Consider the following 57,671-nt stretch of genomic DNA (forward strand, 5'->3'; position numbering starts at 1 on the left):
TCGCTTCGCCAATGAACGTTGCCGCCGCCTCGAAGATTCATGCAATACCGCATGACTTGCCGCTTGATAGCGGACAGGCACTTGTTGGCGCGCAAATCGCATATGAGACTTATGGCGAGCTGGCTGAGGATAAGTCCAACGCGATTCTGATCTGTCACGCGCTGACCGGCGATCAATTCGTCGCGAGCGACCATCCGATCACTGGCAAGCCGGGCTGGTGGGAACGGATGGTCGGCCCTGGGAAGCAGATCGATACTGACCGGTACTATGTAATATGCGCCAATGTGATCGGCAGTTGCATGGGATCAACCGGCCCCGCGAGCGTCAACAGCGGCGGCGAACCCTATGCGATGGGTTTTCCCGTCATCACAATTCGCGACATGGTGCGCGGGCTCGTGGCATTGCTTGACGGGCTAGGCATTGAGCAACTGCACGCGGTGGTCGGCGGTTCAATGGGCGGGATGCAGGCCTTGAGCCTTGCGGCCAACTGGCCGGAGCGCGCCGCGCGTGTGTTGGTGATTGCGTCCACTGCGCGGCATTCGGCTCAGAATATCGCTTTTCATGAAGTTGGCCGGCAAGCGATCATGGCTGATCCGGCATGGTCTGGCGGCGACTATTATGCAGGCGAAGCTTCGCCTGACAATGGCCTCGCCGTAGCGCGCATGGCGGCGCATATAACCTATCTTTCGGAAGAGGGGCTGACCGAGAAGTTCGGGCGGCGCTTACAGGACCGAGACAGCAAGAGTTTCGGTTTCGATGCGGATTTCCAGGTCGAAAGCTATCTGCGCTATCAGGGCAGCGGATTTACCCAGCGGTTCGATGCGAACTCCTACCTGTATATCACACGCGCGATGGATTATTTCGACCTCGCCGAAGAGCATGGCGGCAAACTTGCCAATGCATTTGAGGGCACATCGGCGCGGTTCTGCCTGATCAGTTTCGACACCGACTGGCTCTATCCCACGTCGGAAAGCCGCCACATTGTCCATGCGCTCAATGCAGCAGGAGCCAAGGTCAGCTTTGTCGAGCTTTCGGCGCCCAACGGCCATGACAGTTTCTTGCTGCCGCATGATCAACTGGACCGCGTGGTCGGAGGCTTCATCGAATGACCCTTCCTAGCCAAAAATTGCGCCCTGATCTCGCTGCGATTGCTGCACGCGTAAAACCGGGAACGCGGGTACTCGACATCGGCTGCGGCAACGGCGCGTTGATGGCTGAACTCGAAACGTCGAGCGATGTCGATGCACGTGGAATGGAATTGAACCCCGAACTGGTCGAGCGCTGCGTTTCGCGCGGGCTTTCTGTGGTTCAAGGCGATGCCAACAGTGACCTTGCAAACTATCCTGACAAGGCTTTCGACTACGCTATCCTCAGCCAGACTTTACAAACGGCGACCCGGCCTGATCTGATCCTTGATGAATTGCTGCGTGTAGGCAGGAAAGCCTTTGTCAGCTTCCCCAATTTTGCCCACTGGCGCACCCGCGCCGCGTTGATGTTCGGAGGCCGGATGCCTGTCACCCGCGCTTTGCCGGTGAGCTGGTACGAAACCACCAATATTCACCACGTTACGGTCGATGACTTCCGCGAGCTCGCCAAAGCCAAAGGCGCCACGATCGAGCGCGAATGGTTCTTCTCCGGCGAAAAACAAATCGGCGCACCAGCTTCAAACTGGCGCGCCGAATTTGCGGTGTTCGAACTCAGCCGTTGAGGCATAGTATTTTCTTTAGCGCGGCAGCAAACCGTCACGTTTGACTGTCGTGCCGTCGACTTCGAACGTCGCCGACCCGGTCTCTTTGACATTATTCGCAGCGAGACGGCCGTTGATTGTCAATTTCAGGCTGTGGTCTGGACTAGACATGCCGGGCGCATTCAGAGTCACCCCAGTCCACTCATAGTCACTGAACGCTGCATCAAGTTCGGCCTTTCTGCCGTCCATAAACGTTCCCAATGCGGCATATTTTACATCGGAAAGCGGAATTACAAAGTCATCCACCCGGAATTCCGAAGCGCTGCCTCCGATTACCGTTATCTCAAGCTGACGTGGCTCGCCGAATTCTCCGGTTTTGTTGTCATATACAGCGGACAACATCATGTTGGGGTCATCCGGACTCTGATATTCGACATCGCAATTCGTGATGACCCCGCGTGCTTGGTTTTGCATGCTGTCAATATCGGAACCGGAGCTGATCAGGGTCCTGATCTTGCTAACTTTTGCATCATTCCCAAGCAAGGAAGCTACAGCCTTGAAACAGGCATCATAGCCATCATCAAGTGTCATCGCGTTGGCGTTCGCCTCTGCCATCATATCCGCAACCATCTCGTCTGCGCTTTGTTCGGGGTCTCCCCCGCACGCGGCAAGAGTTCCGCTTAGAATTGCTGCAATCGCAACGGTTTTGGCATTAGAAAAAAGTTTCACTGTAAGTCTCCTTCCTGTCATCCCGGGCGGTGAATGCCGCAGATTTTATGGCCGTCTGGATCGGTGAAGTAGCACAGGTTCATCACGCCCATGCTGCCTTCACGCGGGCCGGGAGGATCTTCGCACGTCGTGCCGCCATTGGCGACTGCGACATCGTGAAGTTCCTTCACCTGGTCGAGGGATTCGCATTTGAAACCGATGGTGAAACCGTTGGCGCAATTGGCAACTTCGCCGTTAATCGGTTCGCTGATCGAGAATGTGTCCCCGTTATGGATGTAGAACAGGCGAGTTTGACCGGTGTCGTTGACGTGGGCCATCGGTTCGCCTGCGCCAAGCACGCCGAGTACTTTGGTGTAGAACGCTTTCGAGCGCTCGATATCATTGCTGCCGATCATAATGTGATTAAGCATTGGGGAATTCTCCTCTCTTGAGTGGACGAACTGCGTAAGCGAGGCACGGGTGCGCGGCAAGACCAATCCTGATTTGCAACCTGTAGTATGCCGTTCAGATCACCCGTGTTAAAGCCGCGCTTATGTTCACATCACTAATCAGCGCGGTGCTTTTAAGCGTCTCTGCGCAACCCGCCAATTCAGACGCCGGGGCCCAAGGCTCGAAACTTTCGCAAGAGAGCAAAGCTGTTCTGCGCTGCTCGGCTGCGTTTGCTTTGGTTTCCTATGGACAGTCAAACGGCGATGCGGACGCGCTGAAATGGCCGGACGTCAACACGCGTGGGCGCGAATTCTTCGTCCGCTCTATGGCTCAGATGATGGATGAAACCGGCCTAAACCGTGAAGGAATTGCTGATTTGGTGGGCAAAGAAGCTCAAAGATTGTCGGACACTGGCGAGGTTTACACGGTTATGCCTGCCTGTTTGGTCATGCTGGATGCCTCCGGCGTCTGATTAGTTGTGCACCGCAGCGCATAGCGATGGATTTGCCCGCCATTTTCAGGCATTGGATCAAATGTAATGTGGCAACTATATCAATTCCCGCTCTGTCCGTTCAGCCGTAAGATTCGGCTGCTTATGGGTGAGAAGAACATCGCCTATGAGCTCGTACGCGAGGATCCGTGGGCGGCATCCGACATGTTCTTTAACCTCAATCCCGCTGGCCGCACGCCGGTGCTGGTGAATGAGGTGAAAGAAGTGGTCATCGCGGACAGCCGCGCAATTGGCGAGTATTTCGAAGAGACTGTCGACCGCGCCCCGATGATCAACGGCACTGCGACAGGCCGCGCGGAAATCCGCCGCCTCACCGCTTTGTTTGACGAGAATTTCTACAATGATGTCACCGCGCCGCTTCTGTCAGAGCGGATGAAAAAACGCATCGTGCTGCGCCAACCGCCCGATAGCCGGGCTCTGCGTGAAGCGATGAAGATGGCGCACGGCCACCTCGATTATATGGACTGGTTGATCGACAACCGTCCGTGGCTCGCCGGATCAACGATGAGCATGGCCGATCTTGCCGCTGCGGCGCAGATTTCTGTGGCGGATTATCTCGGCGGCATCGATTGGACCGGGCACGAACAAACACGCGGCTGGTATGCCGTGTTCAAGAGCCGCCCAAGCTTCCGTCCGCTCCTGACCGAGCGGATGGATGTGATCAAACCGCCCGCGCATTATGCGCTTGTGGATGGTTGAGGGTTGGAACGACTGCTCGCCCGCACCATTTATGGTGTGATGGAGAGACTGAATGACTGACGACCCCAAGACACTTTCTGACGATGACTGGCGCAAGAAGCTGTCGCCGGAGCAGTATCATGTACTGCGCGAGGCGGGCACAGAACGCGCCTTCACCGGTCAGTATGACAAGCACTATGATGAAGGTGAATATGCCTGCGCCGGATGCGGCACGGTGCTGTTCTCCAGCGATTCAAAGTATAACAGCGGGTGCGGCTGGCCTGCTTTCACCAAGCCCGCACAAGACGAAACCGTGGAAGAAAAGCGCGACGTTTCCTTCGGCATGATCCGCACAGAAGTGTTGTGCTCGAATTGTGGCGGACATCTGGGCCATGTCTTTCCCGACGGTCCGCCAGAAGCCGGAGGAATGCGGTATTGCATCAATTCCGCCGCGCTCGACTTCGAGAAGGACGGATAAGCCCAGTCCGAGTGTTCACGCGGGGTTACAAGTTGCCTATGCAGGGTCTGCGACAACGTATGAACAGGCTAACTAAGCGATAATGTCCAAACGCGGAGACCGTGTGACGAACAAAGGAAAGCGCGGCTCTCGCCGTGCTGCTGCGGAGCGTGAGTCTTCGCGTTCCGGCTCGCGCTCCAAAACGCGCAAGAGCACTAAGAAAGCGGCCGCAGCAGGCGGAGGTTCGCGTTTCTGGTTTTGGATCAAGCGGCTCACATTTTGGGGCGGCGCAGCTGCGGTTCTGGGCGCTATATTTCTTGCCTTCGCAGTCGGATTTGCGGCGCGCTCCATACCAAGTTTCTATCAGCTGAAATCAACCCAGAACGCGCAGACCATTCTGGTGCGGGCGCGCGATGGCAGCGAAATCGTCGAAATTGGGCCAAGCTTTGGTGAATGGCTTGCCTACGACGACATTCCCGACAATATGAAAAATGCGATGGTCGCCGTCGAAGACAAGCGGTATTATTCGCATTACGGCGTTGATCCGATCCGCACGACCGGCGCTGTTATCGAAGGGATCACCGGGTCAAGATCGCGGGTTGGCGGGACATCGACGATTACGCAGCAATTGGCGCGGAATGTCTTTCTCAATTCCAACCGGACGTTTGACCGCAAAGCGCGCGAGGCCGTGTTGGCGATGGCGCTCGAATGGAAATTCTCAAAAGAGCAGATACTCGAGCTGTACCTGAACAAAGTCTATTTCGGTGGCGGGGCCTACGGGGTCGACAGCGCAAGCCGCAAATTCTTTAGCCATCCGGCCAAAGAGCTGAGCGTTGCAGAGGCGTCTATCATCGCAGGTCTGGTGAAGGCGCCAAGCCGGTATTCGCCAACAGCCGATGTTCAGGCCGCAGTGAACCGCGCGAAAGTGGTTCTGCGGTTGATGAAGGAGCAGGAGTACATCACTGCAGAGCAAGCGTCTGTCGATGTGGACACAGTCGAACTTAAGCAGCAATCCGGACAAAACTCGGTGCGGTACTTTACCGATTGGGCGCTGCCACAGCTCGATATTCTGTTGCCTGAAACATTTGCTCCGATCGAGGTCTGGACAACCCTTGATGTCGGAATGCAGCGCGCTGCTACCGCCTCGATTTCGGCAAACACACCCGAAGGATCGCAAGGCGCGCTGGTCAGCGTTGACCGTGACGGCGCGATCCTCGCGCTTGTGGGCGGTACCGACTATGTTGAAACGAACTTCAACCGTGCGACCAACGCCATGCGCCAGCCGGGTTCTTCGTGGAAACTGTTTGTCTATCTGGCTGCTTTGGAGGCAGGCTACACGCCCGATGACCGCGTCGTGGATACGCCGGTCACAATCGACGGTTGGAGCCCGCGCAACTCTAATGGCCGCAATGTCGGCGAGACGAGCCTACGCACATCATTCGCCTATTCGATCAACACAGTTGCCGCGCAGCTTGGCAATGAAGTCGGCTTTGGCACAGTGGCATCAATGGCGCGGCGCTTTGGTGTGAGCTCGCCTGTTTCAACCTTCCCTTCGATGGTTCTCGGTTCTTCGGAAGTGCGTCTTATCGAGATGACGCGCGCCTTCGCCTCGATCTCAGCGAAGGGGAAATCGGTCGAGCCTTACGGCATTCTCAAGGTCACTACCGCTGGCGGTGAGCTGCTCTACGAGCGAGAAAAGCCGCGTGATACCGCGCTGATCCCTGACTACGTGGTCGCTGGCATGACGGATCTGCTTCAGGCTGCGGTTCAAACCGGCACGGGACGCGCGGCACAGATTGGCCGGCCCGTTGCAGGGAAGACTGGCACGACCAGTTCTAACAAAGACGGGTGGTTTGTGGGTTTCTCTTCAGGGATTACAACGGGCGTTTGGATGGGCCGCGATGATGCGAAGGCCGTTCCCGGTTTGCAAGGCGGACGAGCACCGGCGCGGGCATTCGCTGCCTATATGCGGTATGCCGTGAAAGATCGTGCGGTTGAGAAATTCGATATCGAGCTGAACTTGCCGGAATGGCGGCTTGAGCCGGATGAGGAATATCTATTCGGCGATCCGGACGACTATTACTTCATTGATGAGCAAGGCAATCTGGTTGAGCCAGGCCGCCGCGATCCAGCCGAGAACCCGTTTGATGTTGATGGAGAGCGGCCAGATGCTCCTCCCACGGACGAGCCTCCTCCCGCTGTAAGTGAAGATTTCCTGGAGCGTGCGACTGGCGGTGCATTGCCGCCCGACCCGAGCGGAGTAGGCGGGCCGCCGGGCATTCTTGAGCCTAGCCAGCAGAGGCCGCCGCCTGCGCAGCCGCCGCCACAATAAGGCAAGCGACAAAGAAAAAGGGCGCTGCGGCATTAAACCGCAGCGCCCTTTTTTGTGTCGTGGCGTATTTCTAGTCTAGCGGAGACGCACCGGCAAAAAGCGCGGCGGCTGGCCGCGCCGCTGGATGCGGAACAGCAGAGCTTCGCGGTCATTTGCTTCTGCATCGGCGATCGCACTGCGTAGCTGCTCGATAGTCGAAAGCGGCGCATTGTTGACCGTGAGAAGCTGATCGCCGCGGCGCAGGCCTTTGCGGCCAGCATCCGAATTGGGGTCAACCTGATCAATGACCAGCGCGACCGTATCTTCATCAATACGGAGCGAACGGGCGATAGCAGGTGTCATCTCCAGAACCGACAAGCCCAGCTTTTCAGCGATGGTCTCATCCGTCTCATCCGGGCTCATCGGCTCTTCGGAATCCGGATCGAATGTTTGCTGCTGCTGGATCAGCTCTTCTTCGCTCGGCCGCTTTCCAAGGACCGCGGTGACAGCGATTGTCTGGCCGTCACGTAGAATTTCGATCGGCACCTGAGTGCCAGGCGCAAGATTGGCGACAAGGTAAGAAACTGTCTGTTCACTCGTCACGTTGCGGCCATTTATCTTGGTAACGATATCTCCGGCGCGCAGGCCAGCCTTGTCAGCGGCACTGTCATCTTGGACGTTCTGAACAATCTCACCGCGATTGGCTGGCAGGCCAAGCGAATCAGCAAAATCATCGGTCATCGGGTTGAGTCCAACACCAAGGAAACCGCGCTCGATCTCCTGACCTTCTTTCAACTGATCAACGATGGGCGCCGCAATCTCGGACGGGATCGCAAAACCGATGCCGACACTGCCGCCTGATGGCGAAAAGATCGCGTTGTTGATGCCGATGACATTGCCTTGCATGTCGAATAGTGGACCGCCCGAATTGCCGCGGTTGATGCTGGCGTCGGTCTGGATATAGCGGTCATACGCGCCGCCTTGGCCAGTGTTGCGATACACCGCTGAAACAATCCCGCTGGTTACCGTGCCGCCAAGGCCGAACGGATTACCAATCGCCACAACCCACTCACCCACACGTGTTTCGGCTGAGTTGCCGAATTTTACAAACGGGAAAGTCGTGTTCGATTTGATTTTCAGCACTGCGAGATCGGATTGTGCGTCCGCGCCGATCAACTCGGCTTCGTATTCCGTGCCGTCAGGCATGGTGACAGTGATTTCTTCAAGCGTCGCGCGATTGTTAGGCGTGACAACGTGATTGTTGGTTACGACGTAACCGTCTGCCGAAATAATGAAACCGCTGCCGAGTGACTGGGCTTCGCGTGTTTGCGGCTGTTCGGACTGACCGCGACGACGGTTGAACAATTCAGCGAAAGGCGTGCCCTGAAACGGGTTACGGCTTTGCACTTCTACACGCTGGCGGGTGGCGATGTTGACCACGGCAGGTTGCAGTTGCTCGGTCAGATCCGCGAAGCTCGCAGGGGCACCGGCGCGCGGTACCACGTTGTTCATCACGCTCGTATCGTTCTGTGCCACTTGCGCGCCAGCAGGTTGACCGGTGACCAGCGAAACAGCTGCCCCTCCAACCAACAGGGCGCTCGTCAGTCCATATACATACCGCACGTTTTTCACGTCCTCTTATTCCTTTTTCAGTGCCCGAAACGCCCGGCTTTATCGGGACGTTCCAAGCTCAAGCTCTATCCTAAACTACGCATCCCAATTGAGCGGGGACGCACTTAACCGCGATTGAACACGCTTGTAGTCGGTAGCTTTCCGTCAACCGTTCGTCGGATCGCCCCGGATTAGCGGCGTCCCCGGAATTGCTGAAGATACTCGTTATCAGGTGAAAGAATGATTGAGCTTTCACCGCGCCCGTCTTCGCCTTCACGTGCCTTGCGGAAAGTCTCGTCGTAACTCTGCATCGCGCGGTAGAAATCGTAGAACCCGGCATCCTTGCCAAATGCATTGGCAAAAATCCGCGCTGCTTCGGCGTCCGCCTCGGCGCGAATAATACGCGCATCGCGAGTACCCTGCGCACGAATGGTTCGGGCCTCACGCTCACGATCCGATTCCATCCGTTGGAAAGCCGATTCAAGCGGACGGCCAGATGGCAGGTCAGTGCGTTTGATCTGCACATCAATCACCCTCGCACCATATTGGCGAGCTTCGCGATCGAGGTTGGCGCTGACATTGGCCAGAGCATTGCCGCGCTCGGCTGTCAGCATGGCTGCAAAGGTACGGCGACCCAATTCCTGACGCACCGCAGAGTTGAGGATCGGTTCAAGCGCGACCCGCACCCCTTCTGTCGTACCGGCGCGCTCGACCATCCGGATGGGATCGACGATCTGGAACCGTGCATATGCATTCACCAGCAGCCGCTGCTGATCGTTTGAAAGAACTTCCTCATCTGTCATTTCCAGATCAAGGACGCGCTTCTCGATGACGCGCAGTGTGTCGACGATCGGGATTCGCAGATAGGGACCAGCGTTCCAATCGCTGCCCGGGCGGTTCGCAACATATACGGGATTACCCGCGCGGATCACGACAACCTGCTCTTCTTCTTCGACGATATAAACACTCATCGAAGTACCGATGAGGGCAACGGCGACTAGGATCAGCAACCAGCGATAATTATTCCATAGGTTTTCCATGGTTATTGCCCCTCCTCATTAGGTTGCGCTTGCGCGGTAATCGGCGCTGGCGGTGTCGCCCTGCGACGAATTTCGGGAAGCGGCAGATATGGTGTCACGCCTTCTGCCTCGACAATGGTCTTGTCGGTTTGACCCAAAACTCGCTCCATGGTCTCGTAATAAAGACGCTGGCGCGTGACTTCCGGGGCGAGGCGATATTGCTCGTAAACCTTGTCAAACGCTTCGGCTTCACCCTCTGCGCCAGCGATTGTCTGCTGCGCATAGCCGCGCGCCAGGTTTCGGGCTGCGTCGGCATTTTGCTCCGCCACAGAGACATCGCGGAATGCATCGACGACTTCGCTTGGCGGGTCAGCTTTCGCAATTTCGACACCGATGATTTGGATGCCAGCGCGATAGGAATCGAGCGTTTCCTGCATTCTCTCGCGAACAGCCTGTTGAATTTCTGCGCGGCCTGTACCGGTGAAGGTCGCATCCAGAGTTTTCTCAGCAACCGTAGCGCGCATCGCTGCTTCGGCCACTTCACCGACTGTATCAATCGGTTCGGCAAGCTGGAATTTGAAATCACGCAGGTCGTTTATCCGCCAACGCACGATGTAACTGAGATCGACCAGGTTTTGGTCGCCAGTCAGGATAAGCTTGGCACTATCGCCCGAGGCAGGAATGTTGACCGCGCGCACGCCTTCAACGTCTTCGATGTCAATTGTTTCGATTGGCCACGGTGCGGTCCATTTCAGACCGGCATCGACGGTACGGCTGTAGCTACCCAGCGTTTTCACGACACCGCGCTCACCCGGTTGAATGAAATGCATGGAGGAAAACAGCAAACCAACCAGAACGATGGCGACGATGATGATCGGAAGCCAACTGCCGCCGCCAGGGCGTGTCGGCATCTGAAAATTCGGGCCGCCAGGGCCACCGCGGTTCGGTCCCTCGGGACCTCGGTTTTTGAAAATATCCTCAATACTGGCAGAGCGACGTTTTCCGTCGCCGGACCCTCCGCCGGGCAGCCACGGATTGCGCGGGCCGTCTGAGCCTCCGCCTTCCGAACCGTCACCTGAAGACGATTCGCCATCGCCTTTCTTGCCTGAGCCGCCCCAAGGGTTCTTACCAGCCATGGCGAGTCCGGTTCCGGACATTCCAAAGCGCTCTTTCAACCGATCAAAAATCTGCATAACTCTCTTATAGGAACGCGTTCTTGGGAAAAACAGGGGGTGGCTGGCGAAAAACAGGGTTGGCGCAGTGATTTTGGTGTTAGAGGCGTTTCTCAATGACACAAAGTGAAACTCCAGAGGCGATCGACGCGCGTTTGCGCGGTGCAATGCCCGAGAATATTGAGCACCGCGTTCAATCGGCGCGCCTTGCGAATGGCCGGGCAATCATTGTCGCTGACGCAGGCGATATGCGCCCCGAAGAACGCGAAGTTCTCGAAGTGGCATATCGCAATGCTCTAAAAGATCTGGACGGCGTTGATGAAGTTCGCGTGGCTCTGGTCGCAGAGCGCAAACGCATACGGATCATCGCGATCGGATCGGGTAAGGGCGGTGTGGGTAAATCCACGCTCACCACCAATATCGCTGTCGCCTTGGCGCGTTTGGGCCACAAAGTTGGCGTGATTGACGGAGACATTTACGGCCCATCCCAGCCGAAATTGCTCGCGACGGAGAATCAGAAACCCGAAGCGCGCGGCGAAAAACTGATCGCGCTTGATAGCCCGCACGGCGTCAAAGTGCTTTCGATGGGGCATATTGTTGCGCCGGGTAAAGCGCTTGCATGGCGCGGCCCGATGGCGGGCAAGGCGCTGGGACAATTGGTGGAGGCCGATTGGGGCGATACCGATTTGCTTCTGATCGATTTGCCGCCGGGGACTGGCGACGTGCAGATATCCATGATGTCCGACAGCAAGCCTGATGGCGCCGTGCTTGTTTCCACACCGCAAGACCTCGCATTGATGGACGCAGCCCGCGCCGGGCAGCTGTTCGAGCAAGGCGAAATCCCCATCATCGGCTTGGTCGAGAATATGGCTGGCTATGAATGCCCGAGCTGCGGCGAAGTGAGTGATCCATTTGGGCAGGGCGGCGTTGAAAAATTCGCTGCCGCGCTTGAAATCCCCTTCCTGGGCCGTGTGCCTTTGAGAATAGAAACCCGAATAAGCGGCGATGCTGGAAAGCCGCCTGCTGCGGGCGATGGTGAAGGCGCGTTGCCGTTCACCGCGATCGCACAGCGGATTGCCGCTTGGTTGTGCGGTGAGGAATACTGATCCGATGCAGATAACGCGGCGGGGAATGATCACTGGTGCGGCAGCAGGCGGCGGCTTGCTTGTCGCGTGGTATCTGATGCCTCGCAGCTATCCCAACCCGCTTACTGCAGCGCGCGGGGAGCATGTCTTCGATGCTTGGCTCAAGATTGCCGAAGATGGCGTGGTCACCGTCGCCGTGCCGCAGATCGAGATGGGGCAGGGGATCACGACGCTTTTGCCGCAAATCGTTGCGCAAGAACTCGGCGCGGACTGGCGGCAGATCGCAATCGAGCCTGCGCCGATTTCAGGCACCTATCCGAACATTCCCCTCGCCGAAAAATGGATGGCGATGTGGGATCCCCTTGCGGCTGGTCTGTCCGAGGCAACCGACGCAATGCTGGTCGAACGCTTTGCTGCTTCCAGCCGGTTCAGCGCGACTGCAGATGGCACCTCCATTGCAGCTTACGAAGCCCCTTGCCGCGCGGCTGCTGCGGCTGCGCGGGCTATGCTAGCGCAAGAAGCCGCATCGCGTTGGGATGCGTCGTGGGAGGAATGTCAGGTTGAAGGCGGCATTGTCTCGCTGGGCGAGAACCGCGCCACATTTGGCGAACTCGCGGCGGGCGCGGCAGAGCAATCTCCGCCAGATCCGCCGCCCTTGCGACCAGAGGTGCCAGCTGCCGAGTCACCTGCGGACATTGCAGATGCTCCGCCGGAATATCCGCGCATCGATCTCCCTTCGAAAGTTGATGGTTCGTACCAATTTGCAGGTGATATCCGCCTGCCCGGAATGGTGTTCGCCGCAATCCGGCACGGGGCAAATGACGGCGCGGAGTTGACCGGATTTGATGCAGCTCCGGCTCAAAATATCAGCGGCGTTGTGGGTGCGGTAAAGTCTAAAAATTGGCTCGCGGTGGCGGCAACGACTTGGTGGAGCGCGCAAAAAGCGATTGAGGCGATGAAACCGCAATTCAAAGCCGCGTTTCCGGTCTCCAGCGACGATATCGCCGCGCGTCTGGATACGATGGTTGATGGCGGCGCGTCTTTTCGTATTGCGGAAACCGGGTTTGGCGAAGACGCGATGACCCGTGTGGATATGGCGCGCCGCTATGAAGTGGAACCAGCCCCTGCTGCGCCGCTTGAGACAGCATGTGCCGCCGCGCGCTATGAAGACGGTCGGCTGGAATTGTGGATCGCCAGCCAGGCACCAGAGCAGGCGCGTATTGCCGCGGCGAAAGCGATTGGCATCGCGGTGGAGGATGTGGCGCTGTACCCCATGCCCGCTGGAGGCAGCTTTGATGCCCGGCTTGAGCATGATCAGGCGATTGAAATTGCCACGGTTGCAAAGGAACTGGGTCGTCCCGTCCAACTTACCTGGCCGCGGCGCGAAGAGATGGTTTTGAACCGCCCTCGCAACCCAGCCTACGTTTTGATCGGTGCGCAATTATCGCAGGGCGGTGATGCCAATGTTGATGCGCTGCGTTTGCGCATTGCATGCCCGCCCGCCGCTCATGAATTTGGAGAGCGGCTGTTTAGCAATCTGACGCCATCGGCGGCTGTGCGCGAAAGCGCTGGCAAGAAGGATCCGTTGGCATGCGAAGGCGCCATTCCGCCTTATCGCCTACCCAGCCTGGTCGTTGATCACATACCAGTTGAGATCGGTCTTCCTGTCGGCCGGGCGCGGGGCAACGCAAACACATACACCGCGTTCGCAATTGAGAGCTTTATCGACGAGATCGTGCAGGAAAATGGCCGCGAGGCGTTGTCTTACCGGATGGCGATGCTCGGCGATGATATCCGCATGGCCGCTTGTCTCCAGAAAGCCGCGCAAATGGCCGAATGGAACGGCGGCACAGATCAGAGCGGGCAAGGTTTGGCCTGCCACCGGATTGGCGATGCTACCACAGGCGGACGGATCGCCTGCGTTGCAACCGCAAGGCAAGGCGAAGGAGGCGTTAGGGTGACGCGGCTTTCGGTTGCGGTTGATATGGGCCGAGTCATCAACGCGGATATTGCGCGCCAACAAATTGAAGGCGGCCTGATTTTTGGCATTGGTCTCGCGCTTGGCAATGCCATCCGTTTCCGTGCCGGATTGCCGGAAAGTTTTGACTATGCAGATTTGGGTCTGCCTGCGTTGTCCGATTGTCCCGATATCGATATAGAAATTATCGCCAGTTCAGCCGCGCCCGCCGATCCGGGGGAATTGGGTACAGTTGTGGCTCCGCCAGCCATTGCCAATGCGCTGTTTTCTGCCACAGGCTTGAGATTGAGACGCCTGCCCCTACTTTCAGGCGGGATCTGAATTTTGCCGTGCCCTTTAGTGGGCCGGATATTTTATTCGTGAAGGATACAGACCGCCCCTGAGGCGTTACTCCCACCATGACTTGGCAGACCCAACGCCTTCCCAATGACCATCCTCCTGTCAAAAGCGGGACGATAGGTGTTTTGCTCGTCAATCTCGGAACGCCGGATGGCCCCGATCCCAAATCGGTAAAGAAATACCTCAAGCAGTTTCTGTCTGATCCGCGGGTCATTGAAATTCCGAAGATCGCTTGGCAGCCGATCCTGCGCGGGATCATTTTGAACACGCGGCCCAAGAAAAGCTCCGTGGCTTACACGAAGATTTGGACCGAGCGGGGATCGCCGCTGGCCGATATCACCGCGCGCCAGGCCGAAGCGATTGCCGGCGATCTGGGCGAGAACATCTTGGTGGATTACGCCATGCGGTACGGCTCACCTTCGATTGAACAGCGTCTCGGCGAGCTGACGGAAAAAGGCTGCGACCGGATTTTGATCGCACCGATGTATCCGCAATATTGTGCTGCGACTACAGCCACTGTTTTTGATGAGGTTGCGCGCGTGCTTGGCGAAATGCGCTGGCAACCCGCTCTTCGCTTTGCACCGCCTTATCACGACGATCCAGCCTATCTGGATGCTCTGGCAAATGATCTGTCGCGCCAAGTCAGTGGACTGTCTTTCCGGCCCGAAGTCATGCTGCTTAGCTTTCACGGAATGCCGCAGCGGACGTTGGAGCAAGGTGATCCCTATCATTGCCATTGCCATAAAACGTCGCGGCTCTTGCAGGAACGGCTGGCAAATCGCTCCGAATTTGAAGGCGTGCGGTTTGAAACCACGTTTCAATCCCGCTTTGGTCCTGCGCAATGGCTGGAACCGGCAACGGACGACACTTTGATCGCGGAAGGCGAAAAGGGCACCAAACGCCTTGTCGTCGCAGCGCCCGGTTTCGCGGCCGATTGTGTCGAGACGCTTGAAGAACTTGCGCTGGAAGGCCGCGACGAATTTGTCGAGGCGGGCGGGGAAGAATATGCGGTGCTCGATTGCCTTAATGTCAGCGCCAGCGGAGTGGAGATGCTTGATACTATGATCCGCCGAGAGCTTTCTGGCTGGATTTGATTCAGCATTTGCCGTAAATCAGTTGTAAATCCGAACTGGATACGGACCCCTATTGTTATGGCTACGCTCGCAAAAACTGACTCCGCAGAACCGACCTTCGACCATTGGAGCGAGGGGGTTCCCCCTGAAGAAGCTATCGCGCATATTCCGGGCGAAGCGGGTTGGCCGGTTATCGGCAACACATTCACGCAGCTGGCTGATCCGCATGCGTTCACACAGCGCATGATCGAGACTTACGGCAAGGTCTACAAAACCTACGCCTTTGGTGGTTGGAACGTTGCGCTGATCGGCGCAGAGGCCAACGAGCTGGTGCTGTTTAACAAAGAGAAGATTTTCTCCAGCGAGCAGGGCTGGGGACCGGTGCTGGATCAATTGTTCCCGCGCGGTCTGATGCTGATGGATTTCGATCATCACCGGATTGATCGACGCGCGCTTTCGATCGCTTTCAAACCTGGCCCGATGCGGCACTATGCGGGCGCACTGAATAGCGGGATCGCCCGCGAAGTGGCGGGTTGGGAAGGGCCGATGGAATTCTATCCGGCTATCAAGAAACTTACGCTCGATCTTGCGGCTGACAGTTTCATCGGCATTCCTTGGGGGCCAGAGGCTGATAAGATAAACACTGCCTTCGTTGACATGGTGCAGGCTTCGGTTGCGCCGGTGCGTAAGCCATTGCCGTTCACAAAAATGAAGCGCGGGGTCGACGGGCGTAAATTTCTGGTCGATTACTTTACGACCGAAACGCAGAAACGGCGCGAGCAAGGCGGCGGGCAGGATATGTTCAGCCAGTTTGCGACCGCGACGCGAGACGATGGTTCGCTATTGCCGGTCGACGAAGTGGTCGACCACATGAATTTCCTCATGATGGCCGCGCATGACACTATTACGTCGAGCGCAACCTCGCTTATCTATCACCTTGCGGCGAACCCGCAGTGGCAAGAGAAGCTTCGCGAGGAAATTCTCGCAGTGACCGGCGGACCTGATGGCTCCGGCAATGCGCGAGGGCTCGACTATGATGACCTCGGCAAGCTTGAACTGACTGAAATGGCGTTCAAAGAATCGCTACGGATGGTGCCACCGGTTCCATCGATGCCGCGCCGCGCGCTCAAAGAATTTGAATTTGGCGGGTATAAAATCCCCGCTGGTCAGATGGTGGGCATCAACATCCACTGGACCCATTACTCGGAAGAGTATTGGGACAATCCGCAAGCATTCGATCCGATGCGCTTTACGCCTGATCTGGTGAAGGCACGTCACAAATATGCTTGGGTGCCGTTTGGCGGCGGCGCGCATATGTGTCTCGGTCTGCACTTTGCCTATATGCAGATCAAAGTCCTGATGGTGCAGATATTGCAGCGCTACCGGATCGAAATCAGCGAAGGTTATGATCCCGAATGGCAGGCTTGGCCGATCCCTCAGCCCAAAGACGGGTTGAAGGTGAATTTCAGAAAAATCTAAAAATCCCAGGCGATGCCTTCACGTTCCCAATCGCCATAGCGGGTGGGGGATAGCTCGCGCGGTTCATCCTTTAGCGGATCGACCGCTTTCGGCTTTGGCGGCGGATCATTTGTCCAATGCGCGGGCTTTTCAAAGTTCTTGGCGGCTTCTGATTTCTGTTTTGTCATGTCACCCTATTAATGCGCGGGCCGGTGGTTGGTTTCAACTGGCGCCCCGCTTCAATATCTCTATGAGCACCTGACATGGCTGTTGCTCCTGGTTTTCCCGCGCGCCGCGCTGCGCTCAAAATGCTCGATGCTGTCATGCGTCGGGGCGAGACACTCGAACAGGCAGAGGCTGCTGCACTGAAAGGCGTTGATAGCCCCGCAGACCGCGCATTGGCGCGCGCTATCGTTGGCGAGACCTTGCGATGGCTCACTGATCTTGACCTGTTGATCGACAGTTCAACCAAGAAACGCCTGCCCGATGATGCCAAGCCGCGCGGCGTTCTCCGACTTATGCTGGCGCAGGCGCTGCGCCTCGACACACCGCCGCATGCAGTGATCGCGACATGCCTGCCGTTGCTGACCGGCGGCCCTCGCAGGCTCGCGCATGGCGTATTTTCGACTTTGATGAAACGCGAAGTGTCGCTGCCCGACGTGCCGACCATGAGCGACGCGGTGCTGACCCGCTGGGGTAAGCGCGCCGAGGCAATTGCGCCCGGTCTTATCGATCCGCCGGAGGTTGATCTCGCGCTGAAAAACCCGGACGAAACCGACGCCCGCACGCTGGATATGGGCGGGGTCAGCCTTGCTGCGGGCCATATCCGATTGCCGCGAGGCACACCGATTGAGAAAATGCCCGGCTTTGATGAAGGCGCGTGGTGGGTGCAGGATTTTGCCGCACAATTGCCATCACGTTTGCTTGGCAGTGGGACGGGTAAACGGGCGCTAGACTTGTGCGCGGCGCCGGGCGGAAAGACGCTGTCGCTCGCGGCGCGTGGCTGGACGGTCACCGCGCTCGACATCAACGGCAAACGGCTTGAGATGCTGCGCGAAAATCTGAAGCGGACAGGGATCGAAGCCGAGATTGTGAAGGCGGATGCGCTAACTTATCATCCCGCCAAGCAATTCGACGCAATCCTGCTTGATGCGCCTTGTACTGCAACCGGTACCTGCCGCCGTCATCCCGATGTGCTGCACCGGATTGGCCCGCGCCAGATTGGCGAGATGACCGAGATCCAGCAATCACTGATCCATCAAGCGGTCGAATGGCTGCCGAGCGGCGCAACGTTCATTTACGCGGTGTGCTCGCTCGAAACCGAAGAGAGCGAGGATCAGGCGCGTTGGATCGAGGAAACGTTCGATCTGGAGCCGATGCCAATCGCAGCGGATGAACTGCCCGCCGGCTTGCTACCGACAATGGAAGGCTGGCTGCGCACGCATCCCGGCATGCTGGCGGATCAAGGCGGTCTCGACGGATTCTTTATCGCGCGGTGGCGAAAGCCCTAACGGCGTAAGGTTAGCTTCGCGCAGGCTTTGCCCAACTGGTTGAGCGTCAACACGGTCTCGACTTCGCCGTGCTCGCGTACGTCCAACCGAAACGGTGTGCCCAATTCAACATAGCGGTTTAGCTCCATTTCGCCGCCTGTCACCGCAACATTGGGATCATCTGTCAGGAGGCAAAGCGCCTGACGCGCGACCTCGATCATATGAACCGAATTCACGTGATCACCGGATCCGCCTAGCATCGGATTGGCGGGCGGAAGCCCGTTTTCTGGTGTGATCAGTGCATCGACATATTGATTGTCTTCAACCTGAAGCGAGCTGACCAAGGCGTGTTCTTGCGGACCGATACCCAGCCGTGCGCGCTGGGCAAACTCAATGGAGTGTTTCACCGATTGCGATTGGGCCTGCGATTTGGCCTTACCGCGCCATTCTTCGAAATTGCGATTGCGAAAGACGACACCGCGGCCTCGCATATCGGCGATGATACGGTCGTCTTTGTCGTAAAGAGTGACAGCATAGTGCTCGCCGTCGCCGGACGTTTCGCGTTTATAGAGGCCGCGTGTGGCCATTCCGGCATCCATGCTGCCGCAGGTCCATTCGGTCCATGTCAGCGCCGACCATTGGCCTTCCTCCATACCGCCTAGGGCCATAATCGCGCCGACGCTGGTCCAGAAATTCTGTGCCTGAATAGTGATTGGATGGCGTGGGCCAAGAGTGAGCCACGGCCATGCATCCGTGTCTTGCGAACAGTCGAAAGCGACTGATCCGTCCGCACGGACATCGTGACCGCTGGTATACGACCTGCTGAATTGCCGAGCCATTGCCGCTCCTCATGCCGCCGGAGCGCTAAGCCTTCACATATTTCTGGAAGCTCTTGCGCAGCTTCATGATCTTGGGAGGGATCACCGCCTGACAATAGGGATTGCGCTGGCCTTCGCCTTCCCAATATTCCTGATGATAATCCTCCGCCGGATACCATGGCTTGGACTGCGCATCGCCCACTAGGCCTTCGATCGTCGTGACTGCCATCTTGCCATTTTCGGCGTTCCAACGCCCAATCGCAGCTTCGGCTTCTTCGCCTTGTGCAGAGGAAAGCGGGAAGATGGCAGAACGGTATTGCGTACCGACATCGCCGCCCTGACGGTTCAACTGGGTCGGATCATGCGTCCCCAGAAACACGTCGTAGATTTCAGGCAGGTTGATCGCCGCAGGATCAAAGGTAACGCGGATACCCTCTGCGTGGCCGGTGGTCCCGGTGCAGACTTCTTTGTAGGTCGGGTCAGCTTTATCGCCGCCGATGTAGCCGCTTTCGACTTCAGTCACGCCGATCACATCTTTGAACACCGCTTCGGTGCACCAGAAGCATCCGCCTGCAATGATTGCCTGTTCCATGTCTTCATGTCTCCTATTCGATGAATGACATAAGATCGCCGACGGGATTTGCCAGTGGCTTGGCCGTCTGACTTGTCATTATCGCGCCCTTGCGTCAGGAGATGCGAGCAAATTGTTTCCATTGAGAGGACCCTATCCGATGAAACCGCTTTATCTCGCTTCATTTACCACAATCGCCGGTGCCGTTTTGACCGTTGGCGCGCCTGTGGCTGCAGACGATCACTCTGCCACTGCGCCAGCGCTTGAAGAAGTGCTTGCCCATGAACGCCGCGATGGTGATCGCGCCCGCGATCAATACCGCAACCCAGCCGAAACGCTGGCGTTCTTCCAAATCGAGCCAAACATGACCGTGGCCGAATATGGCCCGGGCGGCGGTTGGTACACCCGCGTGCTTGCGCCGTATCTGATGCCTTCCGGCAAATACATCGCTTTCAATCAGGACAGCGACGGCCGCACCTACCGCAACCGCGCTCAGGAAGCGCGTTCGAAGGGCTGGACCGAAGCATTCAAGAACGGCCTCGCCGAAGGCATGGACATCAGCGCCGATGATGTAACTGCATTTGAAACCGATGAGATGCCTGAAGACGCAGCCGGCACAGTCGATCGTGTAGTAATCTTCCGATCGATGCACGGCCTCAACATCGGCAACCGCGCCGACGATGTGCTGAAGGCTACGCGCATGATGCTGAAAGATGATGGCATGGTTGGTGTGGTGCAGCACCGCGCACCGAATGGTGCGAGCTACAACGATTATGGCGCACGTCAGCGCGGCTATATGCGCAAGCAGGACGTGATTGCCATTTTCGAAGCAAACGGTTTTGAACTTGCCGCCGAGAGCGAGGTCAACGCCAACTCAAAAGACCCTGCCAATTGGGAACGCGGTGTTTGGACGCTTCCTCCGGTTCTTGCGACCGGTCAGGATGATCCGAAGCGCAGTCAATATCAGGCCATCGGCGAAAGCGACCGTATGACGCTCTTGTTCCGAAAGGCAGACTAACCGCTCAAGGGAGAGAGCAAATGAAGCATATTCTGATGGCCGCTGCTGCGGTGCTTACCGTTAGCGCTTGCGCGCCGGAGGCCGATGAAACGGGACCAGCCGAAGCAAGTGTAGAGAACACGAAACTGACCGAGGTTCTGGCTGATGCTCGGCGCGATGAAGATCGTGCACGGGATGAATTCCGTAATCCGGCTGAAACGCTCGCATTCTTTCAGGTTGAGCCAAGCCACACGGTCATCGAATATGCTCCGGGCGGCGGCTGGTACACACGTGTCCTCGCGCCCTACGTGAGCGAAGAAGGCAGCTATGTTGCTGTCAGTTTCCCTCCAGAAGCGGCCAGTTCTTTGGGTGACGAGTTTGTCGAACGGGTGCGCGGCTTCTCCGCAACCTTTTCGGCAGATCAGTCGGAGTCGACCGGTCTCCCCGCAGAGGCTCTGCCGTTCCATTTCGGCAATGCCATTCCCGAAGAACTGAACGGCACTGTCGACCGGGTTTTGATGATCCGTATGATGCACAATTTGATCCGTTGGGGCGTCGCCGATAGCGAGGTCGAAGCGCTTCACGCGGCGCTGAAGCCGGGCGGCATGCTCGGCGTGGTTCAGCACCGTGCAAAAGCCGATGCTTCTGATGAGTATGTTGACGGAAACATGGGTTATCTGAAGCAGGCAGAGCTCGTCGCCTATTTCGAAGGCAAAGGCTTCGAATTGGTCGATACGTCCGAGATCAACGCCAATGCGAATGACACCGCGGGCTACGAGAACGGTGTATGGACCCTCCCGCCAAGCTACGCGAAGGGTGACGAGGATCGCGAAACATACGCGGCAATAGGCGAAAGCGACCGCATGACGCTTCTTTTCCAAAAGCCGGAATAAGCTTAAGGGGCGGCGCATGACGAAACTCACTGTTGCCGCCCTCCAGCTTGCGCTGGGCAAAGACGATGAAGCTGCCAACATCGCAGCGGTCAGTGCGCTTGTTGAGCAGGCCGCTGCTGGCGGTGCGAAGCTGATCCTGCCGCCGGAGCTTTTTTCTGGCCCTTATTTCTGCCGTGAGGAAGACGAGGCTCTGTTTGCGCTCGCTCGCCCTACTGCCGAGCATCCCAGCGTTATCGCAATGCAGGCACTCGCTGCAAAACTGAACGTTTCGATCCCGACCAGCTTCTTTGAGCGTGATGGACACCACTATTACAATTCGCTCGCTATGATCGGACCAGATGGCGGTATCACGGGCACTTACCGCAAAAGCCATATTCCCGACGGTCCGGGCTACGAGGAAAAGTTCTATTTCCGTCCCGGCAATGACGGTTTCAAGGTATGGGATATTGCCCGTGATGACGGCAAACCTGTCCGCATCGGCGTCGGCATTTGCTGGGATCAATGGTATCCCGAATGTGCGCGCGTGATGGCTCTTAAGGGAGCTGAACTGCTGCTCTATCCCACTGCAATCGGGTCAGAGCCGTACGATGCTGATCTCGACACCAGCCGGATGTGGCGCCGCGCGATGATCGGTCATGCGGTTTCAAATTGTATGCCTGTTCTGGCAAGCAACCGGATCGGCGCAGAGGGGCCATCAGGCGCACAAAGTTTCTACGGGCATTCCTTCATTGCGGACGAATGGGGCGATCTGGTGGAAGAATTTGGCGCTGCGGAAGAGGGCGTTTTGATTGCTACGCTCGATTTGGCGCAAGCAGCAAAACACCGCGCAGGCATGGGCTTTTTCCGAGATCGCCGCCCGCAGCTTTATGGCCGGATTGCAGAAGACATTTGAGCAGTTCCTATCTTATCGCGCTGGGTTCGAATCGCAGGCACCATCTATACGGCCGTCCGCGTGATGTGCTGCGCGCAGCGATGGAGGAATTGTCTGCGCTCGGCACTGTGACACGGCGGGCACCGGTGATCGATAGCGCTCCTATGGGTCCGGCCCAGCGGCAGTTCGCCAACGGCGCGATTGTTCTGGATAGCGAGTATGATCCGCCCGCGTTGCTCGCAGGGCTTAAGCGGATGGAGCGTCAGTTCGGCAGACGCAAAGGGCGCCGTTGGGGCGACCGCGTGCTTGATCTCGACATTGTGCTGTGGAGCGGGGGCGAATGGCAGGCCGACGATCTCTTGATCCCGCATGTTGATTTTCGGGTGCGTGACTTCGTTCTCAGCCCCGCAGGAGCAATCGCAGGTGATTGGCGCGATCCGTTGAGCGGCTTGAGCATCAGGCAGATCGCAGCGCGCGTTTAACCACTCCAGAACGACGAACGCCCGAATGCGCATGGCATCCGGGCGTTTGTAAATTTCAATGCTTGGCTTGCTTATGCAGCAGCGGCGCCTTTGATTTTGCGACGGCGGCGGCCAAAGCCGAGCGCTGCGAGAGCCAGGGCCAGAAGGCCAACGATGCCAGGAGCCGGAACGTCGACAACGCGGTAGTCGCCAACTTTTTTAACGTAGTCACCTGCAATGACAGGATCACCCCACCAAGACCAAAGGTTGATCTTACCGTTGCTGGTCGTTTTCATCATCCACGGGTGGAAGCGGCTGCCGTTTTCACGCGTGGGCGTGTAATCGGTGCCGCGAATGTTGCGGGTGCCGGACATGTCAGTCAACGTGTAGCTGAAGTTAGGGTTCGCGCCGCCTTGGAAGTTAGCGAATTCCGGGCTGGTGAAGGAAACATCGATCTTGCTTCCTTTCCATGTGCCGACCTGTGTTTCGGTGTCGATGGTAAGAACGTCACCATTGGTCATTTCGTATTCGAAAATCGCTGCCGAAGCAGGCGTCGCAACAGCCATAGTGCTGGCTGCCAGTGCAATTGCCGCGGTTTTGTGAAACTTGCTCATTGCTATTCCCCGTTAGTCTTACGTCTGTAATTACTGTTTGCATGGCCCGGCCTGTTGGCGAGCTCCGTCCCAGAAGGTTAAGCAATTCATGTGCCAAAACCTCAGAAACGGCGGAAAACCTGACCAGGCAAAGGTTAATGCGCAGGAGCGGTTCGGGCTAACTGTAAGAAATCCTGACGGTTAATTGGCGCGAACGGCCTGTTAAGCATCTTGGAGTAAATGCGGGGGCCATGACCAAGCTTCGCAAGACCTCCACCCGCTCAATGATGCCCGCTGCCGCACTCGCGCTTGTTACGATGCCGTTTTTGGCTGCATGTGACACCGCACCCGCCGATCCGATGGCCGCTGCGCAAGCTGCTCTGGCTGATGGCACGCCGAGGATTGCGCTGGAATATGTGAACGCGGCGCTGAGCGCTGATCCGGACAACGCCGAACTGCGTATGATGGCTGGTGACCTCGCTCTCGCTGTCGGCAATCCTGACCGCGCCGTCACAGAGTTTGAAGCGATCGTGGGTGGACCGAATTCCAGCAGTCTGGCTCAGGCCAAGCTGGCAGAAGCCTATCTGCTCGGCAATTATATGGGGGCTGCACGAGAAGCGCTCGAAACGCTCGAATACGATGTGCCGATGGCGTATACCGCAGCAATCGGGATCGCGATGGCCGATGGCGATATGCCTTTGGCTTCATCACAGCTTGATAAGGGTTTGGAGAAATTTCCGGATGATCCGCGCTTAGTTACGATAGATGCCGAGCGTCTTATGGCAGCAGCCCAATCAAAGGCTGCTCTTGAACGGCTTGCGCCTGTTCTTTTAATCGAGCCAGCTGTGCCTCAGGCGCATATGTTAGCCGGACAGATCGCGTTGGCCGATCGGGCGCTGGATACGGCATCCAAGCGTTTTGAAACGGTACTGAGCGTCCACCCGGCGCATCAAACAGCGATGCTGGGTATGGCTGCCATCGCTCGTGACAAAGGTGACAAACAAAAAGCGGCCGACTGGATCCAGAAGACCGGCGGAAGCGGGACGACGCATCCCATCGGCGTTCTTTTCCTCGCGCAAATGTCTTTCAATGACGGTGATATGCAAGGGGCATTTGAACTGATCGAGACTGTTCCTGCGGCAATTGCCGCCGAACCGGCCTTCACCCGCCTTCGCGGCTTTATCGATGCCGCACGAGGTCAGCATGGGTCAGCGATTCTTGCGCTTGATGGATATGCGGAAGATCACCCAAGTGACTTGATGGCTCAGCGCGTTCTGGCGCAAAGTTTTGCTGAGGAGGGCGAATTCGCCAACGCTTGGAACACGATCTCTCGCGTGGTCGATCATCCTCAGGCTGATGGCGGCACCCTGCTGCTTGCGTTGAGGCTTGCAGAGGAAACCGGCCAGAGTGACGCGGCAAAGATCCGCACTTTGATCGCGAAACGTGATGCGGCGCCGGATTTGTCCGAGGCCATGCTTGATGCTGGTAGGGCAATCCGTACCGGCGATTGGGCAAAAGCCGATTCGATATATGCGCCGCTGATTGACGGGTCAGGTAAAAACGACCCTGCTTTGCTCAACAACGCGGCGGCTGTGAAAACGAAATTGGGCGAGCACGATGCAGCTGTTTCACTTGCGCGGCGCGCTCTGGCTCAGGCTCCGCAAAGCCCGCAGGTTCTCGATACGCTGGGATGGGCGTTGTGGCAGAAAGGCGGTGCAAAAGCGGAAGCGCGCGCGCTGTTGACCAAAGCCCGCCAAGGCGCGCCGAATAATGGCGAAATAGCGGCCCATTGGACTGCCGCGCATGCTGACAATTGACCGGTTTGAAAATTTCATAAGCCATATTGACGCGTAACGCTTGACCCATAGCCATGCGCTGACTAGGTGGGCGCTCTTTCGGCACGTACCAACCTCGTCGAAGACCCCGTGGGGGCCCTTAGCTCAGTTGGTAGAGCAACTGACTTTTAATCAGTAGGTCGCTGGTTCGAACCCAGCAGGGCTCACCACCTATTCCAAACAAACCATCGGATGCGTGGTGTCCGTTTAGAGGGGTGAATTTGTGCCAGCAATTCCGGGGCTTTGCGCTGGTCGAAATCGGTGGTTGAGTAATCGGAGACGCACCGACCTACCAATTCTCGCTGTAATTGCGCGAAGTTCTCCGCGGTCGATTTGGTGACCTACCGCTCGGAATTCAGGAGTTTGAGAAGCCGAGCGCCGCGCGTTGATCGGCGAAATGGATTGGCATGTCACCCATACGCCAGAGGCTACGGGCGCTTAGGTTTTTGGGCTGTGTGCCCTTAAGAATGCTTCGAATGATCGTGGGATCGAGATAGCTCAGTCGAGCGAGGCGCTGGAGATGTCGTAGCTTAGTGGTCTTGCTCGACTGGACCGCCTCTTCGTCCATTTCCTGAAGTTCATCCCTTGCAGCAAAGGCGCGTCCAAGAAGTTCGACCAGGCGGTTATTTCTTACCGCGCGATTTGGTTCTGATGGCTGCAATCGCATGCGCGCCTCGTGACCGTAATTTTGTCGATCGAGCCTGATCCTGAATTTCGCTTCGAATGATGCAGTCACTTCCGAATCATTGAGCTCAAGTGCGGTAGCTGGCTCAAAAGATCCATTGATCTCGTTCTCGTTGACTACAACGCGAAGAGCTAGTCGGTTCAGGACTTCGCTGGCCTTGCTAGCGGGTAGATGTTCAACGTCGGCAGCTAGCCGCTCCGTTGTCTCAAAGACCCTCTTTTTCTCATCGGCCGATCTCGACGCAGCTAGTCTCTGAATGTTGGCGTTGGCCCGCAACCATTTCGCTATTGCACGCCGGATCGATTGCTCAATCTCACTGGCCGGTAGTCTCAGCGCTGGTGCTTCGTCGTCGTCATTCATGTTTGAGGCATAGTAAGTGTAGCGCCGACCGTGGTTCTTGGTGTGGGTGGGAGACATGGGACGAGCGCGATCATCGCGGATCATTCCAGCAAGCAATGCGACGCGGCGCTGGTTCCCGGCGGCCGATCCAGGCGACGTTCTTTCTTTCAGCTTGGTTTGAACTGCATCGAAGGTTTCGCGATCAACGATGGCTTCGTGCAGTCCTGGGTAGGTCTTTTCTTTGTGGCGCACTTCGCCGACATAGATCGGATTGGATAGCAGATATTTGAGAGCGCCACGCTTGATAGGAACACCTCCACTGACATTGCCCCGTTTCGATGTGCGCCTCTTGCTCACGATCCCATCGCGAGCAAGCTCCTGGACGAGCGCTTTGATAGAATCCGCTTCGAGATAGCGCTGCATGATCTTGCGGACTGTTCCGGCCTCTTTGTGAATGACAACAAGCTTCCGATCCACTGCATCATAGCCCATTGGCACTCCGCCTCCCATCCACATGCCCTTGGCTTTTGAAGCCGCGATCTTGTCTCGGATGCGCTCCGCACCAACTTCCCGCTCGAACTGGGCAAAGGAGAGAAGGACGTTGAGCGTAAGTCGCCCCATCGAGCTGGTGGTCGAGAATGCTTGAGTGACGCTCACGAAGGACGCTTCAGCCTCGTCCAGCACATCCACAATCTTCGCAAAGTCCGCGAGGCTGCGAGTAAGGCGGTCAATCTTGTAGACGACTACCACATCGACCTTACCTGCCTCCACGTCAGTGAGCAGATGCTGCAAAGCTGGGCGTTCCAAAGTCCCGCCCGAATGACCACCATCGTCATAGAGCTCCGGCAGCAATGTCCAGCCTTCGTGCTGCTGGCTTTGTACATAGGCTGCACATGCTTCGCGCTGTGCATCGAGGCTGTTGAAGTCCTTGTCCAAACCCTCATCGGTCGACTTGCGCGTGTAGATCGCGCAGCGCAGCTTTTTGTCGGTCTTAGCCATTGGCTGCGACCTTTAGCTCGCCCAGCCGTGAGCTGTTCAGCCCAAAAAATCTTGGCCCAGACCATTTGGCTCCGGTGATATGGCTTGCGACCGCACTGAGCGAGCCGAAGGTATGACCTCGGTATTCGCAACCGCTTTCCAACACGACGACTTCATGGACTTCGCCGTGCCATGTTCTTGAGAGCCATGTGCCCGGCTTCGCTTCGGTAGAGACGCGACCTTCTTTGCGGCTTAGGTCCTTGCTACCCAGTGCGCCGAGCTGTCGAAGCTCTGCTCTGTTCAGTTTGCCAGCTTCTGGCTCTTGGTAGTGAGCGGCCAATGCGCGAAGCGTCAGAGCCAATCCTAACGCTGGCGGTGCTGGCGTCCCGTATGCGTTGCGCCACGCCAACCGCAGCTCAGCAGGCGACATCTCTTTAAGCGCGGCGATCTTCTCTTCGATATCCATGAGACCATGGATGCTCGAATACCCGCACTAGTCGAGTGGTTTCTGGCAGGTTTCAGTCTTTGCTGTGGACTTGCTATCACGTTCGAGCACTACGGTGCTCATGGACGAAATCGACCGCGAACTGATCAACCTTCTGTCCACTAAGATCGGCATGCTCATGGAGGATCACGCGACAATCGCGCTTACTGCGGGATCGCTACCTACCGATCAACAAAAGGCCGCGATTGATGCGCTCGCCGTTGCTTCAACGAAGATCACGAACCTAGCGGCAGCAGCTCAGTCCGTCGCGGAATGACTGCTATGCGCCCCACTCCGGTCATTGGAATGCATCCTGCGGTCCCCCAGTTGCGGACATTAGTTTTCTTAGTCTGATCTGCATCGCCTTACTTTCGAGACAGCCGATTTGGCAGGTGGCCTAATGGCGGTCCCTTCAATTCATAACGCTTACACAAAAATGCATCCAGTTCAGTCAACTGTGAGCGTTAGGCTTGTCTGGAATTCCAGGCGATCTATCTACGGTCAGTAATTAGGCCGGATCTTGTGAGCGAATAGGTGAGCGAAGACAAAGACTATGTTTCTAATGCTCGCGCGGCCTTGGCCACGGGTGAACTGCTGTCTCATTTGGCAGAAGTGCCTTATGGTGAGGTTGAATATGTTGCTTCCGCGCTAGTGAGCCTTGTCCTGGATGGTGAGTTGGACCTCACCTCCGAGTTAAGTGAGAGCACTCTCTCTGGGCTGACACAGGCAACGTCACCTCGGATTCAGCGAGTCCTAGCAGAGGTATTGCCGAAGATTGATTGTGAGCCATACGTGGCAATAGACATCAGTCATGCGCTGATAGATTTGTGCGAACAGCCGGGATCAGAGCACACTGCCATCTCGATGTTCGAGAAATGGCTAGAGCTTCACACCTCCAAAAGCTCAGAAGTCCTCGCCGCTTTGGAGTCCGACTCGCGCGATAGCCCACTCCTGCTAGGCACTTTGTTGGCACTCGCTAAGGTGGATCCTGATGAAGCGGTGAGTCGATCTCTCGCTATCTGCGATGACCAGCGTCCTGTCATGCGCCGCCACGCAGTAATGGCGCTTGGCTATATGGAGCTCGGCGGAGAGCACCTGCAATCGGCCAATAGCTTTCTTGCGAAGCGCTCTGGACCCGCATCTTTGAAAATTGATCGCGTGAATGCCATCAGCGCTATTCATCGGCGTTTGCAGGGCATCGAACACCCAAAAGATAAGCCCCCGCAATTGTTTGAGGCCCTACAAACAGCGTGCAACAACCCGCCGCCTGCGGTTCTCAACGAGCTTGTCCATGGGCTGATACTTGAAAAGATCAAGCATCCCACCTCTCTCAAAGAGAACATCTTCGCCCTCATGCCCAATGTTCAGGCGGATCAGGCGCAAACCATCGATCTGATCGACTTGGTACTCTACGGGCTTGATCTTGATGCTGAGCGTGACTTGGTGTTGCGCGTCATCAAGGGGATGCTGACCGGCGACCCGCAGGCTATCGCAATTGATGCACTTGATTCAACGAAGCACAAGTTGGCAGCGGATTCTCCGAGTGTTCTTGGCTGGTATATCGTCGAGCTTCTGCTTGATGGACGACAGAATTTGGGCGAAGCGGCGTCAAGAGTTTTCCCTCCCCTTGATGTTAAGCTCTATCCCTTCGACTTAGCGCCGCATGACCTTTCGGAGGATGAGCTCTTCTATCTCGCTCGGAAGGTATTTGCGTATTTGATGCTAGATCGCGGTCCAGCGGTCTCGCTGCTCGCGGCGTGCCTCAAACTCCTTTCAGGAGACGCGCTCAAGGCAATGGAAGACGAGATTGCCTCATTCTGGCTTGGGAATTACCCAGGCGACATCGCCTTGTTTGAGAGCGGGCTAGACACTTCACCGGAATTGAAGCCGTCAGTGAAGCGGCTCAAGAAGGCGAGAGATGCATACCTGAAGTGCCTTTCTGATAGTCCGAGAAATGACGCCTTCAAGCCGTCACCACCTGAACGTCAAGCTCAGTGGGATCGCAAGCGCAAAGAGCAGCATGAGATAGCGAAGCATGCGCATAAATCGTCGGTCTTCCTGTCGTTCATTCACACCAAAACGATGCTCTATGGGCGCGGAGCGGTATCATACGTCTATGGGCCAGGGGTGGATGAACCAATCAGGCATGAAATGCTCTACCAATCGCACGAGACTTCGACTCCCATTCCCCGAATGGAAGTTCACTGTCCGGAAAGGCTTGCCTATTTGCGGTTGCGCTTTCGAATGGAGGAGCGGCCCAAATGAAGGCACTCCTCAAACAATACCTAACGTCGCTCAAGGAACGCGATGAGTTGGATGTCATTCTGCCTGACATCCTAAGCGAAGTCGGATTCAACGTGATCTCTCGTCCCAAGAGAGGAACGAAGCAATATGGCGTCGATGTTGCCGCTATCGGCACCTGGCCAAAGACTGGTGGCAAGGCGCTTTTCCTGCTTTCAATCAAATCGGGCGATCTGAAACGCACAGATTGGGATGTCGGGCAGCAGGCACTGCGCCCATCACTCAACGAAATACTCGATTACTACATCCCAAAACACATTCCGAAACGCTACCAGGACCTCCCGGTCGTTATCGCCATGTGTTTTGGCGGCGATATTCATGAGGATATTCGTCCTACGGTCGATAGCTTTGTCGATAAGCATACCGTTGCTCAGCAGATCGAATTCGAGGAGTGGAACGGAGATCACCTTGCAGACCTGATCGCAACGGGACTCTTGCGTGAGAAGATATTCCCGAACGAAGTTCAGTCAAATTTTCGCAAGGCAGTCGCATTTGTTGATGAACCCCAAGTTTGCCTCACACATTTCTATGGCGTCATTGCCGAGCTCGCTTCTCAGGATTTTAAGACAAAGGCCGCCCGCCTAACGGCGGTTCGCCAGATTTACCTCGCTGCGTGGACTATTTTTGTTTGGTGCCGCGATGTGAAAAACCTTGAAGCAGCCTACCTTTGCAGTGAGCTAGCGGTGCTTTGGACATGGCATTTGACCCGTGATCAGTTTGAGAAGCGGTCGAAGGTCGCAAAGGAATTAGAGAGCGCGGTCAATAAGATCATTCAGCTCCAGCGGAGTATAGGCGGGGCTTACCTCGAAGAGCACGTTTATCCTCTAGCTGAGGCCAGAGATGCTCTTGCATCCTCAGTGCCATCCTCTTCGCCGCTGGACGTTAATCTGAAGCTTTTCGATGCGATAGGAAGGGTGGCGCTACACGGGTTCTGGATATTGCTGACGCGAAATCGACTTCCAGACGATACCGCTGATGATGTGCTTCAGCAGTTCAATACGGAGATAGAGCGAGTTGAGCGAACGCTCATCAACATGGTTGAGAACAACCCAGTCTACTTCACCCCGATCAAAGATGACCACGCCATCGAGATCATGCTGGTATGCCTGTTTCTTGCTCAACAGGGTCGCCACGACTTCATTCATAAGTGGGGCGAGCAGATCACTTACGCAACGATCATGGCATACAGGCGTGGTGGGTATTATCCATGCACTTTGCAGGAATACACCGACTTGGCGGAGCACCCCCAGCCATCTGACGAATACCGAAAAGAAGTAACTGCCGGTTCGATCCTCTATCCTACCCTTGCAATCTGGTTGGCGATTGTACGCCACGAGCAAGCCCTCAGCGACCTCGCTGATTTCAGTGCTAAAAACATGGAGCATTGTACTTTTCAGCTGTGGCTTCCTGACGTCGTGACCGAAGAGCACCTCTACAGTAATTCAGCGAGGCATGGCGTTGGCCTTGATGGTTTCGATCTCGAAAATGGGTCGGCGAACGTGATCGAGCTGATCGAGAAGGAAATCGAAGCTAGTCAGGCATTTTACGAACTCTCAGCATCAAAGGCTGACCTATGGCCAATCATTATGATGGCTTGCCGACAGTACCGTCTCCCATTGCCGCCACATTTTTGGACATTGGCTATTACTCAGCCGGAAGAAGCGAATTAGCAGCCCGTGCGTAGCTTGAAAGATATTCGCATTCTCATGCCAACATTGCGCAGGCTTGCTCTTCGTGGTCGGCACTGTGGCGAACTCTCACCGTTCGCCAGTTTCTAGGTATGCCCATCGCTTTCACACAAGTGAGAGATCTCGCGAACGTACTACGTGCGAGTCTCGGCGATATTGACATTGTCGGAATCGACGGCTGGACTGGCGTTGGGAAAACTACGCTTGCAAAGAACTTGGCGAAGGAGATGGGCGGGTCCTTCTATGATCTCGACTGCGCTTTGACACTTAATCAGAACAAGTATGTTTCAGCGTTGCAAACTTCCAAGATTTCGAGAGCGCTTACAGAGCGGCAACGGCCCCTGATGATTGCCGGAATATGCTTACTCGAAGTGCTTGAGATTGTTGGTGCTCATTTAGATGCGCATGTCTATGTAAAGCGCATGTCATCATGGGGGTGGGCGGACGAAGATGAGTTAACGGGCCAATATTTCGAGGTGCCAGGAGCAAGCGGAGAGGCTGTGCGTCGCGAAATGCGCGCCTATCATCGGAAATGGCAACCGCATCTCCTCGCTGACATTGAGTACTATCGAGCCGGCTAGCTTAGATTTGAAGTCTGTATTGGCGCGAAGGTTGCTCAAAGCCGACGTTCAGCTTTCGGCCCACTTCAAGCCATCATCTTACGACGGATTGAGGGGACGAAGCGGAGATAGCTACCGCTCGCCCTGTTGACGCAGGAAAGAGCACAGTGCCTGAGCCAAGAAAGACGCGGACTTTTGCGCGAATCTCGTTCCTACATAGCTTTTAGATTGAGGGTAGATACGGAAAGGGAAGAGACGAGCAGAGTAATCCATGTTGCGCAACAAAATGCTAGACTAGCATTTGGGGCAAGGTTACAACCGCGTCCACTTCCCTTACCATATCAGGCAAAGAATAACATCGGAATACGTGGGCAGTAGCTCTTCGATCCATGCTTATGGTGCCCGAAGCCTTGTCAGCTGAGGCTTAGAGGAGCCTGAGCAGGAGTTATCAAATGTCTCGGCTGACCATGTCGAATTACATCTAACTTCAATTCAGGCGGATCTCATCAGTGGCATAGCCCGGACTACGCTCTCGTCTACATGACGCTCATATTGTGCGAAGTTCTCAATAAACAATTGAACAAGCTTCATGGCAGTGGCGTCATAATCATCCGAATCTTCCCACGTGCTTCGGGGGTCTAAAATGGACTGATCGAAACCTATCTTTGGCAGGATTGGAATGTGAACTGGGACAGCGATCCCAAAGTTTGGATCAAGGCGGTATTCTACATCTTCGAGATTTCCATCAAGGGCAGCGTTGAGCAGTGCCCGGCTCAACTTGATCGGTATGCGATTGCCAACCCCGTATTTGCCCCCGGTCCAGCCCGTATTGAGCAGCCAGCATTGCACTCCGCCCTTGGCGATGCGCTCTTTCAAAAGATTGCCATAGACGCTGGGGTAGCGCGGCATGAAAGGTGCGCCAAAACAGGTTGAAAAGGTCGCTTCGGGTTCGGTCACGCCAATTTCCGTGCCTGCAACCTTGGCGGTGTAGCCTGAAAGGAAGTGATACATCGCCTGTTCGGGCGTCAGTTTCGCAATTGGAGGCAGCACGCCAAAGGCATCGGCGGTGAGCATCACGACATTGCTCGGCACGGGACCAAGATTGTCTTCACTGGTATTGGGAATGAAGTCGATCGGATAGGCGCCGCGCGTGTTTTCAGCGAGCGAATTGTCGTCAAAATCAAGCTCGCGAGTCTGCTCATCCATGACGACGTTTTCGAGCACCGTGCCGAACCGCCGCGTGGTGGCGTAAATCTCAGGCTCTGCCTCTTCGGACAGTCGGATCATCTTGGCATAGCAGCCGCCTTCGAAATTGAAGACTGCTGTGTCTGACCAACCATGCTCATCATCACCGATCAGAGTGCGCGATGCGTCCGCTGACAAAGTCGTTTTGCCCGTGCCCGACAATCCGAAGAACACCGCCGTCTTACCATCCGCGCTGATATTGGCTGAGCAATGCATCGGCATCACACCCTTGGTCGGCAGCAGATAGTTGAGAATGCCGAACACGCTCTTTTTCATCTCGCCTGCATATTTGGTGCCGCCGATCAGGATCAGCTTCTCCGTCAGGTTGACTGCGATCACGGTCTCGCTGTTGGTGCCGTGGCGCGCGGGATCGGCCTTGAAACTCGGCAGATCGATGATCGTGTATTCGGGAGTAAAATCCGCCAGCTCTTGCGGCTCAGGCCGGACCAGCAACGTGCGGATAAAAAGGTTATGCCAGGCAAGCTCGTTGATAACGCGCACATTTACTCGGTGTTCTGGCTGAGAGCCGCCATACAGGTCTGCGACGAAAAGCGTTTCTTTGCCCGCGACCGCTGTCATGAAATCTGCTTTTAGATTGGCAAAATGCTCGGACGTCATCGAAGCATTGACCTTGCCCCACCACACTGTGTCTTCGGTGGTCTCATCGCGGACGATGAACTTGTCCTTTGCGCTCCGCCCTGTGTGAATTCCGGTCTCAACTACTAAGGGGCCGTGTGCCGCCAAACGTCCCTCACCTCTAGCCACCGCTTTCTCAATTAGAGCTGGAGTATTGAGATTCGCAAAAAGGTTCGCTTTGGTCTCAATCCCACCGAGCAACTGCGCAGATGAGGTTTTCGGCTCCAGTTCATCTACCGGCAAGCTTTCGGGTTGATCGGAATCCGGCACAACTCCGGGCGGGCCAGTATCGAGCGCTTCTCGAAGAAGGCCTCGTTCTGAAAAGCTGTTTGGTAGCGAAGTGTTGTTCGACCTTATCGCGCTTAGAAATGGCTTTTCGCCAGACGCTCCAAAAGCAAGCCTCCATACGTAAATAAGCGCGGCCAAACACACTCCTACGAGCGTGAAAGTACTCAAAAGTACAACTATTTCTAGTGCGTCATAAGTCATACAAATCCGAATTGATAGTCTATACCGGTTTGTCGCGGTTTGCTATCGCTACGCTTAGTCGTTTAGCCCCTGCGATGATCTGTTTATTTCGCGCGGACTTGTTCTTTCTCAGCAGATATAATGCTATGCCGCCACCAAACAAAATTGGGCCAGCAATACCTCCTGTGGCGATCAGGGTCGAAACGACGGGTGCTACGCCCGCGGCTCCACCTATCATCACACCCCCAACCGCGGCTGCAGTTCCTGCTCCTCCGGTCCCTGCGACCGTCATCGCTACAGTGGTGACGCCTTCGTTAGAGGCTTCGATTCCTTCGAGCTCTTGAACGACGTCATCACAACAGTCTTTCACCCATTTCGCCACCTGAGGGAGCCGGTTCTTCAGGTTACTCGGAGCAGGACCAGACACGCGCAAATGCTCTCGAACCGATCGAATTGCTGAAGCGCTGCAAACTACGTGCTCCATCAGGTCATTCAGCAGATATTCCTCCGCTTCAACATCCAACCCGACAGACTCGCCTCCCAAAAGCAAGTCAACATGCTGTATCAACTCGATTGCCAAACGGTCCGGTTCGCTTTTCATCAAGCCTTCTTACTAATTTCTCGGACGATAGTTGATTTACCTTGTGAAGAAATCCGAGCTGTCGGGCAACAACTTATATCAGATTGGTTTGGCGAATTAAATCAAGTCCTCCTGACCTCTGCTTCATGAGCCAGATCAAGCTAAGGATCAAAGCCTAGAGCGTCACTGAAGGAACCCTTGGTCTGCACTGGGGCGTGAGCAGAACGTCTGCTTTATATCCTTAGCTAGGCAAAACCAGACAGTCAGCGCTCGGCCCAATACTAGCCGGAAGCACTCGGCCACATGCCCCGCCCATAGAGATTGCGCGGGTCAATCGCTCGCTCGGGTGCCTGAAAACCATAGAGCTTTCGCTGCACCGCCCAATCGGTCGGCACATTGGAATTGAGCAAGACTTTCCTGTTTAGACCGGGAGGCTGTGTCCCGTCGAAGACCGCAGTCACGATGTCTGGAGCCAAATAGTTTAGGCGGATCAAACGTGCGAACTGCGCCGTGCGACAGCCATGCATCTTTGCTAGATCGTCGAGGTCAAGCTCGCGGTTCTCCTCAACGAGCCTCTGTGCTTTGCGGGCGCTGCGAATGAGATCGACAAGCTTCTTGTCAGGTGTGTCCTTGCATGAAGCCTTTCGCGGATTGATGTGGAGGGATGGCCAACGCTCAGCGGTCACTGCCCTAACGGCCACGACATGGTTGTACCGAGCATCGCTGCACGACCAGTTCGATGGACGCCCCCGGAAACTCATCTCGCTTCTCCACTCGAGATAGCGACGTACTTCGAGCATACGAAACTCGATCGAGATTTGGTCCTCGCCGAGCTCCACACGATGCGCGATCGCCTTGAAGAGCTCGTGCAAGTATGGCTTCTTGGTTGCCGTCAGCCGGTCGGAGGCCGCTGGCCCTTTTTCGGCCAATGTTTCCAAGTTTTCGCCGAACAGGCCTAACCCCTTGAGAGCCTTTCTGAGCTTGATACGATCGCATAAGAATTCTGCGACCGCCGCCAGCACCACCTCATCAAGCTGGTCAGCACTCGACCGATACTGTCGAAGGAACAGCTTCTGTGACCATATCGCGTTGCTAGAGACGTAAGTCTTATAATACTTGCCACGCTTCCATTTCAGGTCGAGCCGCATATGGCGCCCGAGATCGTCACAAAGCAGCCCTGCAAGGAAGTGGTCGGTATCGCGATTGTTCGGCTTTCGCTTCTTGCGCTCTTGGCAAATTATCTGTGCCTTGTCCCAAATCTCTCGGGTAATCAGAGCCTCATGTTCGCCGGGATAGGTTGCATCATGGCCGCGGATTTCTCCGACATACATCGGATTCTGGACGATAGCGTAGACCGTGCTGGGATTGATCGGATTGCCTCCACGCGGCTTACCGCGCGGTGAGTATTTGACCGAGCTACAATATCCTCGTTCGCGCACTGCGGTCATGACCTTTGTGTACCGCCTCGTCCGCAAGAATTCGTCGAAAATGAAACGGACAATCTGCGCCTCCGGCTCATCGATCTTGAGACCGTCAGGCGTCGCGATGTACCCGAATGGCGGTAAGCCGCCGTGCATCTTACCATGCCGCTTGCGGGTGCGGATGCTGTCGCGCACCCTTTCCGCGATAAGCTCGCGCTCGAACTGGGAGAAAGTCAGCAGCACATTGAGTATCATTCTGCCCATGCTGTCGGACGTGTCGAAAGCCTGTGAAATGGACACCAGCGCGATGTTGCGGCGGTCGAAGATCTCGATCATTCGAACGAAGTCGGCGAGACTGCGCGTCAGCCGGTCGATTTTGTAGACGACACAACATCGACCGCTCCCGCTTCGATGTCCTGCATGAGCTGCGAGAGGGCAGGGCGATCCATTCCGCTCCCCGAATGACCGCCATCATCGTATCGGTTCGGTAGCTCGACCCAGCCCTTGTATTGCTGGCTCGTAATGTACGCGCTGCTGATTTCACGCTGCGTCACCAACGAATTGACATTGTGCTCAAGACGTTGGTTGGTGCTTTTGCGCGTGTAGATCGCGCACCGTCTGAGCGGTGCGATAGTTTCGATATCCATGAGACTCCCTCCGACAATTTTTCGAACGCTCGAGCCGTTTCGATAGACGGGGAAGACGATAAAAGCGGATCCGGAAAATTATTTAGCCGAACGAAGACCAAGAGCGTGGCTGTCTCGATCACTTTTTGACCGATCGACCTTCAACTTTGCACCTCAATCGATTGCCAGAATAGGCAGATCTGCTTTTTCCTTTGTCTGATCCACACGCGGACTGTTCGCTTCCGGCCCACCTCGAGCCGCTGTCGAATGACGGAATTTGGGGGTGGGAGCGGACGTTTCACGAACTATTTGTTGCGCAAATGCTCAGTTTCCACCCAGCGGCCTCGTGGTTAGGCAAAGACGCACATCAAGCCTCCCGGCGGTATGGAAGCCAAAGCGTAATGCGCGTGCCATAGCCAACGCGGCTTTCCTGTTCCATTGCGCCTCGTAATGCTTCGGCACGAGCCTGTATATTTATCAGACCCTTACCTTGAGATCCGATGTCTGCCTCATAGCCGATGCCATCATCTACGATATGCGCTTCCACTCCTTTGATGTCACCGCGTTTTGCTTCTTTGCATCCAATGCTGATCACGCTGGCGCCAGAGTGGGTTAGAACATTGCTAATTGCCTCTTGGAAAACTCTGAGCACGTGCAGCGCATTCGTCGCGTCAAGCCATGGGAGGTTATCGCATGACTCAACCTCCCATTTGCACGCGATCCCTGCGGCCTTCAAATCACCAGCCATCCGGTGGCGCAAATTGCCGATCAAAGCGACAATGTCCCCTTCGACCGGCTCTAGGGAGTCCACAGTCAGTTTAAGGTCATTCAACGCGCCGCTGAGCGTCTTAATCGTGCTTTCGGGCATGTTTTGCTGCCGCGCGACAGCCAGAGCGGTTACCAGGTTTGAGCCAATCCCATCGTGCATCTCTTGCATCAAGCGGCCATGTTCGCTGGAGATCGCCTGCTCGACCCGCAATTGCTGGCGCGCTTCTTCGCTTTCGGCAAGCTCAGCCTTTGTCTCTGCGATCCGCCTCTCAAGCACCGTCTTGGCGTTTTCCGAGCTGTTAAATGCATCTAGCGCGCGTTTGCCGAAGGAGAGGAGAAACGCGAATGTGTAGAGGAACGGCATGAAAACGCTGATGTAGATTGCGCCGCCTGAACCGCCAAACCGGAACGCTGCGTAAATATCGATAAGCGCAAAGATCGGTGTTGCCGCCATTGCTAAACCCAGCGCGCCATATTCTAAATCACGGTGCCTGAACAAACTTACGACACCAACGCCCGCCATAAAAAGCGATAGGACGAGCGACCAGACGTAAAACACCGTCCACTCCCATCCCAAGGCCTTTTGCAAGACAGAAATCACCAGCGCCACTGCGAGCGAGCCAAGCACAATTTGATGGGTGTATCGAAGCCGAATAAAATAGAAATAGAACGCCATGGTCGACCATGAACCATACAGAGAGGCGTTCTCTGAAATGTCCGAGAACAGCTGCAGATTAAATGGAATATCTGCAGCGAAGAAATGGAAATAGCGCGCAAACCAAAAGAAGGTCGATAGAGCGAGGAACAAGAGTTCAATCTCGTGCCGCCGTTTCAACCAGAACAAAAACACCAACATGCCCAGCAAAAGCATGGTGTAATTGACGATTTGGGGCGCCGTGATGCGCCAGAACAATTGCGAGCTGTAATAAGATTGAACGGCGCTGCTTTCACCGATCAAAACACGCCCCACGCCAACCGACCCTTGAGAGACAGCGCGAATTTCAATGGTGTTTGCACCATCTTGAAAAACGCGGGGTGCAAGAGCGACAAGATAGGGGCGGTTCCAAGAGAGCTTCTTGTCGCTCACACTGGCAAAATTGCGGAAGACTTCAGCGCCATTGACCAAAACCACAAACTGATCGCGGGTGCTGATTGTATAAAGCGCTAATGGGCCTTCTGGCAGAGCATCGCGCTCTATGGAAAAGCGGCCTGTCACCGAATGATAATCGCCGAAGGTCCAGCCTTCATAGTTGATCTGATACACTTTGGGACTGGAGCCGGGTTCAAATCCATCGGCAGGCGGGGTCGCACCATCGGCCAAGCTGTACTCGCCTTCGGTGAATTCCAAGATCACCCCTTCGGCCTTTTTAAGCTGTGTCAGCTCGCTCAAAGTGCCCGATTGGGCCAAGCCAACCGACGGCGGGATTGCTAGCATCAAGAGGCACATTGCCAAGAATCGGATCAACACGGTCAAATTGCGAAGCGATCAGCGCGATAGCAGGCCGTGCGAGGAGGCTTCAAACAAGGCTTCGGCGCGGCTGTTCACTTCGAGTTTACGGTAGATATTCTTGACATGGGTCGCGACAGTATTGGGCGAAATATCCATAATCTCTGCGCACTCCGCATTGGAAAACCCGCGCGAAATCATGTTGAGCACCTCGTATTCGCGGGTTGATAATTGTGGTCTCTCCAGACCGCTTCCAGCCCCGCTTGGCGCAGAAGCACCCTCAGCACTCTGCCGTATTTGGCCTAGCAATTGGCGCGCGATGATCGGACTAATGGGAGAGCCACCCTCACGGATATTGCGAATGGCTTCGATGCATTCCTCAATCCGTTCGTCTTTTAGCAGATAGCCGCGCGCGCCCGCTTGGATTGCGGCCAGCACTTTATTCTGATTAGCGAAAACGGTGATGACGAGGATATCGGTGTCACGCCCGAAAGCGACTTCTTGTTGGATCAGGTCAATACCGCTGCCATCCGGAAGGCCTAAGTCGCACAAGAGAACATGATACCCGCCAGCGGCAATCATGGGCGTCGCATCGGCCACATTGCCTGCCTGACCTACGATGGTCATCCCATCGGATTGCTCTATCTGGTCAGCGATCAGGCCGCGCATCACGGGGTCATCTTCGACAATCGCAACGCGAATCATGGTCACATCAATCCTTGTGGCTGTCGACCATAACTACACGGGCAAAGCCCCGGGCGCATCACCTGATCGGGTGATGCGCGCAAATCGTAGATTGTGGCAAAAGTCCGCTGAGTAAATCTTGCTGGAGGATGCCGCGTGATCGCTAACGCAAACTATAAACACACCAACGTAAAGCCTGCGCGAAAGAGGCGTGTTTTGGCTCGCCCCCTCTTGGCGATGGCGCTCACGAGTTCCTGTATCATGGGCGCAGCGCCCATTTTCGAGGCGCCCGCCGCCGCTCAAAGCGACGTGCAGCGGATGAACGAATTGGCTCGGCCCTATGGCTCAGCGGGCGGCACATACACTTTGATCACCATCCCGCCTGATGCCGACATCATTGGTATGCGGGTGTACGCAGATGAAGATTCGTTAGACCGGCGAATTTACGGTGTGAAACTGCGCTATCAAACGGAGGATGGCGCGGCATATTGGACACCCACCATGGGTTCGGCGGAGGGCAAGAGGTTTGAATTCACGCCGCGCGCTGGTGAACGGGTCAATCGGATGACGGTTTGGACGCGGCGCAACGGCGCGCTTGCAGGTGTGCATTTGGGCACCAATGCCAATGCCTATGGTGTTTTTGCCAGAAGGTTTGACGGCAAGCGGACCATTGCTGTTGGACGCGGGCGCGAATTTGGCGGCCTCACCGCGCGCACAGATGGCCGATTTGTGCTCGCATTGGGTCTTATCGCTTTTGACCCGGATTATCCCGAAGACAACTTGGCTTGGGCAAGCAATCCGCCGCGCGGCTATGGTGACAATCGCCCACAAACCGCCGATGTTGATCCGCGTGCACCGTGGGAGACGAACCCTCGCCCACGGACCGCGCAAAACACGCCGCCTCGTGCGCCTGTAGTAAAGCCACCCATCTCGCGGCCACCAACAGTGGTCAACACGCCGCCGCCTGCGCCGCCCGCCAATACCCGGCCCTTTGGCGAGACGGTTGATGTTGCAGAACTTGTGCGGATCGTAAATCGTTGGAAGCCCGATCAAAGGATCGACACGCCAGACGCAATCCAAGTCATCACCAGAGCTGCGCCTGATGGATATTGGGGCGCGCAGTGGATTTTCGAAACCGTTGATATCGGCGGCGCATTTGCAATTCGCAATCGCTGGAACGGACAATATCTAGTCAACAAAAATGGGCGCGGGCCAGTTGAGCTAGCAACCGTGGACGTCAGCCCTGACAGCAATGATCCGTTATTGAAAAAAGCCGCTTGGACATTCAGGCGGATCAATGGAGAGAGTGGTACTTTTATCCATCTCATCAGCGCCTACAACGAGGCCAAATTGCATATCCAGAACGGCGTTTTGGAAGCGAGTGGCATTCAAAAAAACTGGTGGTCAGCGCAGTGGGACGTGCAAAATCTTGATGGGAAATCAATAATCCCCTCTGAACCTGATCAAGCCCAAAACGGCTCAGGTGGGGGTTCAGGAAGCGGCGATCCGCAGCCAGAAGTGCCAGCAAGCCAGCCACCTATCCCTCTCACCATCGTCCATAAAGGCGCATTTTTGGTCGATATGCGGGTGACATTTACCGAGCCCGGTAAGTTACCTGCGCAGATCCTAAATGAATCTAGGATCGCGGTTGGAAACAACCAACAGGTGCAAATCCCCTACGCGGCGCGCAGCAACGTTAAGGTCCAAATCAGCGCAGAGGGCGTCACGCGCAAGTTTTCGCTCATCAACAAGACGATCTCGCTCGATAATGGCGCGTGCATCCTGATTACCGGTACCATCGTCACGCGCGAGGCAAAGCAAATGACGCTTGAGCAGTGCACTGGGTAACGAGGGTGCTTTGCCGTTCTGGCCAACAACGCGCCCTCACCACTCCCGCGCCACCCCCTCACAAGGGTCAACGTCACTTCTGGCCGCAACCCACAACGAAAGACGAACTGATGGACAATTTCGTTCTTACAAAATTCATCCGGATGCTTGTGCTGCCTGCACTGGCTTTCGCCTTCCTATTAAGCGGCACCGCAAATGCGCAAAGCAACACGCGCATCGAAAACCGCTGGCAGCGTGATTACATCCACAATCAATATGGAGCACCAGAGGCAGGGGCGATTTTGCCCAATTGGGCAAGCGCCAAATGGAAGGTTGAGACAGCGGGCGGCGGACAATATTTTCGCTTTAAGAGCGCCTACACCGGCGCCTATCTGCATAACCAAAACGGCAAACTCGAACTGGGTCCAATACAGCCCGGATGGTGGAGCGCCATGTGGCAGGCAGAAGAGGCAGGCGGCGGCTTCGTCCGGTTTAAGAATAGGTGGAAGAGCACCTATCTCTACATGGAAAGTGATGGCACCCTAACCGCAGGCGCCATTCCCGAGCCCAATTACCTGCCCGCGCAATGGCGACTGACCGACAGCTGGGACCCGATCAACAATCTCAAATTGAGCGGCCTTGAACAGCAATGTTTTGATACGATCGACGGCCTGGTCCCATCTGGGCGAGCCCCTGCAATTTTTGCAGCGAGCATGGAAAGCTTTGCTGCGGCAAGAGGAAATGGTCCTCTTCTGTCTCTGCCGCGTTGGCTAACCTTGGAAGAGATGCAGGAATTTCGGACTGAATGGCGACAGCAATGGGCGTCCCATACCAACTTAAACTGGAATAGGAATTTCCAGAAACGCGAAGAGGTGAAACGATATTGCGCGACTGGTTGGTTGCAACATGCTTATCAAATTCCGGGCCGCGTTTATTGTTTCGCACGCGACGCGATCCCCTCTCGCCGCGACGATTGCATGAGCGCATTCAACGATCCGAGAATTGAGAAGGCCAAGGATCAGGAAACCGTTCGCAAAACCGAAGAAAGAAAGCGCTTGGCGAATGAAGCGCTCAAGACGATCCGCAACCCGCAATTGTCGGATTGGACGCGACCTTGCACAGGGACCTCGGTTTTGAAGCATTTGGGTTCCGATCGCCGGATCACTTTGGAAAACAAATCGGCACAGACGCTGTACGTCAGTGTTATCGGCTTTAGCACCAACCGCCTGAACAAAGCCTCACTTCCCAAACAGCGTTACCGGGTGATTGCCCCCGGAGGTAGGCAGACCATCGAGTTGAAGGCTCCCTATAGCCGCGAATACACGTACACTTACAGCGATGTTCTTGTGTACGATGACGAGACCAAAGCGTCGCGCGGCAACACTTTGAATTGGTTTCGGCAAACCATGGTCGGATTGCGAGATTTTGCTCAGGCCCAGCAATCAGACGTCTCCAGCGCAATCCAGAAGGCGGTTAGGGACAAACTACTGAACGGTCGCACACCGCCAACACCAACGCTTGAGAGAGTTGTCGATGCAGGGATTGTCGGCGCGGCAGGGTTTTGTTCTGGCACAACCTACGAGCTGTGGGGCTCACAAGCGCCACTGTGGGTGAAGAGCGCGCTTTAGAAGCCAACTGTTCCTGCGTGCAACGGCTTTGCTGGAAGCTGGCTGCAAGTCTGAAGAGAGAACCAAAAAGACCGGTGCCGCACAGTGTTTTTAAAGCACGATGGCATCGGTCTTTTTGAAGAATGTCGAAAATCGCTTCCGATGTCTGATTGTGGGTCGGTTGCGGAATGTCTGCTTTCACAGGTATCCTCGAGAAAGCGGACAGTCAGCCAACATCCCCAATATCGACCATCGATTGATCGACTCCACTGGCCCGATTGCCGAAGGACCGCTTTACAGCGCTCAGCTCATGAAGCCTGACAGTCCGCTTTCGGCCCACGTTGAGCTATCGCTCCGCGTCTGGGAGTGGATTGTAGTCGGATTCTGCAGTCTAGGCTTTGAATGCGCTCCTTAGATGCGTTTATAGAATGCTTTCGAGGCGGCGGATACAGATGCCTACTTCGGCAGGGCTGAGGCCATCATCAAACAGCGAGAAAGGACCAAACGAAAGACAATCGAGCATAGGCGCTTGCAACACCGCAAGCTAGCCACCTAAACTGCAAGAAACGGACGAGGCCGATACTCCAAACGATCGAAGTTCAGTCTGCGCCAAATGCTCTGACGACGGTCAATTTAGGTTACGGTTGCCCAATTTTGTGAGCTGTTGAAAGCACTCATTTTATTCCCATATATGTAGTGGAAGAAAATGCTCTCATTCTCTACATTTAGGGCGAACTATTATGGCACTTAAACCCGGTCCAAAACCAAAAGCTAAATCAACAGGAAAACTTGATCAACGTCGGCGTGACAACAAGAGCACTCCAGGAAATAAGCCTAGTCTTAAGCCGAGTAAATCTTCAAAAAAATAGGATTTAGCATAGGCGCCTGCGATACCGTCTCGTTGGATAAGCCGTTGCTGCGAATGTGTGTAACTGGGTTGAAGGTCGAGTGGCAGCTTTTCAATTTCGGTTAGCCTCAAGCCGACAGTCAGGAATCGGCCCAAGCCATGCCACGATGCTACCTTATTCATGAATCCTTAGGCTGCGCGATTCCCTAGTCGAGCTAGTCCGTTGCTGGCAGAGTGGTTCGATAAATGGGCCATCGCAACCTGAGTTTTGATCGACTCGTTTGAGTTGGTTGGATCTCGACTGTCTCGTCGCGAATGATCTCGAGCGCGATATTCTGAAAATCGTCCTTCCGCAGAACAAGATTGGAGATCTCGATTTCTCCAGATACCCTCTTAGGTCCGTTCTGGTTCATGCGAAGATAGAACACCTCAACATTGGCAAGAGATGCACCAACTATATTCTTGTCACTATCGAGCACGAGATTGGTGACGGTGCCCTCGTAGCCCAGAAAGTCCTTACCATTCTGATTGGTCGTCAAAGCGAAAGCATTGATGAATGCGTTGTCCTCACGGCTGTTGCGAATTATCGGCCAAAGCCAGCCATATAGGAATGTGTCGCGGTCCTCCTGATCGGACAGAGCAATTAGCCATCCAAAAACAATTCCCATAACACTCAGCAGAAGTACGCCGGTAAATCCCCAAAAGGCTTCTGCACGAGAAAGTTGGCTCCAATCGACTGCAAGAAGCGTGTAAGGGTCGGCAAGCGGCCACTTCAGCAGTTTGTAGGGGATCGTTTCTACCAACCAAAGAGAAGTTACGTAGAAGAAATGGCAGATCAACGCGAACGAGCCGATCATCGCGATGGCGAAGATAGAACGCAACGGAGGAGGTGTTACCTTGACCGCGTCTGTACCCGAATTGGCGTAGAATGAGAATAGGGTCAGGATGCCTGGAAAGACGCCGACAAGCGCGACCAACAGCGCGAGCGATATGCCTCCCATTAGGCGACCGCAGTTGGCTTTTTCTTACCTTTTTGCCGCTTGATCACGAGGACGCCATCGACGCGCTTCGCGGACTTGCGAACCTCGGTCCAGCTTCGACCATGCTTAGCAAAGCTCTGAGATGCGGCCTTGAGCGACTTTTCCGAATTTACCTTCATTCCTACGACATAGCAGCGACTGGCGCATTTTTCAATCGAGCGCGGAGGGAGTTCTACAGTCGGCTTCTAACTGAGATTGGTCGCAAGCAGACGGTCCGCTTGCGGCCCAGTTCGAGCCATCGCCTTATGACTGAGATTGGGGGTAAAGCAGACAGTCTGCTTGCGCACGGAAGGACCACTAACGCCGTCATATGACTTGAATATACGAAGGTTGGATGCGAGCCTTCAATAATGTGCGTCCCGGGCACGATTTTCTGTATTTGAGAGCTTCCGAAAACGAGATGGGATACTGTCGCTAATAGGCGGATAGCTGTGTGATCGCTTGAAAGGGTCAATCGGTCCCACAAGCTAAAATGCGTCTGAATTTTTCATAAACCCAAGGTCGGGGCTGGCAAATCTACCAATGTTGGGTTGGACGCTGCTCATTTCGGTTTCAGATACGCCAAACCATTTCGCGAGTGTGGCGGAATACTCGTCTACAGATGTGTTAGGTAGCAAACGGCCTCGCCCGACTTGATCTTCTGAATTCAAAGAAACGCTAGGAGCTGTGCCATAGAACCGATGGCCTCGAACAGCGCCTCCTAGGACAAAGTGATGGCCGCCCCAACCGTGATCACTCCCAGTTCCGTTGATACTTAGCGTCCGTCCAAAATCCGATGCAGTGAACAATGTGACCTGATCCGAGATCCCCATTTCTAGGGTCGCGCTATAAAAAGCATCCAGAGCATAATCCACCTCTCCTAACAGCCGTTGATGCGCATTGAGATTGCTGTGACTATCAAAGCCTTTGATCGTAACGTAGAAAACTTGTCTGCTCACCCCAAGCGAGTTCCTTGAGGCGATAAGTCTGGCAACGATAGCAAGCTGGTCTGCCAAATCATTGCTAGAACCAAAATCGGTCGAGATCGTAGAGCGAGCTAACGCATCATTGATGAATGCCCCGTACTCGATCGAGCGCCGGTTAATATCCGCATAGTCTGCTTTGAGAATGTTGGGGTCGGTCGATCTAATCAACTCATCCAAAGCCCTGCTGGCAGTGCTTGAGCCTTGTACATTCCGGCGTAGTCCGGAAATCAACCCAGGCCCTGATGGAGTGATGCGGTAAGGGACTGCTGTCTCGCCATTGAGGAAGACGCTAGTTCCGGCGACGTTAATGCATGTGAACATTGAGTTTTGGTTCGCCCCTTGTGCTAGGTCCGACATTCTTCCACCCCATCCGCTACGCGCACCTTCCGGCTGTGAGCTTTGCCAAATCGAGCTCTGATCATTGTGGGAGAAAAGGAACTGAGGACGAGGGAATTTCGTTTTGTCTCCACTTTCGTACTGAGCCTTGGTCAGAGGTGCTTCCAAGGTTCCGACATTCAAGACAGGAGCCAGTCGACCATCATCAAAGTGCGTTTTCAAGCGCGGCATCCAAGGGGAGAGCGCGTAGTGGATGTCGTCGGTTAGTATTTGATTTGCATCTTGAACCAATGCGGTCGGAAGCAATTGGTCTCTGTTAAAGCCCACAACCTGACCAGTAGATGGGTCTGGATGTCCGCGAATTGCAAAATATTTTGCATGGTTCACCGGGTCGTAAGGAATGAGCGTGTTGGCGTGGTCATTGCCACCAGATAGAAAAACGCAAACTAGCGCTTTGTATCCATCAGTAGCACCGAAAGCGGCGCTTTCTGCGACCCCAGCTAGGCCAAGCCCAAAGGATGAAGTAGCCCCGGCGCTAGCCAACTGGGTAGATCGCTTAATGAAGGCACGCCGCGACAGATCATCAGATTTTCCGATATACATACCACCACCTAACGCTGAATGAGATAGTCGGGCGAAGCCATCGTTAAGAACGCGGCGATGCGGACACGCTTTAACTTTCCATCCTCGTCGTTAGGAGACTCCAAAGAGATCGACTCGATTGCTCCTAATATCAGCGACTTAGTTTGAGAGCTCATCTGTCTAGCGGTCATGATCAGATCGAGGTGAGTCACAAGGGATTGAGGATCGGTGGCCAGTTCGATCTGATCCGCGAATGAGGTTCGAACGTCCCTTGAGGCGTATCCTAGCCCATCAATCATAAGCTGAATGAAATTGAGATACCCCGCGACAGACGTTTCGTTTGCCAAAGCGAATTCGGGTGCGACCATTCCGTTTCGCTGAGCATTGGACGATCCATCAACAAATGACGGTCTAAAGAAATTGAAGACGGACGGCGAACGAAAGGGAGATTGGGCAAGCTGGTCATAGTCTCGATCCAGTCGATCTAATGTCCAGTTCCCAGATATGGACGATGCTCTAAAAGACCGTCCCCACTGAGCAAGGCGCAAAATAGGTTCGCGCAATTTGCCAAATCTGGAATCGGTCAAAGAAGCTTCCGAAAGTGCCTCCTCGTCCAAGAGTATGGCTTTGAATACCGCGCTCAGGTCACCTCTTATGCCGTTACCATTGTCGTTAAAAACAGTAGCAACTCGTCTCACGTATTCCGGCGAAGGGTTACTTGTAACCAGTCTCTGGATCATCTGTTTGCCGAAAAAGGGCCCAACATTTGGATGGGCAAACAATGCGTCTAATGCCGCCTCCAATGTCGCCTCAGGACCAGTTCCCGCTGGTATTGTAATGCCCAGAAATGACTTTTCTTCGTGGGAATGTAGCGAATTAGACTGTGGTCTTCTCCACCTTCGCGGGTCGGCTGTTATTGGTTCATAGAGGAAGTCCGGCTCCTCGAGGGCCCAGTTCGAGTTTGGGTGTGTCGAGATATTCGTGTTCGAATAATCGAAATTATATCCGGTAAAGCACTTTGCTAGGCCGACCACATCCTCGTTGGTATAGGTCTCGATAGCCCGACCGTCGCTCGACTTAGTGCTGCCATCTAGATTCAATTCAACCAACCCGATTGTAAAGAGCTGCATGATCTCTCTGGCGAAGTTCTCGTCAGGTTGCCGGTTCGTAATTACGTCGGATTTTTGACTCCCAATTACGTCTAGAAAACTGGCCATCACCGGGCTGATCGTAACCTGCTTCAAGAGCTCTCGAAAATTGCCGAAGACGTTGGCATTGAGCATGTCCCAATAGGTGCCGATCGCTAGTGGCCGCCACCTGATATTCAGGTCTTCAACGTTCACAACGAAAAGTTCTGATAACGCGAGTGACGTTCTCTTTCTGACTCCATTGCCGCCAACCATCAGTTGGTTCCAAGTCATGTAGTCCGCCATTCTCTGCTCATTGAAGTAGCTGTTTTCGTCGATGACATCGAAATTTCGGTCGCGAAAAAACTGGCGGGCAGTGAGATCGTTGGGCTTTGCCATTTCTTCGTCCAGCCACCTTGCATAACCCAACTTGGTCACGCTCTGAATTTGGGCTGATGATGCTGATAGAGAAGCGTGGAGCAAGAAACGGGCAGCTTGGGCATCGCTTATCGGGTTCGCTACTGTCCCGGCTGAACTTCCCGCGCCATTCGATTGAGTTGGTCCTCCAGAACCATTTGTGCCGCCGCCCCCGCATGCTGCTGCACCTAAAGTGACAATTGCGCCAAGGGCAGCCCTATTGGCAGGTGCGGTCGGCATCCCGGAAGGGTGATCGTCGTTTGGAGCATCGCCGCTCGCGATTGGATCGTGCTGTATCGGAGTATCGATTTGCTTGATTCCTCGCTTCGCCCACCTAAATATCAGTCAAATTTGTAACTGATGGAGGAAAGATAAGTGATGAGAAGAACTACGTAGTAGAACTCATTATGAACTGATTCTATTTGTCTCAGATGAAACCAAATTTAATTGTGATGAAGCATGAGAGGCGAAAAATTTGGTAATTCGGGTGAAGCGAAACACCATTATGCCTTGTAATTTCATGCACTTAAATGTTTTGGGAGAGTGTCTTCTGAGCAAGCTGTAGGCAGTATCCGCCGCCGGCCTATTACAGAGTTTTAATCCCCAAAATGGACTAAAAAGCCCCTGCACTACAGAAAATCTGTAGTGTTTTGGTGGGTGGAGTGACCGCTTAAATATGCCCTCAGGTGAAGAGGTACCTGTGTATTTTAGCTGATTATCCAGTACCATAGGGGGAATGAATGGCGGGCGATCTGAAAGGGAATTTGCAAGAGGCAGCCGCGCTACTGAAGTCGACGGCGGCGGATCTGTTGCACGCAGGCGAACGCGGTCAATATTCAAGTAACGATATTCTTGCTGATATGGAGCGTTCGAAGCAACTACGTCATGACGTACTCCCAAATGATTGGTGTGACAGTCCTTCGCTGGACATTGTGATTGAAGTCTATTCGGCAAGCATTGAGTGTAGGAAGTGTTACGTAAAACATGCAATGATCGCCAGCGGGGTACCGCACGCTACGGCAACAAGGTATCTTCAACGCCTTATCGCGAAAGGCTGGATACTAAAATCAGCGACTGGCTCCGACCGAAGGAAAGTACATCTAGCGCCTTCAAGCAGGACTTCTGACTTAGTCGGCGAATGGCTAACTCAACGGAGTCGCGATTTAATGGCCCTTGGCTCGAATGGGGCAGATCGGCCGCCCGTGTTCGAGAACGACTCACGATAGCTAAACTCTCGCAATCTAGGAAAACCCTATCGTCAAAGTCCGCCTTTGGTTGCATGATGTTTTGGACCGATCTTGTTCACAGATGTCAAGAGAACGAGGCTCAGAAGCACCTGATTGAATTGTAGTTGAGTCATCGACTGATCTCATCGCAGGCGGGCTTTCAAGGCCTATGAACTTGAGTGCTCAAGTCTCGAACTGGGTCGTTGGCTGACTGTCCGCTTTCTCGAGGATACCTGTGAAAGCAGACATTCCGCAACCGACCCAATTGCAGACGCTTAGCCTAGGGCACTTCGCCTACCAGAGCGAACGGAGTCCATACAGCGGGATGCGCAACCTCATAGCGAGGGTCCTAGCGAACCTCGCGCATCGCAGTCTGTTGCGCCTCGGCGCGCGGCATGTCAGCCTTTGAGAACTCCAGAGCTTTCACGGTTAGCATGGTAGCAATGTCGTCAAAGACGGACAAATGTGTCACCAATAGACTTTGCGCGCTCGCATACAAGAATGCCTGCAACAAACCTGACAAACCGATCTCGCTTAGCTTTCCCGAGGGCGACGCGGTGTTGCACGCCGACAGGATCATCCACTCTGCCGATGTCAGATTGATGCCGACAATCTCCGAGGCGGCAAGATAGCCATCATCACCCGGCAGCGCTCCGGGCGGCGGGGTGAACACCAAGCCCGGTTCGACCAAATTATCGCTTTCCTCGCTCGTTAGGCCAAGGGTCGCGGGATGAAGGACCGGGGCTTAAGATAAGTCCATCTGCCGGATGGCGGTCTCGGTCATGGTGTTGCCCAGAAACCGCGCGGCGTCAGGGACTCCCAGCGCGCCTCGCTGCGTAGGCCCTTCACTTCATCCGTGGTTGCAGCACGCACAGTGTCACCAGCAAGGCGGCGCTTGCCGGCCTCAATGAACTCCTTGGGCCAAGTGTAATACAAGCTCCGGGCAATGCCCTCGCGGCGGCACAACTCGGCGATGCTGTCATCACCACGCAAGCCCTCCAGCACGATGCTGATCTTGTCTTCTGCTGAGAAGTGCCGATGCATCCGGTGGCGGATGCCCTTCACAACGTGCTCGGCAGGCTGCTTCGACTTCGACCTTTTGGTTCTCATTTTCGTTCCGTCGTCACTACGAAGAGGACCAAAACTCTCTTAAACTTCAACCGTTAATCTGTGCCATGGGCGCTGATAGGGAACAAGCATGGCTGGAATTAATACCTAAGCAATTGACGCGTAGCAGAACTTGAAATCATCTCGAGTGTATTAAACACTAAATCGACCTTGATACTCTGTGGGTGGCACTCCAATCTCGTTCACGAAAACACGGCGCATCGTCTCAACACTTCCGAAGCCGCACTCGCTTGCTACCGCCTGCAAGGGTTGTTTATGCGTTTCCAGCGAGTTGCGAGCGGCTTCTAGTCGAAAACGCTTGATCATTTGAGCCGGAGACTCCCCCGTCTCTGAGTTATACTTCCGGCTAAATGTGCGCGGAGACATGTGGCAGTGCTCAGCCAGCGCATTGACGGATAAATCGCCATCCAAATTCTGACGCACCCAAATATGTAGATCGTCGAAAACGCCTGATGTGTCCGCGATTTGAGCTTGGAGCACAGTGCTAAACTGCGCTTGGTTTCCTGGCCGTCGCATGTAAATGAGCATATGTCGGGCAATAGCCATTGCGACATCACTGCCCACGTCCTGCTCAACCATAGCCAACGCCATATCGATACCTGCCGTTACGCCAGCTGACGTCCATATATCATCATCTTGAATATAGATCGGCGCAGCATCGACGTTAATAGAGGGACTTAGAGCGGCCAGTTCTTCACATCGCTTCCAATGTGTAACGGCCCTGCGACCATCGAGCAGGCCTGACTTCGCAAGAAGAAATGCGCCAGTACAGGTTGCGCCGAGTCGAGCGCCCGATTGCGCGACAGTTTTAAGCCAATCCTGCACGTCGCCGCGATTTGAAAAGGCAAAGATACCGTTCCCACCTGTGACCAATACAGTATCAGAATCCGCCATCTGGATATTCAACGCAGAACGCGTGTCTAAAGTCGTTCCGATATCAGTTCGAATAGGGCCACCATCAATGCTGATGAGTTCAACTTTGTAGATTGGCTCATCAAGTTGAGAACGGGCTTCGCTGAAAACCTGCACGGGGCCAACGGTGTCCAGCATGCAGCAGCCATCGAAGACGAAGCGGTAAAAAATACGTGTGGCATAATTTGTGGGCATAATGTCATTTATGCCATTCTTGGGTTGTGTTAGTCAAGCGTCGTCTGAGAGGAATTGATATGTCTGCTGTCTTAAAACTTACACCTAACGTTGTTTCATCAACCAATGCCTTGTTTCCTGATCTGAAGACGCGTCGCCAAATGGATGACTATGTTGGAGACCGTTTGCACACGGCGATGAATGAGCTCGTTGCTCGGCCGGTTTCCCCAACAGTAGAGCTAGGCACCTTTCGCGCGGACTTAGCCGCTATGGACTTTCAAGATTCGCATTCATTTGAAGCTGCGGTCGACTGGATGATTAGCGGGCTTGGTGAGGGCATGGTCCATATGGCTAGCCCAGGCTATCTGGGCTTGTTCAATCCAAAGCCAACCTTTCCAGCGGAAGTCGGCGACCGGATAGCCGCCGCATTTAATCCGCAAGCCTGCGTGTGGTCGCACGCACCGCTACCTGTCGAAATTGAAACCCATGTCATTGCAGCGGTCGCAAAAAAGGCTGGTATGCCAAGCGGTAGCGGTGGTCATTTTACATCCGGCGGTTCAGAAGCCAATAACACCGCATTTCTTTGTGCTCTGACACGGGCGGAGTCGAATTATGCGGATCATGGGGCATCAGCGTTTGACGGTGAGCCGCGTATTTACATTTCAGATGAAAGCCATCTCGCATGGCTCAAAATTGCGCATCAAAGCGGCGTCGGGCGCAATGCCATATCGCGCGTCCCGACTGATGGCCAAGGCCGTTTCGATGCCCCCAAACTTAAAAGCATGATCGAAGACGATATCAAAGCAGGCCATAAGCCCGTTATGATTGCCGCAACAGCTGGCACGACGAATGCGGGAATGGTCGACCCTTTGAAAGACTGTCGCAAAATTGCCGACCAATACGGTCTGTGGCTTCATGTCGATGCGGCGTGGGGCGGTGCTTTGATTGCTTCGCCCGACAATTCTGATGTTTTGTCAGGCATTGAGACCGCTGACTCTGTGACGATCGATGCTCATAAATGGTTCGCGTCAACAATGGGCGCCGGCATGTTTCTAATCCAGAACCCATCATTTTTGCCGGAAGTCTTTAATGTCTCCGCCAGCTATATGCCGTCCAATGAAGAAACGATTGATCCTTATGTCAACTCAATGCAGTGGTCGCGTCGTTTTATTGGCATACGCCTGTTTCTTTCGCTCCTGATTGGAGGGTGGGACAGTTTTCAGGACCATATTGAACACAGCCTATCGCTTATAGATCGATTGACCGAGGAACTGTCCAAAAGAGGCTGGACGTTATGCAATGACAGCCGCATGGCGATTGCTTGCCTGCAACCCCCTACCAATGGTCCAGAGCCGGGGGAGATCGTTGAGACCATTTTAGAGAATGGAACTCACTGGATATCTGCGGCTAGATTTGAAGGTGAAAGCGTGGTCAGGGTCTGTGTTACAAATTACGAAACAACAGAATTACAAATTGATGACCTTATTGAGCAACTAGATCGTGCCGCAATCGCTAGGCGTTAGGCTGTTATACTTGCTAACGTTTATGAGGTGAAACCTCAGAATGCTAGCACCGATCACTTTAATTCAAATCTATTTATCCGACGCTGTTTAAACCAGACGATCAAAGAAACATGTCCGCAAGACAAGTCACCACGCATTACAGGGTTAATTCGATATACTCATAGATTGAAAGGCGAAACTTCTAGTAAATAGATATACGCGTGGCCGGACAACTAGCAGAACGAAGCGAATAAGGAGTGCTCACATGATGAACCGACTTAAACCACGGTGTTGCGCTGGCCTTCTGGGTTTGGTCATGGCGTCATGTTCGCATGTCAGCCAAGACGCGAGCACCCCGATATCCTCTTCTGAGACGCGGCTGATTGAAGAAACTCTTACTGATTACATTGAAGGGACATCTTTGGGGACGCCAGATCAATTGCGGAGCGCCTTTCATCCGGATTTCAATTTATACGCCGTAAATCCCGATAATAGTCTCAGAATTTGGTCTGGTCAGGATTATATCTCCGACTTCAAAGTGGGAGAGTCGAATAACCGTGTTGGGAAAATTCTGTCTATAGATTTCGAGCAAGATGTAGCCGTCGCTAAGGCAGAGGTTACCATCCCTGGATCGCGTGTCTTCACCGACTATTTCTTGCTTGTTAAATATGAAGATCAATGGCGCATCATTCATAAGTCCTACACCTCACGCCCCATCGATGAAACCCTCAAGTGATCAGGCCCAGACAAAATTCAGTGTTAGATTTGAACCCGTTTCAATGGACTGCCCGCGATATGCCAAACCTCAAAATTGGAAAAACCGCTATAATGTTTTTTAGTAAGACGCTTGGCCGTTCATTAAGGCGGAATAAGAAGCATTTGAGCCTCACAGCTATATCGTCTGTTCTATTTGCAGCGACCGCGTGCGGCCAAACATCTGTTGAGACGAATACGCTAGACGCGAGCTTGCGAGCTAAAAATACGGAGATACATTATACGGTTAATGAAGGACCTCCGAACCCTTGGATTATCTCACCGGAGATCAACCCGGATGTTCTGACACTGGAATGCGCTAGTCAGAAGACAACGCGCGTGACATTCGTCACCGAGATTGAAACTCAGACCTTTGATGTTTCGTTCGAGAAACAGGTTAGGTTCGACATCATTCTTGATGACGGATCGGTCGCGAAGACAGCGATTGCGTGCACATCCTTACCCCGTCGGTATCAAGGCGATTACTCTCCCCAGCGCAAAACAGCCGGAAACTTAGCTGCGGATTTGGGTCCTCTGATTGACACCTATGTCGACAGCGATGGACCCGGCGCGGTGCTATCGATTTGGAAAAATGGAAAGCCTCTATTCGAATATGAGCGAGGACTATCTGATGTGAAAGCGCGTCAACTTCGGGATCTTTCTCAGCCTTTCGACATAGGGTCTGTCAGCAAAGAGTTCACGATGGTGAGCATCATGCAACTCGCCGAGCGGGGTAAACTCAAATTCAGTGATCCATTATCCAAATATGCTCCAGACATTCAAAACGCAGATAAGATTACGATCGCGAATTTACTCAATCATACTCACGGACTGCCCCATTACCTCCAAAATGCAACTTATGCTCCAAACCGCCCTCTGACCTTGGATGAGATCACACGCTTGCTCAATGAGCAGGACTTACGATTTAAAGCGGGCACGCGGCTGGAATACGGCAATACCGGGTATTTTCTACTTGCGAAAATTGCTGAGATGGCGAGCGGGCAATCGCGCGAACGCTACATTCGCGAGAACATATTTGCCCCTCTGGGTATGACCCAATCCGGCTTTTTCTATACCGATGCTGAAAAACTGGTTCCTGTGCAAGGCTATAAGGATGTAGCTGGTCGCTACACCATCACCGGTCCCATCGTGCATCCTACGCATATGGCAGGCATTGGTGATATTGTTAGCACCGCTTCGGATTTACGCCTTTGGCAAAAGGCAATCTCCGAAGGCGCTATGTTGACGCCGTCGTCCTTTGATCGAGCCTACGCGCAAACCGTTTTACCCGATGGAAGCAAACGGGCTCGGGGCTATGGCTTTATGATCGGATATATTGGCGGACAGAAGTTTTTCTATAATTCAGGTGATTTCCACACACACACCCAGCACGCCTATTTCCCTGAAACCGGCCTTTCAATCGTTTTCAATACGGCGATTACGCGGGAAAACGATCTAGGTGAACCAAGCGTCATTCTCGCTCAAATTTTGGGGAAGTTATTCGATCAACAGAATATTCAGCTTTTGAATATGGATGTGGACTTGAATGAATTATGAGTGCGTATCTTTGACTTAGAATTGGGCGGCTACCGCAGCACACAGCAAAGACGCAAAACATTTGCTGATAGAACCCTATTTTGCAATCTACTTGGGACCAGAATAGTTGATTTTTTATCTAGTGCGGCAGTCATGACTGAATTTTTACCCCACATGCGTCTTGCGACGCGCTGGCTCTCTTATGGCCTGATCCTGTTGGGCCTCATGGCAAATTTTCATTCAGCCTTAGCGCAAACTTCAGGCAAATATTCGGATGCGGACATCCAAGCGGTTGAGTCACATGTAATTCGGTCAATGGAAAGCTTGGGCACGCCCGGCGTTGCTGTTGCGCTCATTGATAATGGCGAGATCGTCTATATGGGCACTTTTGGCGTCATAGACATCGCCGGCACCTCACCTGTAACGCGTCAAACTCCATTTCAGATTGGGTCCCTATCAAAATCTTTTACAGCGCGAGCCATTCTTCAATTGGCCGCCGAAGACAAGATTGATTTAGTCGCGCCCATCGCCTCTTACCTTCCTACTTTCAGAACTCGTAACAAAATTCAATCTGATCTGATCACTGTCAATCAAGTCCTTAGTCATACATCGGGCATTTCAACGCTGGACGGTAATCGGCACCAGATGACTCAGTATAACGCTGATGATGCATTGTCCTTCGCCCTATCGAAACTGGAAACTGTGGACCTGAAATACGCACCGGGTTCCACTTTTGAATACTCCAATGCAAATTTTGTCGTCGCTGCAGCGCTCTTGGAGGAAATTGAGCGCGCGCGATTCGAGGTTATCTTAAAAGAGCGAGTTCTCCAGCCTCTGGGAATGGAAAATAGTTACGTGCGCCAAAGACCGCTTCAGTCTGCGCCACCAGCTATCGGACATGCCCGATTGTGGGGATCAACAAAGCCCACCCCCCATATAATGAGCCGAATGAATATTGGCGGCGGCGGTGTCACGGCGAGTATCGAAGATATGGGCCGTTACATGCTCTCCGTGATAGGCTCTGATAGGTTCAGAGCAGGCAATAGCAAACTGGCTTCCGATAGCCCGAGCGCGATCTACAGTTATGGCTGGTTTGTGGAGCGTGAACTCGATCCAATACTTGTAAGCCATGGCGGGTTAAATCCGGGCTTCTCTGCCGCAGCAGCGTTTGAACCAGAAACCGGAAAAGGCTTCGTATTGCTGACAAATCAAAGTGGGACTTTGAAAGGCGAAATAAGGAATGGTGTTGAAGACATCATGAGGGGCTTCTCGCCACGCCCGGCAACACCCTCTCGTTTCGCTTACGCCTCTGCCGTCTTCGCCGTCATTTTACCCGCCTTTCTATTGATCGGCGCGCTCCTTTCGATCAAACGTATCAACAAAATGCGAAGTCGCGACCCGCAAGAGCGCTCGCCAGTATGGAAGATAGGGCTTCTGATAACCATTCTCACAGGCCTAATTTGGGCGTGTCTTTTCGCCATTCCTCAAAGTTTTGGCGCAACCTTTAGATCAGCCTTTATGTTTCAACCCGATGTCATCGGGGGCCTTGGCGTATCTGCGCTTATTTGTTTTGCCTGGATTATAGCCCGACTGATTTTCGCGGTGCGGCAGCGAACTCGGAAGACATGAGAATAGAGCTCGAATTCTTCGATTGAGGTTCTCCAAATTGTCCGTCGTAAGCGCATTTGGTGCAACCTAAGCGTCAATCGCTTGGAT

The 57,671-nt window shown here is 54.6% G+C and carries 47 protein-coding genes, 1 tRNA gene and 5 pseudogenes (1 of these 53 only partly in view); 29 read left to right on the top strand and 24 right to left on the bottom strand.

Annotated features, from left to right (window positions below):
* Positions 1-11 precede the first annotated feature (11 nt).
* On the top strand, positions 12-1,109 hold the full coding sequence (gene metX, locus KCG46_RS05100; RefSeq protein WP_218404213.1) for a homoserine O-acetyltransferase MetX: 1,098 nt from the start codon (positions 12-14) through the stop codon (positions 1,107-1,109).
* Positions 1,106-1,708, top strand: coding sequence for a methionine biosynthesis protein MetW (gene metW, locus KCG46_RS05105; protein ID WP_218404214.1), 603 nt, complete (start codon positions 1,106-1,108; stop codon positions 1,706-1,708). The genes metX and metW overlap by 4 nt, the downstream gene beginning before the upstream one ends.
* A 15-nt stretch (positions 1,709-1,723) precedes the next feature.
* Here the strand turns inward: metW and KCG46_RS05110 are convergent, their stop codons facing one another.
* Both KCG46_RS05110 and KCG46_RS05115 read right to left on the bottom strand, forming a co-directional pair.
* Entirely contained in the window at positions 1,724-2,416 is a 693-nt protein-coding gene (locus tag KCG46_RS05110) for a hypothetical protein (RefSeq protein WP_218404215.1), read from the bottom strand.
* A 17-nt stretch (positions 2,417-2,433) separates the two neighbouring features.
* Complete coding sequence (locus KCG46_RS05115; RefSeq protein WP_218404216.1) at positions 2,434-2,826, bottom strand: VOC family protein; 393 nt, start codon at positions 2,824-2,826, stop codon at positions 2,434-2,436.
* 122 nt (positions 2,827-2,948) lie between these two features.
* Between KCG46_RS05115 and KCG46_RS05120 the strand changes: the two genes are divergently transcribed.
* The 4 genes from KCG46_RS05120 to KCG46_RS05135 all read left to right on the top strand — a co-directional run bounded on the left by KCG46_RS05120 (position 2,949) and on the right by KCG46_RS05135 (position 6,823).
* Positions 2,949-3,317, top strand: coding sequence for a hypothetical protein (locus tag KCG46_RS05120; RefSeq protein WP_218404217.1), 369 nt, complete (start codon positions 2,949-2,951; stop codon positions 3,315-3,317).
* 66 nt (positions 3,318-3,383) lie between these two features.
* A complete protein-coding gene (locus KCG46_RS05125; protein WP_218404218.1) occupies positions 3,384-4,055 on the top strand; it encodes a glutathione S-transferase family protein in 672 nt (223 codons plus the stop codon).
* A 52-nt stretch (positions 4,056-4,107) separates the two neighbouring features.
* A complete protein-coding gene (msrB, locus tag KCG46_RS05130; RefSeq protein WP_218404219.1) occupies positions 4,108-4,512 on the top strand; it encodes a peptide-methionine (R)-S-oxide reductase MsrB in 405 nt (134 codons plus the stop codon).
* Between the two features lie 82 nt (positions 4,513-4,594).
* Positions 4,595-6,823, top strand: a complete 2,229-nt coding sequence (locus tag KCG46_RS05135; protein ID WP_218404220.1) for a transglycosylase domain-containing protein — start codon at positions 4,595-4,597, stop codon at positions 6,821-6,823.
* 75 nt (positions 6,824-6,898) lie between these two features.
* Here the strand turns inward: KCG46_RS05135 and KCG46_RS05140 are convergent, their stop codons facing one another.
* The 3 genes from KCG46_RS05140 to hflK all read right to left on the bottom strand — a co-directional run bounded on the left by KCG46_RS05140 (position 6,899) and on the right by hflK (position 10,589).
* Positions 6,899-8,434 (bottom strand): Do family serine endopeptidase, encoded by a 1,536-nt coding sequence (locus KCG46_RS05140; protein WP_218404221.1) that lies wholly within the window; start codon positions 8,432-8,434, stop codon positions 6,899-6,901.
* Positions 8,435-8,604: 170 nt separating this feature from the next.
* Entirely contained in the window at positions 8,605-9,453 is an 849-nt protein-coding gene (locus tag KCG46_RS05145) for an SPFH domain-containing protein (protein ID WP_218404222.1), read from the bottom strand.
* Between the two features lie 2 nt (positions 9,454-9,455).
* Entirely contained in the window at positions 9,456-10,589 is a 1,134-nt protein-coding gene (gene hflK / locus KCG46_RS05150) for a protease modulator HflK (protein WP_255551770.1), read from the bottom strand.
* A gap of 182 nt (positions 10,590-10,771) precedes the next feature.
* Here hflK and KCG46_RS05155 point away from each other — a divergent pair, with 182 nt between their 5' ends.
* The 4 genes from KCG46_RS05155 (at position 10,772) to KCG46_RS05170 (ending at position 16,558) form a co-directional block, all read left to right on the top strand.
* Positions 10,772-11,710: an Mrp/NBP35 family ATP-binding protein gene (locus tag KCG46_RS05155; protein ID WP_218405317.1), complete on the top strand. Its 939-nt coding sequence runs from the start codon at positions 10,772-10,774 to the stop codon at positions 11,708-11,710.
* A gap of 4 nt (positions 11,711-11,714) precedes the next feature.
* Complete coding sequence (locus KCG46_RS05160; protein WP_218404223.1) at positions 11,715-13,988, top strand: molybdopterin cofactor-binding domain-containing protein; 2,274 nt, start codon at positions 11,715-11,717, stop codon at positions 13,986-13,988.
* Between the two features lie 77 nt (positions 13,989-14,065).
* Positions 14,066-15,100, top strand: coding sequence for a ferrochelatase (hemH, locus tag KCG46_RS05165; RefSeq protein ID WP_218404224.1), 1,035 nt, complete (start codon positions 14,066-14,068; stop codon positions 15,098-15,100).
* Positions 15,101-15,157: 57 nt separating this feature from the next.
* The gene (locus KCG46_RS05170) at positions 15,158-16,558 is read left to right on the top strand and encodes a cytochrome P450 (protein ID WP_218404225.1); all 1,401 of its coding nucleotides are present in this window, start codon (positions 15,158-15,160) and stop codon (positions 16,556-16,558) included.
* Here KCG46_RS05170 and KCG46_RS05175 read toward each other — a convergent pair.
* Positions 16,555-16,725 carry a DUF1674 domain-containing protein gene (locus tag KCG46_RS05175; protein WP_218404226.1) on the bottom strand — a complete coding sequence of 57 codons (171 nt, stop codon included), beginning with the start codon at positions 16,723-16,725 and terminating at the stop codon, positions 16,555-16,557. The two genes, KCG46_RS05170 and KCG46_RS05175, sit on opposite strands and share 4 nt — an antisense overlap.
* Positions 16,726-16,800: 75 nt before the next feature.
* Between KCG46_RS05175 and KCG46_RS05180 the strand changes: the two genes are divergently transcribed.
* Positions 16,801-18,048 (top strand): RsmB/NOP family class I SAM-dependent RNA methyltransferase, encoded by a 1,248-nt coding sequence (locus KCG46_RS05180; protein ID WP_218404227.1) that lies wholly within the window; start codon positions 16,801-16,803, stop codon positions 18,046-18,048.
* Here KCG46_RS05180 and KCG46_RS05185 read toward each other — a convergent pair.
* Positions 18,045-18,866, bottom strand: a complete 822-nt coding sequence (locus KCG46_RS05185; protein WP_218404228.1) for a hypothetical protein — start codon at positions 18,864-18,866, stop codon at positions 18,045-18,047. The two genes, KCG46_RS05180 and KCG46_RS05185, sit on opposite strands and share 4 nt — an antisense overlap.
* A 25-nt stretch (positions 18,867-18,891) precedes the next feature.
* A complete protein-coding gene (msrA, locus tag KCG46_RS05190; RefSeq protein WP_218404229.1) occupies positions 18,892-19,437 on the bottom strand; it encodes a peptide-methionine (S)-S-oxide reductase MsrA in 546 nt (181 codons plus the stop codon).
* A gap of 139 nt (positions 19,438-19,576) precedes the next feature.
* Between msrA and KCG46_RS05195 the strand changes: the two genes are divergently transcribed.
* The 4 genes from KCG46_RS05195 to folK are packed head-to-tail and all read left to right on the top strand — an operon-like array spanning position 19,577 to position 22,659.
* Positions 19,577-20,434 (top strand): class I SAM-dependent methyltransferase, encoded by an 858-nt coding sequence (locus tag KCG46_RS05195; RefSeq protein ID WP_218404230.1) that lies wholly within the window; start codon positions 19,577-19,579, stop codon positions 20,432-20,434.
* Between the two features lie 20 nt (positions 20,435-20,454).
* Positions 20,455-21,306 (top strand): class I SAM-dependent methyltransferase, encoded by an 852-nt coding sequence (locus KCG46_RS05200; RefSeq protein WP_218404231.1) that lies wholly within the window; start codon positions 20,455-20,457, stop codon positions 21,304-21,306.
* A 16-nt stretch (positions 21,307-21,322) separates the two neighbouring features.
* Complete coding sequence (aguB, locus tag KCG46_RS05205; RefSeq protein WP_218404232.1) at positions 21,323-22,198, top strand: N-carbamoylputrescine amidase; 876 nt, start codon at positions 21,323-21,325, stop codon at positions 22,196-22,198.
* Positions 22,195-22,659 (top strand): 2-amino-4-hydroxy-6-hydroxymethyldihydropteridine diphosphokinase, encoded by a 465-nt coding sequence (gene folK, locus KCG46_RS05210; RefSeq protein WP_218404233.1) that lies wholly within the window; start codon positions 22,195-22,197, stop codon positions 22,657-22,659. The genes aguB and folK overlap by 4 nt, the downstream gene beginning before the upstream one ends.
* A gap of 71 nt (positions 22,660-22,730) precedes the next feature.
* On the opposite strand, the gene KCG46_RS05215 is transcribed toward folK, so the two are convergent.
* The gene (locus tag KCG46_RS05215; RefSeq protein ID WP_218404234.1) at positions 22,731-23,252 is read right to left on the bottom strand and encodes a PEP-CTERM sorting domain-containing protein; all 522 of its coding nucleotides are present in this window, start codon (positions 23,250-23,252) and stop codon (positions 22,731-22,733) included.
* Between the two features lie 230 nt (positions 23,253-23,482).
* On the opposite strand from KCG46_RS05215, the gene KCG46_RS05220 reads away from it, so the two are divergent.
* The gene (locus KCG46_RS05220) at positions 23,483-25,048 is read left to right on the top strand and encodes a tetratricopeptide repeat protein (protein ID WP_218404235.1); all 1,566 of its coding nucleotides are present in this window, start codon (positions 23,483-23,485) and stop codon (positions 25,046-25,048) included.
* 112 nt (positions 25,049-25,160) lie between these two features.
* A tRNA-Lys gene (locus KCG46_RS05225) sits at positions 25,161-25,236 on the top strand.
* Between the two features lie 185 nt (positions 25,237-25,421).
* On the opposite strand, the gene KCG46_RS05230 is transcribed toward KCG46_RS05225, so the two are convergent.
* Both KCG46_RS05230 and KCG46_RS05235 read right to left on the bottom strand, forming a co-directional pair.
* Complete coding sequence (locus KCG46_RS05230; RefSeq protein WP_218404236.1) at positions 25,422-27,089, bottom strand: recombinase family protein; 1,668 nt, start codon at positions 27,087-27,089, stop codon at positions 25,422-25,424.
* Positions 27,082-27,534, bottom strand: a complete 453-nt coding sequence (locus tag KCG46_RS05235; protein WP_218404237.1) for a DUF2924 domain-containing protein — start codon at positions 27,532-27,534, stop codon at positions 27,082-27,084. Before KCG46_RS05235 ends, KCG46_RS05230 begins: the two co-directional genes overlap by 8 nt.
* A 100-nt stretch (positions 27,535-27,634) precedes the next feature.
* Here KCG46_RS05235 and KCG46_RS05240 point away from each other — a divergent pair, with 100 nt between their 5' ends.
* The 4 genes from KCG46_RS05240 (at position 27,635) to KCG46_RS05255 (ending at position 32,122) form a co-directional block, all read left to right on the top strand.
* Entirely contained in the window at positions 27,635-27,829 is a 195-nt protein-coding gene (locus tag KCG46_RS05240; protein ID WP_218404238.1) for a hypothetical protein, read from the top strand.
* 257 nt (positions 27,830-28,086) lie between these two features.
* Positions 28,087-29,817 (top strand): hypothetical protein, encoded by a 1,731-nt coding sequence (locus KCG46_RS05245; RefSeq protein WP_218404239.1) that lies wholly within the window; start codon positions 28,087-28,089, stop codon positions 29,815-29,817.
* Positions 29,814-31,523, top strand: coding sequence for a hypothetical protein (locus tag KCG46_RS05250; RefSeq protein WP_218404240.1), 1,710 nt, complete (start codon positions 29,814-29,816; stop codon positions 31,521-31,523). The genes KCG46_RS05245 and KCG46_RS05250 overlap by 4 nt, the downstream gene beginning before the upstream one ends.
* A 131-nt stretch (positions 31,524-31,654) precedes the next feature.
* Positions 31,655-32,122 (top strand): AAA family ATPase, encoded by a 468-nt coding sequence (locus KCG46_RS05255; protein ID WP_218404241.1) that lies wholly within the window; start codon positions 31,655-31,657, stop codon positions 32,120-32,122.
* Between the two features lie 471 nt (positions 32,123-32,593).
* On the opposite strand, the gene KCG46_RS05260 is transcribed toward KCG46_RS05255, so the two are convergent.
* From KCG46_RS05260 to KCG46_RS05285, 6 genes and pseudogenes are all read right to left on the bottom strand, one after another.
* Positions 32,594-34,210, bottom strand: coding sequence for a phosphoenolpyruvate carboxykinase (locus tag KCG46_RS05260; RefSeq protein ID WP_218405318.1), 1,617 nt, complete (start codon positions 34,208-34,210; stop codon positions 32,594-32,596).
* Positions 34,211-34,490: 280 nt separating this feature from the next.
* Positions 34,491-35,051: a hypothetical protein gene (locus KCG46_RS05265; protein ID WP_218404242.1), complete on the bottom strand. Its 561-nt coding sequence runs from the start codon at positions 35,049-35,051 to the stop codon at positions 34,491-34,493.
* Between the two features lie 260 nt (positions 35,052-35,311).
* Entirely contained in the window at positions 35,312-36,607 is a 1,296-nt protein-coding gene (locus tag KCG46_RS05270) for a recombinase family protein (RefSeq protein ID WP_369410195.1), read from the bottom strand.
* Positions 36,608-36,667: 60 nt separating this feature from the next.
* Positions 36,668-37,098 (bottom strand): annotated as a pseudogene (locus tag KCG46_RS05275) (recombinase family protein); the annotation flags it as partial.
* Between the two features lie 346 nt (positions 37,099-37,444).
* Positions 37,445-39,280: a sensor histidine kinase gene (locus KCG46_RS05280; RefSeq protein ID WP_369410196.1), complete on the bottom strand. Its 1,836-nt coding sequence runs from the start codon at positions 39,278-39,280 to the stop codon at positions 37,445-37,447.
* A gap of 51 nt (positions 39,281-39,331) precedes the next feature.
* Positions 39,332-39,997 (bottom strand): response regulator, encoded by a 666-nt coding sequence (locus KCG46_RS05285; RefSeq protein WP_255551918.1) that lies wholly within the window; start codon positions 39,995-39,997, stop codon positions 39,332-39,334.
* A 240-nt stretch (positions 39,998-40,237) separates the two neighbouring features.
* On the opposite strand from KCG46_RS05285, the gene KCG46_RS05290 reads away from it, so the two are divergent.
* From KCG46_RS05290 to KCG46_RS05300, 3 genes and pseudogenes are all read left to right on the top strand, one after another.
* A complete protein-coding gene (locus KCG46_RS05290) occupies positions 40,238-41,824 on the top strand; it encodes an RICIN domain-containing protein (protein WP_218404247.1) in 1,587 nt (528 codons plus the stop codon).
* A gap of 110 nt (positions 41,825-41,934) precedes the next feature.
* Positions 41,935-43,431, top strand: coding sequence for an RICIN domain-containing protein (locus KCG46_RS05295; protein ID WP_218404248.1), 1,497 nt, complete (start codon positions 41,935-41,937; stop codon positions 43,429-43,431).
* Between the two features lie 430 nt (positions 43,432-43,861).
* Positions 43,862-43,966 (top strand): annotated as a pseudogene (locus tag KCG46_RS05300) (PEP/pyruvate-binding domain-containing protein); the annotation flags it as partial.
* Positions 43,967-44,472: 506 nt separating this feature from the next.
* Here KCG46_RS05300 and KCG46_RS05305 read toward each other — a convergent pair.
* The 7 genes and pseudogenes from KCG46_RS05305 to KCG46_RS05335 all read right to left on the bottom strand — a co-directional run bounded on the left by KCG46_RS05305 (position 44,473) and on the right by KCG46_RS05335 (position 52,185).
* Entirely contained in the window at positions 44,473-45,258 is a 786-nt protein-coding gene (locus tag KCG46_RS05305) for a hypothetical protein (protein WP_218404249.1), read from the bottom strand.
* Entirely contained in the window at positions 45,258-45,416 is a 159-nt protein-coding gene (locus tag KCG46_RS05310) for a hypothetical protein (protein ID WP_218404250.1), read from the bottom strand. Before KCG46_RS05310 ends, KCG46_RS05305 begins: the two co-directional genes overlap by 1 nt.
* A gap of 348 nt (positions 45,417-45,764) precedes the next feature.
* On the bottom strand, positions 45,765-47,201 hold the full coding sequence (locus tag KCG46_RS05315; RefSeq protein WP_218404251.1) for a DUF1501 domain-containing protein: 1,437 nt from the start codon (positions 47,199-47,201) through the stop codon (positions 45,765-45,767).
* Positions 47,202-47,209: 8 nt separating this feature from the next.
* A complete protein-coding gene (locus KCG46_RS05320) occupies positions 47,210-48,964 on the bottom strand; it encodes a DUF1800 domain-containing protein (RefSeq protein ID WP_218404252.1) in 1,755 nt (584 codons plus the stop codon).
* Between the two features lie 1,335 nt (positions 48,965-50,299).
* Positions 50,300-50,680: pseudogene (locus tag KCG46_RS05325) on the bottom strand (CHAT domain-containing protein); the annotation flags it as partial.
* A 95-nt stretch (positions 50,681-50,775) separates the two neighbouring features.
* Positions 50,776-51,060: pseudogene (locus tag KCG46_RS05330) on the bottom strand (transposase); the annotation flags it as partial.
* A 150-nt stretch (positions 51,061-51,210) separates the two neighbouring features.
* A complete protein-coding gene (locus KCG46_RS05335) occupies positions 51,211-52,185 on the bottom strand; it encodes a GlxA family transcriptional regulator (protein ID WP_218404253.1) in 975 nt (324 codons plus the stop codon).
* 59 nt (positions 52,186-52,244) lie between these two features.
* Here KCG46_RS05335 and KCG46_RS05340 point away from each other — a divergent pair, with 59 nt between their 5' ends.
* From KCG46_RS05340 to KCG46_RS12755, 5 genes and pseudogenes are all read left to right on the top strand, one after another.
* Positions 52,245-53,687: a pyridoxal phosphate-dependent decarboxylase family protein gene (locus tag KCG46_RS05340; protein WP_218404254.1), complete on the top strand. Its 1,443-nt coding sequence runs from the start codon at positions 52,245-52,247 to the stop codon at positions 53,685-53,687.
* 244 nt (positions 53,688-53,931) lie between these two features.
* Positions 53,932-54,402, top strand: coding sequence for a nuclear transport factor 2 family protein (locus tag KCG46_RS05345; protein WP_218404255.1), 471 nt, complete (start codon positions 53,932-53,934; stop codon positions 54,400-54,402).
* Between the two features lie 59 nt (positions 54,403-54,461).
* A complete protein-coding gene (locus KCG46_RS05350; protein WP_218404256.1) occupies positions 54,462-55,976 on the top strand; it encodes a serine hydrolase domain-containing protein in 1,515 nt (504 codons plus the stop codon).
* On the top strand, positions 55,977-57,584 hold the full coding sequence (locus KCG46_RS05355) for a serine hydrolase domain-containing protein (RefSeq protein WP_218404257.1): 1,608 nt from the start codon (positions 55,977-55,979) through the stop codon (positions 57,582-57,584).
* Positions 57,585-57,670: 86 nt separating this feature from the next.
* A pseudogene (locus tag KCG46_RS12755) lies at position 57,671 on the top strand (hypothetical protein) (its annotated part continues 236 nt past the right edge of the window); the annotation flags it as partial.

Origin of the sequence: Erythrobacter crassostreae, assembly GCF_019204045.1 — a bacterium.
GTDB lineage: Bacteria > Pseudomonadota > Alphaproteobacteria > Sphingomonadales > Sphingomonadaceae > Erythrobacter > Erythrobacter crassostreae.

Coding starts and splice junctions, on each gene's coding strand:
- metX (WP_218404213.1), top strand. CDS start 12: ATGAACGTTGCCGCCGCCTCGAAGATTCATGCAATACCGCATGACTTG.
- metW (WP_218404214.1), top strand. CDS start 1,106: ATGACCCTTCCTAGCCAAAAATTGCGCCCTGATCTCGCTGCGATTGCT.
- KCG46_RS05115 (WP_218404216.1), bottom strand. CDS start 2,826: ATGCTTAATCACATTATGATCGGCAGCAATGATATCGAGCGCTCGAAA.
- KCG46_RS05120 (WP_218404217.1), top strand. CDS start 2,949: ATGTTCACATCACTAATCAGCGCGGTGCTTTTAAGCGTCTCTGCGCAA.
- KCG46_RS05125 (WP_218404218.1), top strand. CDS start 3,384: ATGTGGCAACTATATCAATTCCCGCTCTGTCCGTTCAGCCGTAAGATT.
- msrB (WP_218404219.1), top strand. CDS start 4,108: ATGACTGACGACCCCAAGACACTTTCTGACGATGACTGGCGCAAGAAG.
- KCG46_RS05135 (WP_218404220.1), top strand. CDS start 4,595: ATGTCCAAACGCGGAGACCGTGTGACGAACAAAGGAAAGCGCGGCTCT.
- KCG46_RS05145 (WP_218404222.1), bottom strand. CDS start 9,453: ATGGAAAACCTATGGAATAATTATCGCTGGTTGCTGATCCTAGTCGCC.
- hflK (WP_255551770.1), bottom strand. CDS start 10,589: ATGTCCGGAACCGGACTCGCCATGGCTGGTAAGAACCCTTGGGGCGGC.
- KCG46_RS05155 (WP_218405317.1), top strand. CDS start 10,772: ATGCCCGAGAATATTGAGCACCGCGTTCAATCGGCGCGCCTTGCGAAT.
- KCG46_RS05160 (WP_218404223.1), top strand. CDS start 11,715: ATGCAGATAACGCGGCGGGGAATGATCACTGGTGCGGCAGCAGGCGGC.
- hemH (WP_218404224.1), top strand. CDS start 14,066: ATGACTTGGCAGACCCAACGCCTTCCCAATGACCATCCTCCTGTCAAA.
- KCG46_RS05170 (WP_218404225.1), top strand. CDS start 15,158: ATGGCTACGCTCGCAAAAACTGACTCCGCAGAACCGACCTTCGACCAT.
- KCG46_RS05175 (WP_218404226.1), bottom strand. CDS start 16,725: ATGACAAAACAGAAATCAGAAGCCGCCAAGAACTTTGAAAAGCCCGCG.
- KCG46_RS05180 (WP_218404227.1), top strand. CDS start 16,801: ATGGCTGTTGCTCCTGGTTTTCCCGCGCGCCGCGCTGCGCTCAAAATG.
- KCG46_RS05185 (WP_218404228.1), bottom strand. CDS start 18,866: ATGGCTCGGCAATTCAGCAGGTCGTATACCAGCGGTCACGATGTCCGT.
- msrA (WP_218404229.1), bottom strand. CDS start 19,437: ATGGAACAGGCAATCATTGCAGGCGGATGCTTCTGGTGCACCGAAGCG.
- KCG46_RS05195 (WP_218404230.1), top strand. CDS start 19,577: ATGAAACCGCTTTATCTCGCTTCATTTACCACAATCGCCGGTGCCGTT.
- KCG46_RS05200 (WP_218404231.1), top strand. CDS start 20,455: ATGAAGCATATTCTGATGGCCGCTGCTGCGGTGCTTACCGTTAGCGCT.
- aguB (WP_218404232.1), top strand. CDS start 21,323: ATGACGAAACTCACTGTTGCCGCCCTCCAGCTTGCGCTGGGCAAAGAC.
- KCG46_RS05215 (WP_218404234.1), bottom strand. CDS start 23,252: ATGAGCAAGTTTCACAAAACCGCGGCAATTGCACTGGCAGCCAGCACT.
- KCG46_RS05220 (WP_218404235.1), top strand. CDS start 23,483: ATGACCAAGCTTCGCAAGACCTCCACCCGCTCAATGATGCCCGCTGCC.
- KCG46_RS05230 (WP_218404236.1), bottom strand. CDS start 27,089: ATGGCTAAGACCGACAAAAAGCTGCGCTGCGCGATCTACACGCGCAAG.
- KCG46_RS05235 (WP_218404237.1), bottom strand. CDS start 27,534: ATGGATATCGAAGAGAAGATCGCCGCGCTTAAAGAGATGTCGCCTGCT.
- KCG46_RS05240 (WP_218404238.1), top strand. CDS start 27,635: ATGGACGAAATCGACCGCGAACTGATCAACCTTCTGTCCACTAAGATC.
- KCG46_RS05250 (WP_218404240.1), top strand. CDS start 29,814: ATGAAGGCACTCCTCAAACAATACCTAACGTCGCTCAAGGAACGCGAT.
- KCG46_RS05265 (WP_218404242.1), bottom strand. CDS start 35,051: ATGAAAAGCGAACCGGACCGTTTGGCAATCGAGTTGATACAGCATGTT.
- KCG46_RS05270 (WP_369410195.1), bottom strand. CDS start 36,607: ATGCACGGCGGCTTACCGCCATTCGGGTACATCGCGACGCCTGACGGT.
- KCG46_RS05280 (WP_369410196.1), bottom strand. CDS start 39,280: ATGCTAGCAATCCCGCCGTCGGTTGGCTTGGCCCAATCGGGCACTTTG.
- KCG46_RS05285 (WP_255551918.1), bottom strand. CDS start 39,997: ATGATTCGCGTTGCGATTGTCGAAGATGACCCCGTGATGCGCGGCCTG.
- KCG46_RS05290 (WP_218404247.1), top strand. CDS start 40,238: ATGGGCGCAGCGCCCATTTTCGAGGCGCCCGCCGCCGCTCAAAGCGAC.
- KCG46_RS05295 (WP_218404248.1), top strand. CDS start 41,935: ATGGACAATTTCGTTCTTACAAAATTCATCCGGATGCTTGTGCTGCCT.
- KCG46_RS05305 (WP_218404249.1), bottom strand. CDS start 45,258: ATGGGAGGCATATCGCTCGCGCTGTTGGTCGCGCTTGTCGGCGTCTTT.
- KCG46_RS05310 (WP_218404250.1), bottom strand. CDS start 45,416: ATGAAGGTAAATTCGGAAAAGTCGCTCAAGGCCGCATCTCAGAGCTTT.
- KCG46_RS05315 (WP_218404251.1), bottom strand. CDS start 47,201: ATGTATATCGGAAAATCTGATGATCTGTCGCGGCGTGCCTTCATTAAG.
- KCG46_RS05320 (WP_218404252.1), bottom strand. CDS start 48,964: ATGCCGACCGCACCTGCCAATAGGGCTGCCCTTGGCGCAATTGTCACT.
- KCG46_RS05335 (WP_218404253.1), bottom strand. CDS start 52,185: ATGCCCACAAATTATGCCACACGTATTTTTTACCGCTTCGTCTTCGAT.
- KCG46_RS05340 (WP_218404254.1), top strand. CDS start 52,245: ATGTCTGCTGTCTTAAAACTTACACCTAACGTTGTTTCATCAACCAAT.
- KCG46_RS05345 (WP_218404255.1), top strand. CDS start 53,932: ATGATGAACCGACTTAAACCACGGTGTTGCGCTGGCCTTCTGGGTTTG.
- KCG46_RS05350 (WP_218404256.1), top strand. CDS start 54,462: ATGCCAAACCTCAAAATTGGAAAAACCGCTATAATGTTTTTTAGTAAG.